General features: G+C 72.4%; 46 protein-coding genes and 1 tRNA gene (2 of these 47 running past the window's edge). 22 read left to right on the top strand and 25 right to left on the bottom strand.

The features are described 5' to 3' along the window. Both ABT014_RS07280 and ABT014_RS07285 read left to right on the top strand, forming a co-directional pair. On the top strand, nt 1-380 hold the final stretch of the coding sequence (locus tag ABT014_RS07280; RefSeq protein ID WP_350637663.1) for a sporulation protein. It extends 541 nt beyond the left edge of the window; 380 of the gene's 921 nt are visible here — the last part of the coding sequence; its start codon lies beyond the left edge, outside the window; its stop codon occupies nt 378-380. Nucleotides 381-556: 176 nt separating this feature from the next. Next, nucleotides 557-2,341 (top strand): LCP family protein, encoded by a 1,785-nt coding sequence (locus ABT014_RS07285; RefSeq protein WP_350637664.1) that lies wholly within the window; start codon nt 557-559, stop codon nt 2,339-2,341. 134 nt (nt 2,342-2,475) lie between these two features. On the opposite strand, the gene ABT014_RS07290 is transcribed toward ABT014_RS07285, so the two are convergent. From ABT014_RS07290 to ABT014_RS07330, 9 genes are all read right to left on the bottom strand, one after another. Further along, the gene (locus ABT014_RS07290) at nt 2,476-3,345 is read right to left on the bottom strand and encodes an HAD family hydrolase (RefSeq protein ID WP_502894878.1); all 870 of its coding nucleotides are present in this window, start codon (nt 3,343-3,345) and stop codon (nt 2,476-2,478) included. 58 nt (nt 3,346-3,403) lie between these two features. After that, nucleotides 3,404-4,678 carry a serine--tRNA ligase gene (serS, locus tag ABT014_RS07295; RefSeq protein WP_350637665.1) on the bottom strand — a complete coding sequence of 425 codons (1,275 nt, stop codon included), beginning with the start codon at nt 4,676-4,678 and terminating at the stop codon, nt 3,404-3,406. Nucleotides 4,679-5,422: 744 nt separating this feature from the next. Next, nucleotides 5,423-6,358: a prephenate dehydratase gene (gene pheA / locus ABT014_RS07300; protein ID WP_350637666.1), complete on the bottom strand. Its 936-nt coding sequence runs from the start codon at nt 6,356-6,358 to the stop codon at nt 5,423-5,425. Nucleotides 6,359-6,477: 119 nt separating this feature from the next. Next, nucleotides 6,478-7,755, bottom strand: a complete 1,278-nt coding sequence (gene efeB / locus ABT014_RS07305) for an iron uptake transporter deferrochelatase/peroxidase subunit (protein ID WP_350637667.1) — start codon at nt 7,753-7,755, stop codon at nt 6,478-6,480. 323 nt (nt 7,756-8,078) lie between these two features. Next, on the bottom strand, nt 8,079-10,340 hold the full coding sequence (locus ABT014_RS07310; RefSeq protein ID WP_350637668.1) for a copper resistance CopC/CopD family protein: 2,262 nt from the start codon (nt 10,338-10,340) through the stop codon (nt 8,079-8,081). Between the two features lie 92 nt (nt 10,341-10,432). After that, nucleotides 10,433-10,792: a copper chaperone PCu(A)C gene (locus tag ABT014_RS07315; protein WP_350637669.1), complete on the bottom strand. Its 360-nt coding sequence runs from the start codon at nt 10,790-10,792 to the stop codon at nt 10,433-10,435. A 173-nt stretch (nt 10,793-10,965) separates the two neighbouring features. Beyond that, entirely contained in the window at nt 10,966-11,676 is a 711-nt protein-coding gene (locus tag ABT014_RS07320) for an SCO family protein (protein WP_350637670.1), read from the bottom strand. A 99-nt stretch (nt 11,677-11,775) separates the two neighbouring features. Next, the gene (locus ABT014_RS07325; protein WP_350637671.1) at nt 11,776-12,522 is read right to left on the bottom strand and encodes a YcnI family copper-binding membrane protein; all 747 of its coding nucleotides are present in this window, start codon (nt 12,520-12,522) and stop codon (nt 11,776-11,778) included. A 166-nt stretch (nt 12,523-12,688) separates the two neighbouring features. After that, on the bottom strand, nt 12,689-13,501 hold the full coding sequence (locus ABT014_RS07330) for a hypothetical protein (RefSeq protein WP_350637672.1): 813 nt from the start codon (nt 13,499-13,501) through the stop codon (nt 12,689-12,691). A 348-nt stretch (nt 13,502-13,849) separates the two neighbouring features. Between ABT014_RS07330 and ABT014_RS07335 the strand changes: the two genes are divergently transcribed. The 3 genes from ABT014_RS07335 (at nt 13,850) to ABT014_RS07345 (ending at nt 16,142) form a co-directional block, all read left to right on the top strand. After that, entirely contained in the window at nt 13,850-14,494 is a 645-nt protein-coding gene (locus tag ABT014_RS07335; RefSeq protein ID WP_350637673.1) for an ATP-binding protein, read from the top strand. Between the two features lie 70 nt (nt 14,495-14,564). Beyond that, the gene (locus ABT014_RS07340; protein ID WP_350637674.1) at nt 14,565-14,786 is read left to right on the top strand and encodes a hypothetical protein; all 222 of its coding nucleotides are present in this window, start codon (nt 14,565-14,567) and stop codon (nt 14,784-14,786) included. A gap of 39 nt (nt 14,787-14,825) precedes the next feature. Then, nucleotides 14,826-16,142, top strand: coding sequence for an amidase (locus tag ABT014_RS07345; RefSeq protein WP_350637675.1), 1,317 nt, complete (start codon nt 14,826-14,828; stop codon nt 16,140-16,142). Between the two features lie 120 nt (nt 16,143-16,262). Here the strand turns inward: ABT014_RS07345 and ABT014_RS07350 are convergent, their stop codons facing one another. Further along, the gene (locus ABT014_RS07350) at nt 16,263-16,478 is read right to left on the bottom strand and encodes a DUF5302 domain-containing protein (RefSeq protein WP_350637676.1); all 216 of its coding nucleotides are present in this window, start codon (nt 16,476-16,478) and stop codon (nt 16,263-16,265) included. A gap of 394 nt (nt 16,479-16,872) precedes the next feature. Here ABT014_RS07350 and ABT014_RS07355 point away from each other — a divergent pair, with 394 nt between their 5' ends. Then, nucleotides 16,873-17,694, top strand: coding sequence for an integrase (locus ABT014_RS07355; protein WP_350637677.1), 822 nt, complete (start codon nt 16,873-16,875; stop codon nt 17,692-17,694). A gap of 95 nt (nt 17,695-17,789) precedes the next feature. Here the strand turns inward: ABT014_RS07355 and ABT014_RS07360 are convergent, their stop codons facing one another. Both ABT014_RS07360 and ABT014_RS07365 read right to left on the bottom strand, forming a co-directional pair. After that, entirely contained in the window at nt 17,790-18,746 is a 957-nt protein-coding gene (locus tag ABT014_RS07360; RefSeq protein ID WP_350637678.1) for a pirin family protein, read from the bottom strand. Between the two features lie 162 nt (nt 18,747-18,908). Next, nucleotides 18,909-19,412, bottom strand: a complete 504-nt coding sequence (locus tag ABT014_RS07365) for an SseB family protein (protein ID WP_502894879.1) — start codon at nt 19,410-19,412, stop codon at nt 18,909-18,911. A 215-nt stretch (nt 19,413-19,627) separates the two neighbouring features. On the opposite strand from ABT014_RS07365, the gene ABT014_RS07370 reads away from it, so the two are divergent. Together ABT014_RS07370 and ABT014_RS07375 are read left to right on the top strand one after the other, a co-directional pair. Further along, nucleotides 19,628-21,457 (top strand): acyl-CoA dehydrogenase, encoded by a 1,830-nt coding sequence (locus ABT014_RS07370; protein ID WP_350637679.1) that lies wholly within the window; start codon nt 19,628-19,630, stop codon nt 21,455-21,457. A 386-nt stretch (nt 21,458-21,843) separates the two neighbouring features. Then, entirely contained in the window at nt 21,844-23,148 is a 1,305-nt protein-coding gene (locus ABT014_RS07375; RefSeq protein WP_350637680.1) for a M18 family aminopeptidase, read from the top strand. Nucleotides 23,149-23,242: 94 nt separating this feature from the next. Here the strand turns inward: ABT014_RS07375 and ABT014_RS07380 are convergent, their stop codons facing one another. Further along, nucleotides 23,243-25,063: an NHL domain-containing thioredoxin family protein gene (locus ABT014_RS07380; protein ID WP_350637681.1), complete on the bottom strand. Its 1,821-nt coding sequence runs from the start codon at nt 25,061-25,063 to the stop codon at nt 23,243-23,245. Nucleotides 25,064-25,105: 42 nt separating this feature from the next. Then, complete coding sequence (locus ABT014_RS07385; protein WP_350637682.1) at nt 25,106-26,662, bottom strand: recombinase family protein; 1,557 nt, start codon at nt 26,660-26,662, stop codon at nt 25,106-25,108. A 267-nt stretch (nt 26,663-26,929) separates the two neighbouring features. On the opposite strand from ABT014_RS07385, the gene ABT014_RS07390 reads away from it, so the two are divergent. Together ABT014_RS07390 and ABT014_RS07395 are read left to right on the top strand one after the other, a co-directional pair. Then, nucleotides 26,930-27,415: an LURP-one-related/scramblase family protein gene (locus ABT014_RS07390; RefSeq protein WP_350637683.1), complete on the top strand. Its 486-nt coding sequence runs from the start codon at nt 26,930-26,932 to the stop codon at nt 27,413-27,415. A gap of 126 nt (nt 27,416-27,541) precedes the next feature. Beyond that, complete coding sequence (locus tag ABT014_RS07395) at nt 27,542-27,964, top strand: DUF350 domain-containing protein (protein WP_350637684.1); 423 nt, start codon at nt 27,542-27,544, stop codon at nt 27,962-27,964. A 56-nt stretch (nt 27,965-28,020) separates the two neighbouring features. On the opposite strand, the gene ABT014_RS07400 is transcribed toward ABT014_RS07395, so the two are convergent. Beyond that, the gene (locus ABT014_RS07400) at nt 28,021-28,638 is read right to left on the bottom strand and encodes a GNAT family N-acetyltransferase (protein ID WP_350637685.1); all 618 of its coding nucleotides are present in this window, start codon (nt 28,636-28,638) and stop codon (nt 28,021-28,023) included. A 146-nt stretch (nt 28,639-28,784) separates the two neighbouring features. Beyond that, nucleotides 28,785-30,068 carry an adenylosuccinate synthase gene (locus ABT014_RS07405; RefSeq protein ID WP_350637686.1) on the bottom strand — a complete coding sequence of 428 codons (1,284 nt, stop codon included), beginning with the start codon at nt 30,066-30,068 and terminating at the stop codon, nt 28,785-28,787. Between the two features lie 126 nt (nt 30,069-30,194). On the opposite strand from ABT014_RS07405, the gene ABT014_RS07410 reads away from it, so the two are divergent. The 3 genes from ABT014_RS07410 (at nt 30,195) to purM (ending at nt 34,041) form a co-directional block, all read left to right on the top strand. After that, nucleotides 30,195-31,016: a diacylglycerol kinase family protein gene (locus ABT014_RS07410; protein ID WP_350637687.1), complete on the top strand. Its 822-nt coding sequence runs from the start codon at nt 30,195-30,197 to the stop codon at nt 31,014-31,016. Between the two features lie 219 nt (nt 31,017-31,235). After that, entirely contained in the window at nt 31,236-32,813 is a 1,578-nt protein-coding gene (gene purF, locus ABT014_RS07415) for an amidophosphoribosyltransferase (protein WP_350637688.1), read from the top strand. Between the two features lie 142 nt (nt 32,814-32,955). After that, nucleotides 32,956-34,041 carry a phosphoribosylformylglycinamidine cyclo-ligase gene (purM, locus tag ABT014_RS07420; protein WP_350637689.1) on the top strand — a complete coding sequence of 362 codons (1,086 nt, stop codon included), beginning with the start codon at nt 32,956-32,958 and terminating at the stop codon, nt 34,039-34,041. 183 nt (nt 34,042-34,224) lie between these two features. Here purM and ABT014_RS07425 read toward each other — a convergent pair whose 3' ends face one another. Together ABT014_RS07425 and ABT014_RS07430 are read right to left on the bottom strand one after the other, a co-directional pair. Beyond that, nucleotides 34,225-34,473, bottom strand: coding sequence for a DUF3073 domain-containing protein (locus ABT014_RS07425; protein WP_350637690.1), 249 nt, complete (start codon nt 34,471-34,473; stop codon nt 34,225-34,227). A gap of 365 nt (nt 34,474-34,838) precedes the next feature. Next, nucleotides 34,839-35,999 carry a Glu/Leu/Phe/Val dehydrogenase dimerization domain-containing protein gene (locus tag ABT014_RS07430; protein WP_502894880.1) on the bottom strand — a complete coding sequence of 387 codons (1,161 nt, stop codon included), beginning with the start codon at nt 35,997-35,999 and terminating at the stop codon, nt 34,839-34,841. Between the two features lie 163 nt (nt 36,000-36,162). Between ABT014_RS07430 and ABT014_RS07435 the strand changes: the two genes are divergently transcribed. Continuing rightward, nucleotides 36,163-37,083: a DUF8083 family protein gene (locus tag ABT014_RS07435; protein WP_350637691.1), complete on the top strand. Its 921-nt coding sequence runs from the start codon at nt 36,163-36,165 to the stop codon at nt 37,081-37,083. Nucleotides 37,084-37,618: 535 nt separating this feature from the next. Then, a complete protein-coding gene (gene bldC, locus ABT014_RS07440; protein WP_014137253.1) occupies nt 37,619-37,825 on the top strand; it encodes a developmental transcriptional regulator BldC in 207 nt (68 codons plus the stop codon). A 374-nt stretch (nt 37,826-38,199) separates the two neighbouring features. On the opposite strand, the gene ABT014_RS07445 is transcribed toward bldC, so the two are convergent. From ABT014_RS07445 to ABT014_RS07465, 5 genes are all read right to left on the bottom strand, one after another. Further along, a tRNA-Asp gene (locus tag ABT014_RS07445) sits at nt 38,200-38,273 on the bottom strand. A 104-nt stretch (nt 38,274-38,377) separates the two neighbouring features. Continuing rightward, nucleotides 38,378-42,358: an ATP-dependent RNA helicase HrpA gene (gene hrpA / locus ABT014_RS07450; RefSeq protein ID WP_502894882.1), complete on the bottom strand. Its 3,981-nt coding sequence runs from the start codon at nt 42,356-42,358 to the stop codon at nt 38,378-38,380. Nucleotides 42,359-42,576: 218 nt separating this feature from the next. Then, nucleotides 42,577-43,356, bottom strand: coding sequence for an alpha/beta fold hydrolase (locus ABT014_RS07455; protein ID WP_350637693.1), 780 nt, complete (start codon nt 43,354-43,356; stop codon nt 42,577-42,579). A gap of 188 nt (nt 43,357-43,544) precedes the next feature. Beyond that, nucleotides 43,545-45,020 carry an MFS transporter gene (locus tag ABT014_RS07460; protein ID WP_350637694.1) on the bottom strand — a complete coding sequence of 492 codons (1,476 nt, stop codon included), beginning with the start codon at nt 45,018-45,020 and terminating at the stop codon, nt 43,545-43,547. Between the two features lie 5 nt (nt 45,021-45,025). Continuing rightward, nucleotides 45,026-46,036 carry an NADPH:quinone reductase gene (locus tag ABT014_RS07465; protein ID WP_350637695.1) on the bottom strand — a complete coding sequence of 337 codons (1,011 nt, stop codon included), beginning with the start codon at nt 46,034-46,036 and terminating at the stop codon, nt 45,026-45,028. 274 nt (nt 46,037-46,310) lie between these two features. Between ABT014_RS07465 and ABT014_RS07470 the strand changes: the two genes are divergently transcribed. The 3 genes from ABT014_RS07470 (at nt 46,311) to ABT014_RS07480 (ending at nt 49,939) form a co-directional block, all read left to right on the top strand. Then, nucleotides 46,311-47,501, top strand: coding sequence for an acyltransferase family protein (locus ABT014_RS07470; RefSeq protein ID WP_350637696.1), 1,191 nt, complete (start codon nt 46,311-46,313; stop codon nt 47,499-47,501). Between the two features lie 59 nt (nt 47,502-47,560). Further along, nucleotides 47,561-48,415 (top strand): NAD(P)H-binding protein, encoded by an 855-nt coding sequence (locus ABT014_RS07475; RefSeq protein WP_350637697.1) that lies wholly within the window; start codon nt 47,561-47,563, stop codon nt 48,413-48,415. Between the two features lie 279 nt (nt 48,416-48,694). After that, the gene (locus tag ABT014_RS07480; RefSeq protein ID WP_350637698.1) at nt 48,695-49,939 is read left to right on the top strand and encodes an IS701 family transposase; all 1,245 of its coding nucleotides are present in this window, start codon (nt 48,695-48,697) and stop codon (nt 49,937-49,939) included. Nucleotides 49,940-49,946: 7 nt separating this feature from the next. Here ABT014_RS07480 and ABT014_RS07485 read toward each other — a convergent pair whose 3' ends face one another. Further along, the gene (locus ABT014_RS07485) at nt 49,947-51,899 is read right to left on the bottom strand and encodes a helix-turn-helix domain-containing protein (RefSeq protein WP_502894885.1); all 1,953 of its coding nucleotides are present in this window, start codon (nt 51,897-51,899) and stop codon (nt 49,947-49,949) included. Nucleotides 51,900-52,164: 265 nt separating this feature from the next. Here ABT014_RS07485 and ABT014_RS07490 point away from each other — a divergent pair, with 265 nt between their 5' ends. Together ABT014_RS07490 and pabB are read left to right on the top strand one after the other, a co-directional pair. Then, on the top strand, nt 52,165-53,004 hold the full coding sequence (locus ABT014_RS07490) for a methyltransferase (RefSeq protein WP_350637700.1): 840 nt from the start codon (nt 52,165-52,167) through the stop codon (nt 53,002-53,004). Nucleotides 53,005-53,018: 14 nt separating this feature from the next. Continuing rightward, complete coding sequence (gene pabB, locus ABT014_RS07495; RefSeq protein ID WP_350637701.1) at nt 53,019-55,166, top strand: aminodeoxychorismate synthase component I; 2,148 nt, start codon at nt 53,019-53,021, stop codon at nt 55,164-55,166. Here pabB and ABT014_RS07500 read toward each other — a convergent pair. Then, entirely contained in the window at nt 55,093-56,298 is a 1,206-nt protein-coding gene (locus tag ABT014_RS07500) for a transaldolase family protein (protein ID WP_350637702.1), read from the bottom strand. The genes pabB and ABT014_RS07500 overlap by 74 nt on opposite strands. Nucleotides 56,299-56,554: 256 nt before the next feature. On the opposite strand from ABT014_RS07500, the gene ABT014_RS07505 reads away from it, so the two are divergent. Further along, nucleotides 56,555-57,172 carry an NAD(P)H-dependent oxidoreductase gene (locus tag ABT014_RS07505; protein WP_350637703.1) on the top strand — a complete coding sequence of 206 codons (618 nt, stop codon included), beginning with the start codon at nt 56,555-56,557 and terminating at the stop codon, nt 57,170-57,172. A gap of 85 nt (nt 57,173-57,257) precedes the next feature. After that, nucleotides 57,258-57,671 carry the start of a 3-deoxy-7-phosphoheptulonate synthase gene (locus ABT014_RS07510; protein WP_502894886.1) on the top strand. It continues 810 nt past the right edge of the window, so the window shows 414 of its 1,224 coding nt (coding positions 1-414); it begins with the start codon at nt 57,258-57,260; its stop codon lies off the right edge, out of view.

Below are 57,671 nucleotides of genomic sequence, written 5' to 3' on the forward strand. Positions count from 1 at the left end.
AGATCGAGTTCGCGGCGGCGCCGCAGTACGCCGGTGTCTGCAAGGCCGTCGAGCTGACCTTCCTCACCGGCGAGACCGGGACCGAGGTGGTGCTCGAGTTCGACAAGCGCGGCGGCGACGTCATCCACCGCCACCGGCTGGAGCACACGGCCGGCGACCAGGACCTCACAGCCGTGCTCGAGGGCTGGCTCCAGCAGGTGGCCGCCGGCTACGGCGCGCACGGCCACGGCGGCCACGGCGGTCACGGTCACGACGGCGGCCACGGTCACGGCGGGCACGGTTTCGGGTCGGCGGCCGCCGGCGCCGCGGCCGGTCTGGTCGGCGGGCTGGTCCTGGGCGAGGTCGCGGAAGAGCTCTTCGAGGACTTCTTCGAGGGCTGACGGCCCTTGGAGCCGCTCGCGGATCCGGTTGAGACGGTCATCTCATGCCCATCTCAGGCCCGGCCCGTGACTCCAGAATGATGCCTTTATATGCTCCGCAGAAGTTCTACGCGTCGGTACTGCACACGGTGTGCTGCTGAGGCTTCGTGTTGCTGCCGTCGGTGAAGGGTGTACGCATGGCAGGCCAGAGGGCGGGGGCGTCCGACCAGGACGCCGGCTGGTGGCGTGACGACGCCCCGGACCAGGGCGGCGACTACCGTGACGACGCGCCGTACCGTGACGACGCCCCATCCACCGGCTCGCCCAGCGTGGTCGGCCAGCGCCGCCGCAGACCCGAGCAGGACGGGGGCGACCAGCCCCGCAGCGGCGGTCGGGCCGAAGCCCGCCGCGCCCAGGGCCGCGGCGGTGCCGGTGGTCCCGGCACCCCACCGCCCGGCGGCGGCCGCGCGGCCGCCCGCGGCCGCAAGAAGCCGCGCAGCAAGAAGAAGTACATCGCTTGGATCTCGGTCGGTGCGGTCGCGCTGGTCGCGGCCGCCGGCGGCGCCGTCTACCTCAAGCTCAACGGCAACATCCAGTTCTTCGGCAACGACCAGCTGAGTGCGGACCGCCCGCCCGCCGCGGCCCCCGACGCCCAGGGCCGGACCCCGATCAACGTCCTGCTGATCGGCTCGGACTCGCGCGACGGCAGCAACCGCGACCTCGGCGGCGGCGAGGACGGCGGCGCCCGCTCCGACACCACGATGCTGCTGCACGTCTACGCCGACCACAAGCACGCCGTCGGCGTCTCCTTCCCGCGCGACGCCCTGGTCGACATCCCGGCGTGCAAGCTGCCGAACGGCAAGTGGACCAAGCAGCAGAGCGGCGTGATGTTCAACAGCGCCTTCTCGGTCGGCAACACCGACCAGGGCAACCCGGCCTGCACCCAGAACACCGTCGAGAAGCTCACCGGCATCCGGGTCGACCACACCATCGTGGTCAACTTCTCCGGCTTCGCCTCCATGACCAGCGCCGTCGGCGGCGTCAACGTCTGCCTGCCGAACGCCATCTTCGAGGGCGACCTCAACCCCAACCTCGGCCACAAGGGCAAGCAGCTCTACCCGAAGGGCGAGCAGAAGGTCGAAGGACAGGCCGCCCTGGACTACGTCCGGCTGCGCCACGGCATCGGCGACGGCTCGGACATCGGCCGGATGAAGCGTCAGCAGGCCTTCATGTCCTCCCTGATCAAGCAGGTCAAGGGTGCCGGCATGAACCCCACCACGCTGCTCCCGCTGGCCGACGCCGCCACCAAGTCGCTGCTGGTGGACGAGGGCCTCAACAGCGCGGCCAAGCTCCTGTCCTTCGCGATGTCGATGAAGGACATAGACCTGCACAACATCAAGTTCCTGACCACGCCGTGGAAGTTCGACAAGGAGCGGGTCGCGCTCGTCTACCCCGACGTCACCCAGCTCTGGACGGCCCTGAAGGCCGACCGCACCCTGGACGGCGAGGACGCCAGCGGCGGCACCGCCGCCCCGGCGGAGAGCGCCCCGGCCAGCCCCACCCCGGCCGCGGAGATCCCGGCCCCCGGCACCGTCAAGGGCACGGGCATCAAGGTCGGCGTCTTCAACGGCACCACCACCCCCGGCCTGACCACCAAGGCGGCCGGCGCGCTGAAGGCCTCGAAGTTCACCGTCACCGCGACGGCCAACGCCGCCCAGCAGAACCACGCGACCACCGTGGTCCAGTACGGCCCCGGCGAGAAGGCCAACGCCCAGACGGTGGCCTCGCTCTTCCCCGGTGCCACCCTGGAGGCCGGCACCAAGGCGGGCATCAGCCTGGTGCTCGGCCAGGACTACGCCGCCGCCAACGGGGGCGCCCCCGCGTCCGGTACCGCGGCGGCGCCGGGCCCGCTGCCCAGCTCGGTGGCCCAGGACGCCCGTTCGGCCGACGACGACCCCTGCTCCAACGTCTCCTTCGGCTGACCCGCATCCGGAACCGGCGACGGGCGCCGCACTCCATGGAGTGCGGCGCCCGTCGCGGGTCGTGCGGTTGGGGTGCGTGCGGGGTCGGGTTCGGGCGGCTGCGGTTCCGGCCCCGGGGCCGGTGGGTCGGCCGGTCAGCCGCCGAGGCCGAAGACCCGTTCCAGGACGACCGCCACACCGTCCTCGTCGTTGCTCACCGTCACCTCGTCGGCGACCGCGCGCAGGTGCTCGTGCGCGTCGGCCATCGCCACGCCGTACCCGGCCCAGTTGAGCATCGGGATGTCGTTGGGCATGTCGCCGAACGCGATCGTCTGCCTGGCCTTCGCCCCCAGCCGGTAGGCGGCGAGCGAGAGGCCGGTGGCCTTGGTCAGGCCGAGCGGCAGTATCTCGACGATCCCCGGACCGGCCATGGTCACCCCGACCAGCGCCCCGGCCACCCGGTGGGCGACCTCGGCGAGCGCGTCGTCGCCGAGCTCCGGGTGCTGGACGTAGAGCTTGCTGATCGGCGCGGTGAACAGCTGGTCGGCGGCCACCCGGCGGACCGGCAGGTCGGATCCGATCTTCAGCTGGTAGCCGGGGCCGGCCAGCACCTCGCCGTCCAGGCCGTCCTGGTTGGCGGCGACCACCAGCGGGCCGATCTCGGCCTCGATCTTGGCCAGGGCGAGGGCGGCCAGCTGGCGGTCCAGGGTGAGCGAGGTGAGCAGCTTGTGCGCCCCGGCGTCGTACACCTGGGCGCCCTGCCCGCAGACCGCCAGGCCGGTGTAGCCGATCTCGTCGAAGACCGGGCGGGCCCAGCCGGCCGACCGGCCGGTCACGATGATGTGCCGGGCACCGGCCGCCGTGACGGCGGCCAGTGCGGCCCGGTTGCGTGCGGACACCGTCTCGGCGGTGTTCAGCAGCGTGCCGTCCAGGTCGGTGGCGACCAGCCGGTACGGCAGGTCGCCACCCATCGCGTCCGGGGGGTTCTCGGAAGAGGAGACGGGGCTCGGGCCGGGCGTACTCATCTTCCGTGCATCTCCAGGGAGTTGTGGTGCTGCGACGGCAGGGCCGCCGCGGTTGCTGTTACTTGGCGGGCTCGATCACGGTGCGGCCGCCGAGGAACGGGCGCAGCGCGGCCGGGACGACCACCGAACCGTCGGCCTGCTGGTGGTTCTCCAGCAGCGCGACGATCACCCGGGGCACGGCGACCAGGGTGCCGTTGAGGGTGGCCAGCGGACGGACCTTGCCCTCCTCGCGCATCCGGATCGACAGCCGGCGGGCCTGGTACTCGGTGGTGTTGGAGGTCGAGGTGACCTCGCGGTACTTGCCCTGGGTCGGGATCCAGGCCTCGATGTCGAACTTCCGAATGGCCGAGGAGCCGAGGTCGCCGGAGGCGACGTCGATCACCCGGTAGGGCAGTTCCAGCGCGTTCAGGAAGTCCTTCTCCCACTGGAGCAGGCGGCGGTGCTCCGCCTCCGCGTCCTCGGGGGTGGTGAAGACGAACATCTCCACCTTCTCGAACTGGTGCACCCGGATGATGCCGCGGGTGTCCTTGCCGTACGTCCCGGCCTCGCGGCGGAAGCAGGAGGAGAAGCCCGCGTAGCGCAGCGGCAGCTTGTCCGCGTCCAGGATCTCGTCCATGTGGTACGCCGCCAGCGGGACCTCGCTGGTGCCGACCAGGTACCGGTCGTCCTCGGCGAGGTGGTACACGTTCTCGGCGGCCTGGCCGAGGAAGCCGGTGCCGTCCATGGCGGCCGGGCGGACCAGCGCCGGGGTGATCATCGGGGTGAAGCCGGCCGCATCGGCCTGGGCCATCGCCATGTTGACCAGGGCGAGCTCCAGCAGCGCGCCGATACCGGTCAGGTAGTAGGAACGGGCGCCGGCCACCTTGGCGCCGCGCTCGGTGTCGATGGCGCGCAGGAGCTGGCCCAGCTCGACGTGGTCCTTGGGCTCGAAGCCCTCGGCCGCGAAGTCGCGCGGGGTGCCGATCTCCTCCAGGGTGACGAAGTCCTCCTCGCCACCGACCGGCGCGGCCGGGTCGATGAGGTTGGCGAGCGAGCGCAGCAGTCGCTCGGCCTCCTCCTTGGCCGCGGCCTGCTCGGCGTCGGCGGCCTTGACCTCGTCGGCGAGTGCCTTGGTGCGCTGGAGCAGGGCGGTCTTCTCCTCGCCCTGGGCCTTGGCGACCTGCTTGCCGAGGGTCTTCTGCTCGTTGCGGAGCTCGTCGAAGCGACTGCCCGAGGACCGGCGCCGTTCGTCGGCGGAGAGGAGGGCGTCGACGAGCTCGACGTCCTCGCCACGGGCGCGCTGCGAGGCGCGCACTCGGTCAGGGTCCTCACGGAGCAGGCGAAGGTCAATCACGGGGTCAGCCTACCGGGGAGAGGCTGCCCAGCAGGAAACGGTTTGCCGGATGGTCCGGCGGGCGGGGCCGGGGCTGCGGGCCGTACAGCGGGGCAGTGCAGCCGGGTGTGGGGCGGGGCCGGTGGGGTGGCGGCCGGCCGGGTGACCCGCGGGGTCGGTGAGCCGACGGGGCCGGGCTGGGGATAACTGGGCCCAACCTGTGGATAACTGCTGTGGGGAAGCGGCTGCGGGGGCGTTTTCCACAGGCTCGGGGCGCAGCCTGTGGATGGCGGCGAAGTCCAGGATCTCGGCGGAGCGAGCCGAGGAATTGAGGTTTTAAACCTCGATGAGCCTTCTGGACCGAGCTAATTCCCTCGCTCGGACGGGTGATCTATCGGCTTAAGGGTGACTCTGGTCCGATTAGTCACCCGTGTGTCGCTAGCTGATGATCTGAGCGGATGCGACTGTGGCTATGCCGTTTTGTCGACTCATCCCCAGGGCTGTGGATAACTCTCGATCCACACCTCCTGTGGATGGAAGAGCCGTCCTGTGGACGAAGGGGCACCGAGTGCCGCGCCGCCGCCTTTCCGGGCCCGCAACCGCCGTGCAAGGCCGCTGCACCACCCGGGTGAACGGCTCGGAGTCGCGAATAACGGCGGATCTGAACGGAAAGCGACGAATTGCCGTCGATCGACCCAACACGTTACCGGCCGGTACTACTCGGCGATGACGCGGTACCCACGCACCCGCCCCGGGCGCGGTGACTCAGGACTCGCCGCGGCCGTCCAGGCAGCGCGACAGCCAGTCGGCGGCGGCCGCGAACTCGGCGTCCGAGGTGCCCGGCCGGACCTTCTTCGGCGCGCCCTGGTCCGCGCGCGGATAGGAGCCGAGGAATCGCACCTGCGGACAGATCCGCTTCAGACCCATCAGCGCCTCGCTCACCCGGCGCTCGCTGAGGTGGCCCTCGCAGTCGATCAGGAAGCAGTAGTTGCCCATGCCTTCCCCGGTGGGCCGGGACTCGATCCGCATCAGGTTGATCCCGCGCACGGCGAACTCCTGGAGCAGTTCCAGCAGCGCACCGGGGTGGTCGTCCGGCAGCCACACCACCATCGAGGTCTTGTCGGCCCCGGTCGGCGAGGAGACCCGCCCGGGCCGGCCCACCAGCACGAAGCGGGTGGTCGCGTTGGCGGCGTCGTGGATGTCGTTCACCAGCACGTCGAGCCCGTACAGCGGCGCGGCGAAGTCACCCGCGAAAGCGCCGTCGAAGCGCCCCTCCTGGACCAGCCGCGCGCCGTCGGCGTTCGAGGCGGCCGACTCCCACTGCGCGTCCGGCAGGTTGGCCGCCAGCCAGCGGCGCACCTGCGGCTGGGCGACCGGGTGGCTGGTGACGGTCTTCACGTCGGACAGCGCGGTGCCGGGGCGGACCAGCAGGGCGAAGGCGATCGGCAGCAGGACCTCGCGGTAGATCATCAGCTGCTTGCCGGAGGCCAGTTCGTCGCTGGTCGCGGTGACCGCGCCCTCGACCGAGTTCTCCACCGGTACGAAGGCCCCGGCGGCCTCGCCGGCCCGGACCGCGTCCAGCGCGGCCGGCACCGAGGCCAGCGGGATCAGCTCGCGGGTGGCCGCCTCCGGCAGGGTGCGCAGCGCGGCCTCGGTGAACGTGCCCGCGGGCCCGAGGTAGGTGTAGCGGGTCGCGGACATCGCAGCCTCCGTGCGCGGGTGGTGCAGAGCAGTACTCGACTTGCCACCTTAGTCACTCCGGCCGGAGGGCACGGTCGCGTTCCGCACAGTGGGCACGGGGTGCCACCGGGGCCGGCCGCTCAACCCTCGAGCAGGGCCTGGCCCACGTACCCGCCCTCCGGCGCCCCCGGCGGCACCGCGTACAGGCCGCTCGCCTCGTGCCGCAGGAACCGGGACAGCCCGTCCCCGCGGGCGAGCTTGCGCTGCACCGGGACGAACCCGCGCGCCGGGTCGGCCTGGAAGGCGATGAACAGCAGCCCGGCGTCCAGCGTGCCGTCCGGCAGCAGCCCGTCGTGGTACGAGAAGCCCCGGCGCAGCATCGCCGCACCGCCGTTGGCGGCCGGGGCGGCGACCCGGACGTGCGCGTCGGCCGCGATGGCCAGCGATCCGTCGGGGTTGACGGCGTCCAGCGCGACCGGGGTGGACTCGGTGGCCGAGGAACCGCCGGAGAGCGGCGCCCCGTCCGACTTGCGGCGCCCGATCACGCGCTCCTGGCGCTCGGTCGGCAGGCTCTCCCAGTTGTCGAGCAGCATCCGGATCCGGCGCACCACGGCGTACGAGCCGCCGGCCAGCCAGGCGGGGCCGTCGGCGAACACCCGGGCGGTGAAGTCGGGCTCGGCGGGCTTCGGGTTGTTGGTGCCGTCGACCTGGCCCATCAGGTTGCGCCCGGTCATCGGGTGCACGGTGGCGCCGGGCGTGCGGTGGAAGCCGGACATCTGCCAGCGCAGCGAGGCCAGCCCGGCGGCCTGGCGCTGGAGCACCCGCAGGGCGTGGAAGGCGACCAGGGCGTCGTCGGCGCCGATCTGCACCCACAGGTCGCCGTCGCCGCGGGTGCGGTCGAGCGCGTCGCCGGGGAAGTCCGGCAAGGGCGCGAGCGCGGGCGGCCGGTGCTCGGTGAGCCCGGTGCGGTCGAACAGCGAGGCGCCGAAGCCGAAGGTGACGGTGAGCCCGCAGGGGCCGGCGTCCAGGGCGATCTGGTTCTCGTGCTCGCCGGCGGGCTTGCCCTCGGCCAGCAGGGCGGCGGTGGCGGACCACTTCTGCAGGAGGGTGCGCAGACCGTCCCGGCCGGCGTTGTCGGCGAGGTCGAACGCGGCGAGCTGGACCCGGGCCTGCTGGGGCTGGAGGATGCCGGCCTGCTGCGGACCGTGGAACGGGACGGCTGCGGTGCCGAGCGTGGACGCGGGCGGGCCGGCCGGGCCGGCTGCGTCTCCGGCGGGCCGGTCGGTGGTCAGGGCCCGGGTGGTCAGGGCGCCGCCGGCAGCGCCGACCGCGAGGCCGGCCCCCGCGCTGCCGAGCAGCGCGCGACGGGACACGCCCCGGAGGGCCGCCGCCGGGGCGGGGGTTGCTGTCTCGTCCACTGTTCACCAACTCGCAAGCGTTCACTGATGGGTGACTGTTCACCGGATGGTGAGCGTCGACGCCGGGGGCAATGTTCACCGCTCGGCGCATGTTCACGTCGGGGTGAGCGTTCATGTCGGGGTGAGCGTTCGCGTTCGCGCGAGCGTTCACGCCGGGGTGGATGTTCACGTTCGGGCGGCCGTTCACGGAAGCGTGAACGTTCGCGCCGGGGTGAGCGCTCACGCTGACGTGAGCGTTCGCGCCCCGGCACACATTCACGCACTCGCGCACATTCGCACCCGGGTGAGCATTCACGAGCACGTGAATGCTCACCCGACCGCGACTAGCCGACCTTCAGCTGCTGCACCGCGGTCACCTGGTCGATGTCCGAGGATCGCACGGTCACCGAGACCACCCAGTTCCCGGCCAGCGGCAGCTGCGCGGTACCGGACCAGCGGCCGGTGCCCTCGGCCTTCAGTGGCACCGGCAGCGGTCCGAGGTCGCGGTCCGGCAAGGTGAAGGCGAGTTCCAGCTCGGGGACCTCCGCCGGGTTGCCCGCGGCGTCGTCGAGCTTCAGCTGCACCGCGTTGCCGCCGGTCGCCACCGGGTTGATGCTCACGGTCGCGGTGCCCTTGGCGTTGGGGGTCCGGCCGCCGGTGTCGTACGGCAGCTTGAGCTCGACCGTGCGCCCGGGGGTCGTGCTCGCGCCCGCTGCCGGCGCCTGCGAGGCGGACTGGCCGTTCGCCGCCACGGCCGAGGCCACCCGTCCGGGCGGGGAGTTGGTGAGCATCGTGGTCACCACCAGCACCGCCACCGCGACCGCGGACTCCACCAGCACGGAGCGCCGCAGTCCGGCGCGTGCCGGTGTGCCGTCCTTGGCCCGCCGGCTGCTCGCGTCCGCGCGGGCCGCCCGCTGGCGGGCCAGCTGCGCCTCCCGCGCCGGATCCGCGTCCGACCCGTTCGCGCCGCCGGACCCGGTCGCCCCGCCAGGCCCGGTCGCCTCGCCGAGCCCGGTCGTCGCCCCGGCACCCGATCCGGCCCGCTCGGCAGCCTCCGCCGCCTCGCCCGACCGGCGGGCCGCAGAGGTCCCGGCGAGCTCCGCCGAGGCCCCCGCCGCACCATCGGCGACGGCAGCCCCCTCGGCGCCCGCGACGCCCGCCACGCCCTCGGCTTCCTCGACGTCCGCCACCACCGCCGCATCCGGCCGCACGCGCAGCCGGGCGATCCAGGAACGCGAGATCCAGGCCACCCCGACCATCGCGGCGACGCAGCCGATCTTGATCAGCAGCAGCCGCCCGTACTCGGTGTCGACCAGTGCGGACCAGCTGCCCAGGCCGCGCCAGGACTGGTAGAGGCCGGTGAGGGACAGGACGGTCACGCAGCCGAAGGCGATCCTGGAGAAGAGTTCGACGGCGGCGAGCCCCAGGCCGTGGCGCAGGCCGACGGCCAGCGTGGCCAGTCCGCCGAGCCAGCACGCCATCGCCAGCAGGTGGACCGCCGCCATCGGCAGCGCCAGCCAGACCTGGATGCCGACCGCGGAGTGGTCCGCCCCGACCCAGGTGGCGCACAGCGCGACGGTCAGCACCAGGCCGGCGATCCCGAGCCCGAGCCGGGCGTCCCGCAACGGCCGTTCGGCCGCGCGCCGCTCCAGCCGGAGCAGCTCGGCCTCCTCCGAAGCGTCCTCCGAAGCGTTCGCCGAAGCTTCGTCCCCGGCATCGGAACCAGCGGAACCCGCCCCGGCACCCGAACCACCTCCGGCACCCGAACCACTCCCGGCGCCAACGCCGGTCCCCGGCTGCCCCGGCTGCCCCAACTGCCCCACCAGCAGCGACAGGAACACCCCGCCCGCCGCCAGCAGCAGCAGTCGGGCGGCGAGCGCGGTGCCGATCCGTTCGTCCAGCGTGCTGCGGACCAGCGAGAGGTCGAGGGCCTGGGAGATCCCGGTGCCCCGCTCGTACGGGCCGCGCAGCAGCAGGACCGCGACGGTGGAGACCAGCAGCGCGATCCAGCCCGTCATCAGCAGCCGCTGCACCTGCCGGACGCCTGCGCCGCCGGGCCAGCACAGCAGCACGAACGCCGCTGTCCCGGCGAGCAGCGCGAACGCCGCGTAGGCGACGGTGCGGGCGGTGGCGTACGCGGCGGCGACCGTGGTGTCCGCGTCGGCGCCCTGGACGCTGGAGGCGGAGACCGAGGTGTCGGAGGGGGCGCCGATCGAGAAGGTGAACGCGCCGCCGACCGGGTGCGAGTCCTCGGAGACCGCGCGCCAGGCGACCGTGTAGGTGCCGTTGGCCAGGCCGGACTTGAGGCCGACCCGGGCGGCGTCGGCCTTGCCGTCCGGATGCGCAGGGTCGCCCGAGTCGACGGCCTGCCCGGTCGGGTCCAGCACCCGTACCGAATCGGCGGAGAGCGAGACGCCCTCGCTGAAGGTCAGGGTGACGGCGGAGGGCGCGGTCGGCACCACCGAGTTCTGCGCCGGGTCGGTGTTCACCAGCGTCGCGTGCGCGGACGCCGTCCCGGCCCCGCCGATCAGCAGCGCCGCGACGATCCCGAGCACGACCGCCAGCGCCCGCCGGCCGATCCGCACCCGCACCGCCCCGACACCCACCGCCCCGACACCCGTCGAGCGGCCACCTCTCACCCGAGAGCTCCGCCGATCCCGCGACGCCCGCAGCAGCACCTCTAGCACCCGCACCATCCTCAGCTCCCCGGTCGGTAGGTGAGCGGCTTCACCGGCACCTTGACCGAGATGGTGCCACTCCTGGCGAAGGTGAGGTCGAGTTCGAGCTCGTCCCCGACCGCGGGCGGCTGCTGCCAGCCCATGATCATCAGGTGGTTGCCGCCCCGGGCGAGTTCCAGCGACCCGTGCGCCGGCACCGGCAGGCTGCTGAGCTCCTGCATGGTGGTCTCGGCCGAACGGTGCAGCGTGATCGAGGTCGCCGCCGGGCTGGAGACGCTCACCAGCTGGTCGGCGTCGCCGCCCTCGTTGCGGACCGTCAGGTACCCCGCGCCCATGCCGCCCGCGACGGCCGGCAGCGGGATGTACGGGTCCGAGACCACCAGCCTCGCGCCCGCTCCCCCCGCCGAGCTCCCGGCGGCGCCGCCGGCAGAGCCAGCCGCAGACCCTCCGGACCCCCCGGACCCGCCCGCGCCGCAGGCGACGAGTATCGCCGCCGCCGTCAGTGCGGTCGCCAGCCCGGCACCGGCCAGCGCGCTGCGGCGGAACGCCCGGCTCACGCCGCGACCCCCTTGGCCAGCAGCGCGAGGTCATGGGTGTAGGTCTCGACGGGCGTGTTGCTCATGTAGAGCAGGTGCGCCTTGTCGTCGCCGGGCAGGAACGCGAGCACCTGCGCGCCGTGCGAGGAGGTCACCGAACCGTCCGCGTTCACGATCGGGTCCTCGACCAGCACGCCGAGCGACTTGGCGGCGGCCTTGACCTTCTCCAGGTCGCCGGTCAGGCCGATGAAGTCCTTGCCCATCGAGTCGAGCCAGGTCCGCAGCACTGCGGGCGTGTCGCGGGCCGGGTCGGTGGAGACGAAGACCACGTCGATCTTCTTGCGGTCCTCGGCCGAGAGCTTGGACATCGCCACGCCGACGTCACCCATCGTGGTGGGGCAGACGTCGGGGCAGCTGGTGTAGCCGAAGAACAGCAGGGTGGCGGTGCCGGCGGTCCGGGCGCGCAGGTCGAAGGGCTGGCCGCCGGTGTCGTTCAGGGTCAGTTCGGGCTTGTCGAAGTGCCGCTTGAGCACGCTGCCCTGGTACGGGGAGCTGCCGCCCTCCTTGTTGATCTTTACGGTGCCGTCGGCGTTGGTGCCGGCGTTGCCCGCCGCCGAGGAGCCGCAGCCGGTCAGGGCGAGCGCGCCCACCAGCGCGAACGCGGCGGCGCCCAGTACCCGGGACCTCTTGGACGGGCGGGGCTTCGCGATGGACGTGGTACGTGCCATGGGAGTGATCCGATCGTGCGCGAGTGTCGCCGGCGGGGGCCGCGCCCCGCTCCCGGGCGCGGGCCCGGGAGCGCGTGACGCGGCCCCCGCCGACCAGGGTCAGGAGGCGGAGCCGCTGCTCCGGCGGCGCAGGCCGGCCACGCCGAGGGCGGCGCCGACCACGCCGACCACGATGCCGACCACGCCGAGGGTGCGGGCGGTGGAGTCGGAGTCGTCGGACTTGGCGGCGGCCTGGTCGCCGCCGGCCGCGTCGCCGGCGTGGTGGTCCGCGGCGGCCGGCGACGCGCCGTCGGCGGGCTTGGCTGCGGGGGTGAGGGTCAGCACGGGGGCGGGCTTGGCCGGCTCGGGCTGGCCGTCCTTGGCCTCCTCGATCCAGCGCACCACGTCACCGTTGTCGTACGTCTGCAGCGCCTTGAAGGTCAGCTTGTCGGTGTCGGCCGGCAGCGCGCCGAGCGAGACCCGGAAGTCCAGGAACTGGCCGGGGCCGAGCTTGGTGCCGTCGTTCGCGGTCCAGGTGATCTTCGAGACGGCCTCGTTGATGTCCTGGCCGTGCGACTTCAGCGGCTTGTCGAGCTTGCTCTTCTCCAGCGTGGCGGTCCAGCCCGGGACGGGCTCGGTGCGCACGGACGCCATCGGGTGGTCCATCGGCAGGCTCACCTCGAGCTTCACCGTGGCGGCGTTGTCGTTCTCGTTCGGCACCCGGAAGGCGACCGCGGAGTAGCCGCCCTGCTGGGCGCTGCCCGGCTGCACGGTCACGTGCGCGAAGGCCGGGGCGGCCAGCGCGAGGACGGACGAAGCCGCGACGGCGGCGATCCCGGCGATCCGACGGGCAGGAAGGGAACGCATCTGGTTGCTCCATGGGGGAGACGGGCACACGTGCGGGCCGCACCCGGCGGCAGCACTGGTGCTGGGTGGCAAAGGCTCAGGACGACGGCCGTACCGCTCCACGGGTACGGCTGCGCGAAGGCGCGCGCCCGGGCCGCCACGTCCCCAGGACGTCGCAGGTTCCCGATCAGCGCGCGAAGGCCGCCGCCGGCGGTCCCCGCCGGTGCACGCTGTGCCGCAGGGCGGCCGCACCCGGCAGCCGCCAGTCCTCGGCCGGCCTCCCCGGCCGGACCCGCCGCGGGCCACTTCCCAGCGGCCCCAGCAGCACCGCCGTCACCAGCGCGAGCGCGCGGCGCAGCGGTATCGCCCACTCCTGCGCGGCACCGGCCGCCAGCCGGAGCAGCCGCCACAGCGCCCGCTCGCCGCGCCGCAGCCACCAGCCGGCCAGTACCGCGGCGACCAGGTGGCCGAGCAGCATCGCCGGGCTCAGCCCCAGCACCCCGGCGGCGTGCGCGCCCCCGGCGTGCCCACCGGCGGCGTACGCCTGCGGGTCGAGGCCGGCCGCGCGCACCACCTGCTCGGCGGTGCTGCCGAGCGGGAGGGCGCTGGGCCCGTTGCCGGGCCGGTCGTCGCAGATCAGCCGGCCGGCCAGTTCGGGCAGCGTGGTGCCGGATCCGCCGGGCTGCGCCGCGGCCATGCCCGCCATACCGGCCATCCCCACCATGCCCGTCATCCGGGCGGTCGAGGCGGCCAGGCCACCCGTTCCGCCGACGGTGGACAGCGTGTGGAAGAGGAGGTGCAGGCCGAGCTGGCCCGCGCCGAGCGCGCCGGCGATCGCGGCCATCGACCGCTCCCGCCCGGCGAGGAACACGCCCACCGCGCAGACCGCCGCGAACCCGACCGCCAGCGTGACCGGTGTCACGGAGCCGCCGCCGACCAGGGCGTGCCCGGCCGCGGCGACCAGCGTGCAGACCAGCGCGAACGGCACCGCACGAGCCAACCGCAGATCCCAGGCAGCGGTCGGCGCCCCCCTCAGGGGTCCGGCGGCTCCCCGGCGCGGGGCGGCGTGGCGGTCGGTCATGGCCGGGCCATCATCTCACCGCCCACAGCAGGGCCCGAGGGAGGGTCGGCCCTACCCCGGCAACGGGCCCGCGAAGTGCGGGGATCGGAAATACATCCCATTGCCCCGTTCGGCCCGGCGCGCGCGCCGCCCGACGCGCCGCTCGGCACAGGACCCCACATCAGTCCATCCGCCGGACGGGTGGTCCCGCCCCCGACGGACGGTTCGGTGCCGGATCGGTCGGAGATACCTAGTTGTATGTGGAGCCGCAGCCAGGAGGGACCTCCCGTGGACATCTGGTGGACTCTGCACCTCAAGCGCGACCCGGCCAGCGTGCCGCTGGCCCGGCGGATCCTGCTCGGCGCGATGGACTCCGCCGGGGTGGACCCGCAGATCGCCTTCGACCTGGGCGTCGCCCTCACCGAGGCCTGCGCCAACGCGGTCGAGCACGCCGTCACCGGCCGCCCCGACGAGGGCTTCCAGGTCACCGCCTCGATCACCGGCGACCGGCTGCGCATCGAGGTGGTCGACTCCGGCCCCGGCCTGCCGCCGATCGCCGCCCCCGTCCTGCCCGCCGTCCCGCCGCTGCGCCGCCCCGCCGCCGTCCCGGCCGCGGTCCGCCCGCCCGGACGGTGCCGCACCCGCCGCGGCCGCGCCTCGCTGCCGGCCCGGGTCCTGGCCGCGCACCGCTCCCCGCTCGACCGCCCGGCCCCGTACGACACCCATGTGCTGCCCGCCGGCCGGCCGGCCCTGGTCCGCACCCCGGACCTGGACGCGCTGCCGGACCTCACCGCCGAGAGCGGTCGCGGGCTGTTCCTCATCCACGCCCTCACCGACCACGTCCAGCTGCGCAACCACCCGCTGCGCGGGGCGATCGTCAGCTTCGACAAGGTCCTCAAGTGGCAGGACGACGCTCTGCTGCGCGCCTCCTGACGGCGCCGCGCCGCTCCTGGAGTTGCCCGGGCCGCGGACCACTCGGAGCATGGATCCCATGATTCATCAGATGCGTGCCGAGTACGGCCCGGCGGGTGTGGCGTCGGGCGAGGTGCGGACGTGGCACATCGTCCGCGGCGACACCACCGTGGCGATGTGCGGCCGGGAGCTGGACCCGGGCGCCGAGACCCGCGACGCCAGCCACTGGACCGAGCACCCGGACCTGCACTGCCACAGCTGCGGGGCGCTCTTCCTGCGGGAGGCCCCCTACCTGCCCAGCGAGCACGAGTGAGACCCGCCCGCGCCGCCGCCCCGCCCGGGCCCTGACGGCATGGAGCCGATGATCCCGCTGCGGGCGCAGGCCGCCGCGCTGCGGGCCGGACGGCCCCCGCTCACCGAGCACGTCGAGCGGCTCTGCGCCCGGATCGACCGGCTCGACCCGGTGGTGGGGGCGTTCGTCCCCGAGCCGGGGCGCCACCGGCGGCTGGCCGGCGCGGCCCGGGCCGGGGAGCGCCTCGACCCGGCGGCGCGCGGACCGCTGTACGGCGTGGCGGTCGGGGTGAAGGACGTCGTCCGGGTCGACGGCCTGCCTACCCACGCCGGCTCCGCGCTGCCCCCCGGGGTGCTGGCCGGCCCGCAGGCCGGGCTGGTCGACCGCCTGCTGGCGGCCGGCGCGCTGATCGCGGGCAAGACCGTGACCGCCGAGTTCGCGGTGCGCGCGCCCGGCCCCACCCGCAACCCGCACGACCCCGCGCACACCCCGGGCGGCTCCAGCAGCGGCTCGGCCGCCGCCGTCGCCGCCGGCCTGGTCCCGCTGGCGGTCGGCACCCAGACGGTCGGCTCGGTGATCCGCCCGGCCGCCTACTGCGGCGTGGTGGGATTCCGCCCGACGTACGGCCGGATCCCGGTGGACGGGGTGATCGCGCACTCCCCGAGCCTGGACACGGTCGGCCTGTTCACCGCGGACCTGGCGGGGGCCCGGCTGGCCGCCGCCGTGCTGTGCGACGACTGGCGGACCCCCACCGTTTGGCAGCCCCGGGACAGCGGCCGGGCCCCGGTCTGCGCCGTGCCCACCGGCGGCTACCTGGAGCGCGCCGAACCGGCCGCCCGGGCGGAGTTCGAGCGCACCTTGGCCGCCCTGCGCGAGCACGGGCTGACCGTGCGCGCACTCGACCTGCCCGAGGACTTCGAGACCCTGGTGCGGCAGCTGCGGGTGATCAACCGCTACGAGCTGGCCCGCGAGCACGCCGCGCTGTTCGCCCGCTTCGGTGCGCTCTACCGGCCCGAGACGATCGCCGAGATCCGGCGCGGCCACGAGATCGACCCGGCCGATCACGCGGCGGCGCTGCACGCCCGCGGCGCCTTCCGGGAGCGGCTGGCCGCGCTGACCGAGGTCGAGGGGATCGACCTGTGGCTGGGACCGGCGGCCACCGGCCCCGCCCCGCGCGGGCTGGACAGCACCGGCGACGCGGTGATGTCCCTGCCGTGGAGCTACGCGGGCGCCCCCGCCCTGACCCTGCCGGCCGGCCACCTCGGCGGCCTCCCGCTCGGCCTGCAGTGCGTGGCGATGCCCGGCGCCGACGAGCGGCTGCTCGACCTCGCGGGCGTGATCGAGCAGCACCTGGTCGAGCAGCACCTGAGGCGGTGACACCCGGCCCGCCGGTCACCCCGGGAACGCCGGAGCCTGGGAACGCCGAAGCCCGGGAACGCCGGCAGGGGCGGACCGTTCCCGGCCCGCCCCCGCCCGACACCGGTGGTCGACCGGCCGTCAGCCGCCGCTCTTGCGGCGGAAGGTGCGCTTGCCGCCGGCGGCGGAGTGCGCTCCGTGCACCTTCGACTCGGCGCCGGGGCCGCCGGCACCGCTGCCGCCCTTGCCGCCGTGCTTGCGCTCCAGCGCGGCGAGGAACTTCGCCTTGACGTCGTCCGGTGCCGCCTCCGGCTGCGGGGCGGGCTGCTGCTCGGGTTCGGCTGATTCGCTGCTCATGCGGGGACCTCCTGGACGGGAGCTGATGTGCAGGGCACAGACTGTCACGTCCGCGGCCGCTCCCGCTGCCGCGACGGCCCACGACCGCCGCGGCCGCGCCCGGCACGATCCGAAAAAGCGGCCCTACGGCTGCTCGTCCGGGAAGTGCGGGCCGCCGATCAGGTAGAGCAGGGCCATCGTCGGGAAGACGAACGAGGCGATCACGAGGACGAAGAACTGCCAGACCATGGCGTGGCTCCAGACTCGCAGCGGGCGCGCCGGCGGCGCGGGAGGCCGACATTCAGACGGTATGTGCCGGTTTCGGCCGGTGCCACCGGGAGGTGGCCGCACCCCCATCGAGGGATCAAGGTCCGGAGTCTGTCCCCGCCGCACCCGGCGCCGCCACACTGGCCGGATGCACGTACAGCTCGCCGGGGAGCCCGGCAGACCGGACCGGGCGAACGAGGACTTCGTGGCGGCCACGCCGGAGGCGCTGGTGCTGCTGGACGGCTCGACCTCGCCGGACTCGCTGGAGTCCGGCTGCACCCACGGCACCGCCTGGTACGTCCGCCGGCTCGGGGTGCACCTGCTGGCCCGGCTGACCGACCGCTCCGACCGGTCGATCGGCGAGTGCCTGGCCGACGCGATCGTCGAGACCGCGGCCCTGCACGGCGGCCGCTGCGACCTCGCCCACCCCAACACCCCGGCGGCCATGGTGGTGGCCGCCCGGCTGCACGGCAGCTCGCTGGAGTACCTGGTGCTGGGGGACTCGCTGCTGGTGCTGGACCTGCTGCACGGCCCGCCCCGGGTGATCGGCGACAACCAGCGCTTCCCCGGCGGCGAGGAGCTGCGCCGTCAGGCCTGGACGGTGACGCCCGGCTCGGCCGAGCGGTCCGCGCTGGACATGCAGTACGCGCTGGCGCTGCGGGCGGCCCGCAACACCGGGCGCGGGCCGTGGATCGCGGCCGCCTCCCCGAAGGCCGCCGCCTACGCCGAGTCCGGCTTCGTCAAGCTCGCCGGGGTGTCCGCGCTGGCCGCCGTCAGCGACGGCGCGGCCCGCTTCACCGACCGGTTCCGGCTCGGGAGTTGGGCCGAGGCGCTGCGGTTGATGGCGGATGCCGGCCCGGCCGAGCTGATCGCCCGGGTGCGCGCCGCCGAGCGGACCGACCCGCGCTGCGAGCGCTGGCCCCGCGACACCACCCACGAGGACGCGCTCGCCGTGCACGCCCGGCTCTGAACCCGGGGCCCGGTGGCTCCTCCCGACCGGGAAACGCGACCACGGGCGGGTGGTGGAGCCGGAGGTACGGCTCCACCGCCCGCCCGCGGTGGTGATCAGTTGGCGTCGGTCGGGATGGTCCCGAGCCTGCCGGCCTGGAAGTCCTCCATGGCCTGCTGGAGCTCGCGGTGACTGTTCATCACGAACGGGCCGTAGTGGGCGACCGGCTCCCGGATCGGCAGCCCGCCGAGCAGGACGACCTCGAAGTTGGCGCTGCGCGAGTCCTGGACCTCGTCGGCCCGGATGGTGAGGGAGTCGCCCTCGCCGAAGACGACGGCCTGGCCCATGTGGAACGGGCGCCGCTCCTCGCCCGCCGACCCGCTGCCGGCGAGGCCGTACGCGAGGCCGTTGAAGTCCGGGCGCCAGGGCAGGGTGACCTCGGCGCCGGGGTTCACCGAGACGTGGATCATGGTGATCGGCGTGTGGGTCGAGCCCGGGCCCTGGTGGCCGGCGATGTCTCCGGCGATCAGGCGGACCAGCCCGCCGCCGTCCGAGGAGGCGAGCAGCTTCACCGTGGTGCCCCGGATGTCCTGGTACTTCGGGGCGATCATCTTGTCCGCGGCCGGCAGGTTCACCCAGAGCTGGAGGCCGTGGAACAGGCCGCCGGACATGACGAGCGACTCGGGCGGGGTCTCGATGTGCAGCAGGCCGGAGCCGGCCGTCATCCACTGGGTGTCGCCGTCGGTGATGACGCCGCCGCCCCCGTGCGAGTCCTGGTGGATGAAGGTCCCGTCGATGATGTAGGTGACCGTCTCGAAGCCGCGGTGCGGGTGCCAGGGGGTGCCCTTCGGCTCCCCGGCCGCGTAGTCGACCTCGCCCATCTGGTCCATCATGATGAACGGGTCCAGGTACTTCTGATTGATCTTGGCGAACGCGCGCCGGACCGGGAAGCCCTCGCCCTCGAAGCCGCTCGGGGCGGTCGACACGGCGAGCACGGGCCGCGGTCGGGAGCCCTCGGCGGGGGCGGCGACACGGGGCAGAACAAGTGGGTTGTCGACTGTCACGGCGGGCATGTCGGCCTCCTTCGTGGGGTTCTGTGGCCTACATCCAGAAGGTTAGTTCAATTCTCAACCATGTGCAAGTTGAATATTCAACCATTAGCCGGTGCGGCGGGACGGGTCGCCCCTGCGGGGTGCGGGCGGTGCGGGCAGTGCGATCGGCGACCGGGGGTCGGATCAGCCGTACATCCGGCGCATCGTGAAGTCGACCATCTGCTCCACGGCCTTGGCGTCGAACACCATCCGGTGCTCGCCCTCCATGTCCAGCGCGAAGCCGTAGCCGGTCGGCAGCAGGTCGAGCACCTCGGCGCCGGAGACGCTGAAGTGCTTGGACTCCTTGCCGGCGTAGCGCCGCAGCTCCTTGACCGAGCTGAACATCGGGATCACCGGCGTCGGGGTGTTGTGCAGCGCGAGGAAGCCGGGGCGGTCGCCGCGCGGGCAGAACACCTTCGAGGTGATGAAGATCGCCTGGAAGTCCTCGACCGGCATCGAGCCGGTGGTGAAGGCCCGAACGGCGTCCGCGAGGGATGGCGGCGAGGGCTCGGGGTAGAGAGACTGCTGGGGGACGGCCTGCTGGGGGTCGCCGTACGGACCGGAGCCGGGCATGCCGTTCATCCCCTGCTGCATGTTCTGCTGCTGGTAGGGGTCGCCCTGGTATGCGGTCTGCTCGTAGCCGTACACAGGGGACAGGCTATCGGGCCCGGGCCCCGGGCGCGGCGGCTGATCCGGACAACGCGGGTGGCTCTCGGATTGTGGGACGTGACCACGTTCATAGCGCTTTCACGTCCGAGGGCTTGAACAAGTTACCAACGGGTAGCATCATGGAGCCTACTGGCGGGTAAGTGGGGCGCTCGTAGCGGCGGACCCCCGGAGCAGACGAACCGGAGATAACGGTCATGGGTCACTACAAGTCCAACCTGCGGGACGTGGAGTTCAACCTCTTCGAGGTGTTCGGTCGCGACCAGGTGTACGGCACCGGTCCGTTCGCCGACATGGACGTCGAGACCGCGAAGAACATCCTCAGCGAGATCTCTCGGCTGGCCGAGAACGACCTCGCCGCGTCCTTCGTCGACGCCGACCGCAACCCGCCGGTGTTCGACCCGGAGACCAGCACCGCCCCGGTGCCGGCCTCCTTCCGGAAGAGCTACCAGACCTTCATGGACGCCGAGTGGTGGCGCCTGGGCATCCCGGAGGCCATCGGCGGCCAGGTCACCCCGTCCTCGCTGGTCTGGGCCTTCGCCGAGCAGATCCTCGGCTCCAACCCGGCGATCTGGATGTACTCCTCCGGCCCGGCCTTCGCCGGTGTCGTGAGCGACGAGGGCACCGAGGAGCAGCAGCAGGTCGCCCTGCGCATGGTCGAGCGCCAGTGGGGCGCCACCATGGTGCTGACCGAGCCGGACGCGGGCTCCGACGTCGGCGCCGGCCGCACCAAGGCGATCAAGCAGGAGGACGGCTCCTGGCACATCGAGGGTGTGAAGCGCTTCATCACCTCGGGCGAGCACGACATGTCCGAGAACATCATCCACCTGGTGCTGGCCCGCCCCGAGGGCGGCAAGCTCGGCACCAAGGGCCTCGGTCTGTACATCGTCCCGAAGTTCGACTTCGACTGGGCCACCGGTGACCTCGGCGAGCGCAACGGCGTCTACGCCACCAACGTCGAGCACAAGATGGGCCTCAAGGCCTCCAACACCTGCGAGCTGACCTTCGGCGCCAAGCACCCGGCCAAGGGCTGGCTGCTCGGCGAGACCGTCGACGGCATCCGCCAGATGTTCAAGATCATCGAGTTCGCCCGGATGATGGTCGGCACGAAGGCCATCGCCACCCTCTCCACCGGCTACCTGAACGCGCTGGAGTACGCCAAGGAGCGCGTGCAGGGCGCCGACATCTCCAACTTCCTGGACAAGGCCGCCCCCCGGGTCACCATCACCAACCACCCGGACGTCCGCCGCTCGCTGATGACCCAGAAGGCCTACGCCGAGGGCATGCGCGCGCTGGTCCTGTTCACCGCCTCCACCCAGGACGACGTGCTGGCCGCCCGCCTGCGCGGCGAGACCGACGAGGCCGCCGAGCGCCTGAACGACCTGCTGCTGCCGATCGTCAAGGGCTACGGCTCGGAGAAGTCCTACGAGCAGCTCGCCCAGTCCCTGCAGACCTTCGGTGGCTCCGGCTACCTGCAGGAGTACCCGATCGAGCAGTACATCCGGGACGCCAAGATCGACACCCTCTACGAGGGCACCACCGCGATCCAGGGCCTCGACTTCTTCTTCCGGAAGATCGTCAAGGACGGCGGCCAGGCGCTGACCGCGGTCTCCGAGCAGATCCAGAAGTTCCTCGGCGCGGCCGAGGGCGGCGACGCCCTGGCCGCCGAGCGCGAGCTGCTCGCCAAGGCCGCCGGCGACCTGGAGGGCATCGTCGGCAAGCTGCTCGCCGACCTCTCCTCGGTCGAGCAGGACGTCAAGAACATGTACAAGGTGGGCCTCAACACCACCCGCCTGCTGATGGTCTCCGGCGACGTGGTCGTCGGCTGGCTGCTGCTGCGCCAGGCCTCGGTGGCCCTGGCCAAGCTGGCCGCCGGCGCCTCCGAGAAGGACGTCCCGTTCTACCAGGGCAAGGTCGCCGCGGCGCGCTTCTTCGCCCGCAACATCCTGCCCACCGTCACCCCGCAGCGACTGATCGCCGAGGGCGTCGACAACGAGATCATGGAGCTCGCGGAGGAGGCCTTCTAGGCCTCGCCCTTCCGACCGCCTGACCCACCCTCACACCGCGGGGCCCGGTACACCACCGGGCCCCGCGGCGTTCCCCGGTCCGCCCGCCGCCGGACCGCCGCCAGGTCACCGCGCGCCGCCGTCCGGACCTCGGGACAGGCCTCGGGACAGCCCTCGGACCGAGCCTCGGACGGGCCCGGGAGAAGCGCCGACAGGAATGCCGGCCGGAGGGCCCGCAGGAGTGCCGACAGGGCCGCTGACCGGGGCCGCAGTCGCAGGTGGGCAGCAATGCTCACCGTTGTGTCACCGTTCTCGCGTTCCCGGCTTCATGTCCGTGTACGGGCATATGCTCAGGTGCGGAGCCGGTCCCCCATCCGGCGTCCGAACTCCCTCAACCCAGGAGCCACATGTCGACCGCTGCCCGCCCGGCCTTCTTCGACCGGACGCACACCGACGACCTGATCGCCTACCTCGGCACCGCGCCCTCCCCCTTCCACGCGGTGGCCGGCGCCGCGGAGCGACTCGAGAAGGTCGGCTTCCGGCAGGTCCTCGAGACGGACGCCTGGGACGCCACCACCGGTGGCCGCTACGTGATCCGCGGGGGCGCGCTGATCGCCTGGTACGTCCCGGAGGGCGCCGGACCGCAGACCCCGTTCCGGATCGTGGGCTCGCACACCGACTCGCCCAACCTGCGGGTCAAGCCGCTCCCCGACACCGGCTCGGCAGGCTGGCGGCAGGTCGCCGTGGAGATCTACGGCGGCGTCCCGCTGAACACCTGGCTGGACCGCGACCTCGGCCTGTCCGGCCGGCTCGCGCTGCGCGACGGCTCGGTCCGCCTGGTGCGGATCGACGAGCCGCTGCTGCGCGTCCCGCAGCTGGCGATCCACCTCGACCGCCAGGTCAACGACGGTCTCAAGCTCGACAAGCAGCGCCACCTGACGCCGATCTGGGGGATCGGCGAGGTCGACGAGGGCTCGCTGATCGAGTTCGTGGCGGACCGGGCCGGCGTGCCGGCCGGCGAGATCGCCGGCTGGGACCTGATGACCCACGACGTGCAGCCGCCCTGCTACCTCGGCCGCGACCGCGAGCTGCTCGCCGCGCCCCGGCTCGACAACCTGCTCTCGGTGCACGCCTCCGCCGCCGCGCTGGCCGCGGTCGCCACCACCGACGGCGGCGACCTGCCCTGCATCCCGGTGATGGCCGCCTTCGACCACGAGGAGACCGGCAGCGAGTCCGACACCGGCGCGCAGGGTCCGCTGCTCGGCAACGTCCTCGAGCGCACCGTGTACGCCCGCGGCGGCAGCCCGGAGGACCGCGCCCGGGCGCTCGCCGGCACGATCTGCCTGTCCTCGGACATGGGCCACGCCGTGCACCCGAACTACAGCGAGCGCCACGAGCCCGGCCACCGGCCGATGCCCAACGGCGGCCCGATCCTCAAGGTCAACGTCAACAACCGGTACGCGACCGACGCGATCGGCCGGGCGGTGTTCGCCGCCGCCTGCGAGAAGGCCGGGGTGCCCTGGCAGAGCTTCGTCTCCAACAACGCGATGCCCTGCGGCACCACGATCGGCCCGATCACGGCCGCCCGGCTCGGCATCACCACCGTGGACTGCGGCATCGCGGCGCTGTCCATGCACTCCGCCCGCGAGCTGTGCGGCGCGGACGACCCGTTCCTGCTGGCGAGCGCGCTCAAGGCCTTCCTGGAGGGCTGACGCCCGGCCGGACCCGTCGTGACCGGGGCCGGGGTGCACCGGATTTCCGGTGTGCACCCCGGCCCCTGGCGTCACTGCGGGCCCGGCGCCGGGATCACTCCATGCCCGCCAGCACCAGCGGAAGCCGGTCGGCGCCGCCCTCGACCAGCGTCACCGGCACCCCCCAGTCCTGCTGGTGCACGTGGCAGGCCGGGTACTCGATCGCCGGGTCGTCGTCGCAGGAGGCGGCCATCGCCGACACGTGCAGCACGCCCTCGGGGACCTCGGCGGAGAGCACCAGCTCGCGCGAGAGCGCGCTGTCCGCGCCCGCGCCGGAGACCAGCAGCTCCGGCGGGGTGGCGCTGACCAGCAGCCGGGTGGACGGGCCGTAGCGCTCGTCCAGCTTCTGCCCGGTCGGGGCTGAGAACACCACGTCCAGCAGCAGCCGGCCCGGGGCGACCTCGGTGGCGGCCCGCCGGGTGCGGTGCGCCACCGACTCGACCCGCACCGCCTCCTCGGGCAGCCGCAGCCTGGTCAGCCGGTGCCGGGCGGACTGCACCACCACGATGTCGCCGTCCACCACCACCGCGCCGGACGGCTCCCGCAGGTCGGTCGCCAGCGTGCTCACCTCGCCGGTGGCCGGGTCGAAGCGGCGCAGCGCGTGGTTGTAGGTGTCGCCGATCGCCACCGAGCCGTCCGGCAGCACGGTGACGCCCAGCGGGTGCTGGAGCAGCGCCTGCTCGGCGGCGCCGTCCCGGTGGCCGAAGTCGAACAGGCCGGTGCCGACCGCGGTGTGCACGGTGAGCGTTTCACGTGAAACCCAGCGCACGGCCGAGGTCTCGGCGTCCGCCACCCAGAGCCGCTCGCCGTCCGCGGACACCGCCAGGCCGGACGGCTGCGCGAACCACGCCTCGTCGGCGGGCCCGTCCACCAGGCCCTCGTTGGTGGTGCCGGCCGTCACGCCGACCGTGCCGGCGGCCGGGTCGAACGCCCAGAGCTGGTGCACGCCGGCCATCGCGATCCACACCCGGCCGTCGAAGAACGCCACGTCCCACGGCGAGGAGAGGTCCACCTCGCGGGCCGGACCCTCGGTCGCCGAACCCTGCCACCACTGCTTGCCGGTGCCGGCCAGCGTGGTCACCGTGCCGTCGGACAGCCGGACGCCGCGCAGCGCGTGGTTCACCGTGTCGGCCACCACCACGTCGTAGCCGAGGTCCAGCCCGGCCGGGACCAGCGCCAGGCCCTGCGGCTCGCTGAACCGCGGCGCGGCGCCGTCCACCAGCCCGCGCTCGCCGTCGCCGATCCGGCGCACCACGCGCTCGCCGTCCTCGGCCAGCTCGACCAGCGAGTGGTGGCCGGAGTCGGCGACCAGGTAGTGGCCGTCGGGCAGCCGCACGGCCTTGCCCGGGAACCGCAGGTCACCGGCGTCCGGCTCGGTCGGCACGTACGGGGAGTCGCCGCGTCGCAGGGTGCCCTTGGCCGCGTGCTCCTCCTCCAGCTCCGCGACCAGCCGGGCGATCGCGTGCGCGTGGCCCTCGCCGGCATGCTGCGCGACCACGTACCCCTCCGGGTCCACCACCACCAGCGTCGGCCAGGCCCGCACCGCGTACTGCTTCCAGGTCACCAGCTCCGGATCGTCCAGCACTGGGTGGTGCACCTCGTACCGGGCGACGGCGTCCACCACGGCCTGGTGGTCCGCCTCGTGGACGAACTTCGGCGAGTGCACCCCGACGATCACCACGGTGTCGCGGTGCTTCTCCTCCAGCTCCCGGAGCTCGTCCAGGACGTGGAGGCAGTTGATGCAGCAGAACGTCCAGAAGTCCAGTACGACACACTTACCTCGCAGGTCGGCAAGCTTGAGTTCCTTGCCGCCTGTGTTGAGCCATCCACCGGCGCCGACCAGCTCTGGGGCGCGGACACGTGCACGAGAAGCCATGGTCCTATCCAACAGCACCGGGCGACGGCAGATTCCGGCACGTCAAAGGACCGGGCCTGATGTTCCGCCGCTCCCCGATCCCGCCCATTCGATGCGGACTCGCTGCTCCGGGACGAAGCGCCTGCCGCGTTCGCCCTTGCTGATGAACACGCCGTCCAGGGCCAAGGCCAGGCGGTCCCGCTTCTGGTCGAGCGTCGAGGCCTCCCAGGTCGAGCACAGCATGTCGCTGTCCAACAGCGGCGTGATGTCGGTGACGGGGAGTGGGATGCCGGCGAGATCGGTGCGCAGGCCGTCGATGCGGCTCCGGATCCGGGTGGCGAGGCGTTCGTAGCGTTCGAGCGCGTCGGGGCGGGCGAACTCGCCCCGGACGTACCGGGCCTCCTCCAGGTCGGCCAACCGCGTTTCCTGGACGCCGATTTCGTCGGTGATGGCGTCCCGTTTCGCGAAGGTCTCGGGGTCTGTCCGCTTCACCCATCGGTCGGCGATGGCCACCGACAGGGGATCGTCCAGGTCCAGGGTGGGGAGCAGGGAGAGAAAGCGCTCGGACACGTAGTCGTCCACCCGGTCGGCCATCGCGTTGGCACCGGGGCACGGGTGGCCTGCTCGGCGGGCCATGCACTGGTAGCTGTTGCCGACCTTGTGCATCCGGCGACCGCACCCCGGTACATCGCAGTACACCAGGCTGGTGAGCAGTGCCGTGCCGTTCGGCTTCGGCATCCGCCTGCCCGCGTGGACGCGGGTCCTGGATTCGAGCTGCCGGATGATCAGCTCGCGCTCGCCGACCGTGATGATCCCGTCGCCGATGCTCACGGTGTCCAGCGTCTCGGGATCCCGGTAGGGGAACACCCGGCCGGTGAACCTGCGGCTGCCGTCCTCGGCTTCGATGGTTTCCGTCTCGGGCACGAGACCGGCGAAGGCAGGCGATTTGACCAGGTTCATGATGCTGGCGGCATTCCACCGGCCGCCTCGTGCGGAGGGGATTTCGTACTCGTTGAGCAGTCGCGCGATCTGTACGAGAGACCTGCCGGCCAGCGCGTCGTCCGCGATGAGGCGGGCGTGGACGGCCGTCTCGGGGTCGTGCACCAGCCGCTTGGTCGCGGGGTCGACCAACAGTCCGTACGGAGGCTGCCCGCCGATCCACCGGCCCTGTCGGCGCAGGTGCCGCTTCGCGTGGGCCACACGGGCACCCAGGTTCCTCGACTCGGAGCGGGCGAACTCGGCGAGCATGGCGACGACCTTGCGGGCCGAGTCGTTCGAGGTGTCGAGACCGTCGACGACGGACACCAGACGGCCGCCCGCCTTCTCGATGTCGTCCAGGACCTTGCCGACCTCCCCGATGCCCTTTCGCGACAGCCGGTCCAGCTTCCACACGATCAGCGTCCCGACGACGTCCGCCGTGACGGCGGCAATGGCGGAGTCGAACCCCTTGCGCTCGACGTCCTTGAAACCGGAGCGCCCCCGGTCGATGTGGACCTTGCGGACGGTCAGCCCATGGCGTTCGGCCCATGCGCGGCAGTCGGCTTCCTGCCGTTCGATCGCCGTCTTGCCGTCCCGGTCCAAGGACAGCCGAAGGTACAGGTCGCACAAGGTCTGGTGCACGGACGCCCCTTCCAGAGTTCCCTGAATTGTCCAGGACTTCCCGGGGTTCAGGAGGGCAATTAGCCGGAAAAGTCCGCCAGCATCGGATCCCTGCTGCCGGTGTTGAGCCGGCCGCTCCGGCCGGTCGGCCGGCGGAGCGCGCATTCCGGGCGGTCGGCAGCGGTGCCTGGGGGATGGCGTGGCGGGGGCGGGTCTACGCTGGCGGCGGTCGTCGGCGGTGCGGGCGGCCCAGGTGTGCGGTGTCGGCGATGTGAGGTGGGTTGCGAGATGAAGTACGTGGTCAGGGAACGGCTGTTCGCGGTGGGCGACGACTACTGGATCGAGAGCGAGGACGGGGAGAAGGCGTTCCTGGTCGACGGCAAGGTGCTGCGGCTGCGCGACACCTTCGAGCTCAAGGACGCCGCCGGGCAGGTGGTGGCCGTGATCAAGGAGAAGGTGCTCACGGTCCGGGACGCGATGAAGATCGAGAACGCCGAGGGGGACGTGGTCGCGACCGTCCGCAAGAAGCTGTTCACGCCCTTCCGCGACAAGTACCACGTCGAGTTCGAGGACGGCCGCGAGTGGGAGATCCACGGCGACCTGATCGACAAGAACTTCACCGTCGAGCAGGACGGCCACGAGATCGCCGAGGTCTCCCGCAAGTGGTTCACCATCCGTGACGCCTACGGGGTCAAGGTCGCCGACGGCGTCGAGGCCGGGCTGGTGCTCGCCGTCGCGGTCTGCGTCGACCAGCTGGTGTCGCACAACGACTGACGCAGCGTCGCGAAACCGGGCCCGGATCCGGCGGTGCGCCGCCTGATCCGGGCCCTGCGGGACCAGCTGTGCGCCCCGCGGTCATGGGATATGTTTTGCCATCCTTGACTCGTGGGGGGACCCAGCATGAACGACATTCTCGACGGCCTCGGGCACGCCGCCGTCTTCGGCGCGGTCGGCATCGCTCTGCTGCTGCTCGGTGTCGGCCTGGTCGACCTGCTGACCCCGGGCAAGCTCGGCCACCAGATCTGGCAGGAGCGCAACCGCAACGCCGCCCTGGTGCTCAGCTCCGCGCTGCTCGGGATCGGCGGCATCGTCTTCACCGCGATCCTCTACACCTACGAGGAGTTCGGGAAGGGCCTGGCCTCCACCGCGCTGTTCGGCCTACTCGGCCTGGTGCTGATGGCCGTCGCCTTCTGGGTGGTCGACCTGCTCACCCCGGGCAAGCTCGGCGCGATCCTGGTCGACCCCGAGCCGCACCCCGCGGTCTGGGTCACCGCCGCCTGCAACATCTCGGTCGCCGCGATCGTCTCGGCCTCGATCGCCTGACCCCAGCAGGCAGCAGGCAGCGAGCAGCACCGGCCACGGCCGGACCCCCGCCCCGCTCAGCCCGACAGCCCCGCCGTTCCCCGGCCCGCCGCCAGCCGCCCGCTCAGCCGGGCCTTCGCGGCGGGCCACTCGTCCTTCAGCATCGAGAACCACACGGTGTCCCGCCAGCTCCCGTCCGGCCGCCGCTTGGCCCGCCGGAAGGTGCCCTCGTAGCTGGCCCCCAGCCGCCGGATCGCGTTCTGCGACCGCTCGTTGCGGTGGTCGGTCTTCCAGCAGACCCGGCCCATCCCGAGATCCCCGAAGGCGTGCTCGAGGAGCAGCAGCTTCGACTCGGTGTTGACCTCGCTGCGCCAGACCGGGCGGCCGTACCAGGTGCCGCCGATCTCCAGCAGCTCGTCCTCGGCGCTGAAGTCGAAGTAGCAGGTCACCCCGACGGCCCGGCCGGTGGCGAGGTGGATCACCGCGAACGGCAGGCAGCGCGGGTCGGCGATCCGGGCGGCGTTCACCTCGCGCAGTTCCTGTTCGGTGCGCGGGAGCGGCACCGGGATCCAGCGCCACACCTCCTCGTCGCCGCCGGCCGCCTCGAACAGGTCGGCGGTGTGGTCGTCGGTGAGCGGCTCCAGCCGGACGTGGGTGCCGGTGAGCGTGACGGGGGAGGGCAGGCGCGCGGTCATGCCCCAGAAGGTAGTCCCGTTCTGTGCTAGAGGCAACAGAGGTTTGCATTAGTGCAAAAGAGCGAAGCCAAGGAGAAGGCCCCGCACCGTGGGCCGTGGGTGCGGGGCCTTCCGGGTCCGAGCGGTCGCCGTCCTGCGGCGGACCGTCAGATGAAGGAGTTGATCTGGATCGTCTCGGTGCGGCCGGGGCCGACACCGATCGCGGAGATCGGGGCGCCCGACATCTCCTCCAGCGCCTTCACGTAGGCCTGCGCGTTCTTCGGCAGGTCGGCGAAGGTCTGCGCCTTGCTGATGTCCTCGGTCCAGCCCGGCAGCGTCTCGTAGATCGGCTTGGCGTGGTGGAAGTCGGACTGGTTGTACGGGAGCTCCTCGACCCGGCGGCCGTCGATCTCGTACGCGACGCAGACCGGGATCTGCTCCCAGCCGGTCAGCACGTCCAGCTTGGTGAGGAAGAAGTCCGTCAGGCCGTTGACCCGGGTCGCGTAGCGCGCGATCACCGCGTCGAACCAGCCGCAGCGGCGGTCGCGACCGGTGGTGACACCGCGCTCGCCGCCGATCCGGCGCAGCGCGTCGCCGTCCTCGTCCAGCAGCTCGGTCGGGAACGGGCCCGAGCCGACGCGGGTGGTGTACGCCTTGAGGATGCCGATGACCCGGTCGATCTTGGTCGGGCCGATGCCGGCGCCGGTGCAGGCACCGCCGGCGGTCGGGTTCGACGAGGTGACGAACGGGTACGTGCCGTGGTCGACGTCGAGCAGGGTGCCCTGGCCGCCCTCCAGCAGGACGACCTTGTCGGCCTTGAGTGCCTCGTCCAGCACCAGCGTGGTGTCGGCGAGGAATGGGCGGATGCTGTCGGCGTAGCCGAGGTACTCCTCGACCACCAGCTCGGCCGGGATGGCGCGGCGGTTGAACAGCTTGACCAGCAGCTGGTTCTTGTCGTGCAGCGCCGCTTCGACCTTCTGGCGCAGGATCGACTCGTCGAAGAGGTCCTGCACCCGGATGCCGACGCGGTTGATCTTGTCCGCGTAGGCCGGACCGATGCCGCGGCCGGTGGTGCCGATCCGGCGCTTGCCGAGGAAGCGCTCGGTGACCTTGTCCAGGGTGCGGTGGTACGGGGTGATCAGGTGGGCGTTGCCCGAGATCAGCAGCTTCGAGGTGTCGATGCCGCGCTCGTTCAGGCCGCTGAGCTCGGAGAGCAGCACGCCCGGGTCGATGACCACGCCGTTGCCGATGACCGGGACCACGTTGGAGCTGAGGATGCCGGAAGGCAGCAGGTGCAGTGCATACTTCTGGTCGCCGATGACCACCGTGTGGCCGGCGTTGTTGCCGCCCTGGTAGCGGACGACGTAGTCGACGGAGCCACCGAGGAGGTCGGTCGCCTTCCCCTTGCCCTCGTCCCCCCACTGGGCGCCAACGAGCACGAGTGCCGGCACAGGCGTACACCCCTTCCGGTTGGGGCATCCTGCGTAGGCCGCAGTCTGACCCGAGATAGACGAAGCCCCTGGCGCAATAGCGCAAGGGGCTCTTGCACCGAGAGATTACCTGAGGAAGGACCGGTCGTGTCGTCCCTGTCCACGCCCGCATCCCGCCCGGCGGACCACGGCGGGCCCGGGCCGCTCCTGGTGGTCCTCGACCCGGCGGCGAAGCAGACCGACGGGGAGTCGGTGCGGATCGCCAAGGACGTGCTGTGCGGGGGCGCGGACGTCAAGGTGGTGCTGCCGCAGAGCCCGTCCGAACTCGACCGGGTGCTCTCGCACCGCGGCCGCCGCCGACCGGTGGTGATCGGATCGGACCAGGCGCTCCAGCGGGTGCTGCAGGCCCTGCACCGGCAGCGCGAGTTGGGTGCGGACCCGGTCGGCGTGGTGCCGGTCGGGCGGGCCGCCGCCACCGGGGCGGTGCGGGCGCTGGGGGTGCCGGCGGAGCCGGTCGCCGCGGCCCGCGCGGTGCTCGGCGGCAGCCCGCGCAAGCTGGACCTGCTGGTGGACGACGGCGGCGGGGTGGTGCTCGCAGAGGTCCGGATCGGACCCCCGCGGCCGGGGGACGGACTGAGCCGTTCGGCGGGCTTGCGTTCGCTATGGGCGAAATTCGCTGCGGCCGAGCAGGCGAAGGTTTCGGCGGCGGAGCTGCGGATCGAGGCGGACGGCCGGCTGCTGGTCGATCTGCACCAGCCGGTCCGGCTGGTCCGGGTGGTGCCGGTGGACGGCGTCCTGGAGCTGACCCTGCGGCTCGGCGGGGCGCCGCAGCGGCACCGGGTGGCCAGCCTCAGCGTCGCGGGCCGGCACTTCGGCTACGAGGCGGACGGCGCGCGGATCGGGCCGGTCCGGGCGCGCACCTGGACGATGCACGCGGGGGCGTGGGAACTGCTGCTGCCCGCCGGGTGAGCAGCATCACGTCCGGGGGTGCGGCGGGCGGCGCGCGGAACCCTCCGAATCGCGCGCCGGGCGCGTGCGACAAGGGCATGCGCCACTTCACCGAATAGTCGGCCGAGAAATGCGCCGGTGTGTAAGGGGTTTTGTCTACGCGCGTCGCCATTCGATCGGCCAATATCCGGGGGCTCCCCTGTTCGGGAAGGCGTGCGGAACTGCCCTAGACTCGAAGGCGTGCCACGTGGTGACGGACGACTCAATCACGATCTTCTTCCCGGCGAGAAAGGACCTCAGGACGCTTGCGGCGTCTTCGGGGTCTGGGCCCCCGGCGAGGAGGTCGCGAAGCTCACGTACTTCGGCCTCTATGCCCTGCAGCACCGCGGACAGGAATCCGCGGGCATCGCAGTGAGCAACGGCTCCCAGATTCTGGTCTTCAAGGACATGGGGCTCGTCTCCCAGGTCTTCGACGAGGCCTCGCTGGGATCCCTGCACGGGCATATCGCCGTCGGACATGCCCGCTACTCGACCACCGGGTCCTCGGTCTGGGAGAACGCCCAGCCGACCTTCCGTGCGACCGTCCACGGTTCGCTCGCCCTCGGGCACAACGGAAACCTGGTGAACACCGCCGAACTGGCGGCGATGGTCGCCGAGCTCCCCGGTGAGGAGCACGTCTCGCGCTCCGGCCGGACGGCGGCGACCAACGACACCGACCTGGTGACGGCCCTGCTCGCCGGGTACCCGGAGCTGTCCATCGAGGACACCGCCAAGCAGGTGCTGCCCAAGGTCAAGGGCGCCTTCTCGCTGGTCTTCATGGACGAGCACACCCTCTACGCGGCCCGCGACCCGCAGGGCATCCGCCCGCTGGTGCTCGGCCGCCTGGAGCGCGGCTGGGTGGTCGCCTCCGAGACGGCGGCGCTCGACATCTGCGGCGCCTCCTTCATCCGCGAGGTGGAGCCCGGCGAGCTGATCGCCATCGACGAGAACGGCATGCGGACCTCCCGCTTCGCCGAGGCCAAGCCCAAGGGCTGCGTCTTCGAGTACGTGTACCTGGCCCGCCCGGACACCTCGATCGCCGGCCGCAACGTGCACCTCTCCCGGGTGGAGATGGGCCGTCGGCTGGCCGCCGAGGCCCCGGTCGAGGCCGACCTGGTGATAGCGACGCCCGAGTCCGGCACCCCCGCCGCGATCGGGTACGCCGAGGCCAGCGGCATCCCGTACGGCTCCGGCCTGGTGAAGAACGCCTACGTCGGGCGGACCTTCATCCAGCCCAGCCAGACCATCCGGCAGCTCGGCATCCGGCTCAAGCTCAACCCGCTCAAGGAGGTCATCGCCGGCAAGCGGCTGGTGGTCGTGGACGACTCGATCGTCCGCGGCAACACCCAGCGCGCGCTGGTGCGGATGCTCCGCGAGGCGGGCGCCGCCGAGGTGCACATCCGGATCTCCTCGCCGCCGGTCAAGTGGCCGTGCTTCTTCGGCATCGACTTCGCCACCCGCGCGGAGCTGATCGCCAACGGCATGACCGTCGAGGAGATCGGCCGCACGCTGGGCGCGGACTCGCTCTCGTACATCTCGCTCGAAGGCATGATCGAGGCCACCGCGCAGCCCAAGGACAACCTCTGCCGGGCCTGCTTCGACGGCGTGTACCCGATGGAGCTGCCGGACCCGGCGCTGCTCGGCAAGCTGCTGCTGGAGGCGGAGATCGCCGGCAGCCAGCAGCGGCCGGCCGTCCGCGGCAAGCCCACCAGCGACCTGGACGGCGTCCAGACCCTGCTCGGCGGACACGGCGCGGCCGACGCGCTGCGGCGTCCGTAGCCGACGGGAGACCACCGCAGGGGCGCGGGGGGCTGCGCGACCGGACGGGCACGGACCCCCGTGCCCCGGTCGCGCCGCACCTCGCGCCCCTCGTGGTTGACCGACCCCTGTTTCCACCCCTTGACCCGGAAGGGCCACCGCAGTGACCAGCAACCAGACCGGCGCCACCTACGCCGCCGCAGGCGTCGACATCGAGGCGGGCGACCGCGCCGTCGAGCTCATGAAGCAGTGGGTGCGCAAGACCAACCGCCCCGAGGTGGTCGGCGGCCTGGGCGGTTTCGCCGGGCTGTTCGACGCCTCCGCCTTCAAGCGCTACGAGCGCCCGCTGCTGGCCTCCGCCACCGACGGCGTCGGCACCAAGGTGGCCATCGCGCAGGCCATGGACAAGCACGACACCATCGGCCACGACCTGGTCGGCATGGTCGTCGACGACCTGGTGGTCTGCGGCGCCGAGCCGCTCTTCATGACCGACTACATCTGCGTCGGCAAGGTCCACCCGGAGCGGGTCGCGGCGATCGTCAAGGGCATCGCGGAGGGCTGCACGCTGGCCGGCTGCGCGCTGATCGGCGGCGAGACCGCCGAGCACCCCGGCCTGCTCGGCCCGGACGACTACGACGTGGCCGGCGCCGGCACCGGTGTGGTCGAGGCGGACGCGCTGCTGGGCGCCGAGCGGGTCCGGGCCGGTGACGTGGTGATCGCGATGGCCGCCTCCGGCCTGCACTCCAACGGCTACTCGCTGGTCCGCCACGTGCTGCTGAACCAGGCCGGCTGGAAGCTCGACCGCGAGGTCGAGGAGTTCGGCCGCACCCTCGGCGAGGAGCTGCTGGAGCCCACCCGGATCTACTCGCTGGACTGCCTGGCGCTCACCCGGGCCACCGAGATCCACGCCTTCTCGCACGTCACCGGCGGCGGCCTGGCGGCCAACCTGGCCCGGGTCATCCCGGACGGCCTGCACGCCCGGCTGGACCGCGGCACCTGGTCCCCGCTGCCGGTCTTCCAGACCGTCGCCCAGGTGGGCCGGATGGCCGCGCTGGAGATCGAGAAGACCCTGAACATGGGCGTCGGCATGGTCGCCGTGGTCCCGCCGGAGTCGGTCGACGTGGTGCTGGCGATCCTGGAGGACCGCGGCGTCGAGGCCTGGCTGCTCGGCGACATCGTGGACCGCACGGCGGAGCACGACGGCGGCGCGGCGCTGTACAACGCCTACGACGGCTTCGAGCTCGGCTGAAGCCGGTAGCGGCACCGACGGACGAGGGGTCCCGGCACACCGCCGGGGCCCCTCGGCCGTCGTAGCGGGCCCGGGCGAGCTCGGACGGGGCCGGGCGGAGCTACGCCGGACCACCGCCGCACGCGGGTACGCCGAAGACCGGCCCGGCGCCCGTGAGCGCCCGGACCGGTCCGGTGCAAGCTGTTACGCCCGGCGGCGGGACGGGCCGCTGTCGGCCTCCGCGTCGTCGTCCTCATCGTCGGCGTAGTAGTCCGCGTACGCCGCGTAGGGATCGTCCTCGTCCTCGTCCTCGATCGGCTCAGGCTCGATCGAAGCGGTAGAGGGCGATACGCCCAGCTCGCTGGACAGACGGTTGGCGTCGAACCCGCCGCTGTTGTACTTCAGCTCGCGGGCGACCTTCGTCTGCTTGGCCTTGGCCCGGCCGCGCCCCATGGGTCGACCCCCTCAACGATGGGGCTCACGGCCCCGAGTCTGACACGTGTGGATCATCAGGCCGGCCTGCCCGAAGTGGGAAAGCCGTCCCTTGGAGCATTAACGGTACCTGTTTCCGCCGCCGTACGGTACGTCGCGCGTGTGACGTGGCGCGCACCGTCGCCCCCCGAGACCAGGTCCATCCAGGTCACAGGAGGGTTTTCGGGCTTTCGCAGGCTGCCCGGAGCTTGGCCGGACCCGTCGTACCCGCAGAGATTATCCCCTGTCGGGGCCGTGAGGATCCCCCGATCGGGCTACGAACTGAGAATCCGGTTCCACATTGTGATGCGAGGGGGGCGGATCCGATCCGCCCCCCTCACTCACGGTCAGGACCTGCGTGCACCCGGCAGCAGGACCGAGCGCAGCGCGCTGATCTCCCGCATCCGCTTCTCGGCGAGCCGGTCGGCGGCGACCGCCGGCGGGACGCCGTCCGCCGCGGCCCGGGTGAAGATCTCCAGCGTGGTGTCGAAGATCTTGGTGGCCTTGTTCTTGGCGCGCTCGAAGTTGAAGCCGTCGATCTCGTCGGCGACCTGGATCACGCCGCCGGAGTTCACCAGGTAGTCCGGCGCGTAGAGGATGCCGCGGTCGGCCAGGTCCTTCTCCACGCCGGTGTGGGCCAGCTGGTTGTTGGCCGCGCCGCAGACCACGGCGGTGCCCCGGGCACCCAGCGCGGCCACGGTGAGGTCGTCCAGCGCGCCGCCGAGGGCGCAGGGGGCGTAGACGTCCAGCTCCGCCTGGATCAGGGCGGCGGTGTCGGCCACCACCTCGACCTCCGGGTGGGCGGCCCGCACGCGGTTCACGGCGGCCTCGGAGACGTCCGTGACGACCACCTGGGCGCCGTCCGCCACCAGGTGGCCGACCAGGTAGTGGCCGACCTTGCCGACGCCGGCCACGCCGACCCGCTTGCCGCGCAGGGTGGGCTGGCCCCAGCGGGCCTGGGCGGAGGCGCGCATGCCCTGGAAGACGCCGAAGGCGGTCAGGATCGAGGAGTCGCCGGCGCCGCCGTTCTCCGGCGAGCGGCCGGTGACGAACTCGGTCTCGCGGGCGACCACGTCCATGTCCTGGACGTAGGTGCCCACGTCGCAGGCGGTGATGTAGCGGCCGCGCAGGGACTGCACGAAGCGGCCGTAGGCGCGCAGCAGCGCCTCGGTCTTCACCTCGCCCGGGTCGCCGATGATGACGGCCTTGCCACCGCCGAGGTCGAGGCCGGCCAGCGCGTTCTTGTAGCTCATGCCGCGGGACAGCCGCAGCGCGTCCTCCAGCGCCTCCTCCTCGGTGGCGTACCGGTGGAAGCGGGTGCCGCCGAGCGCGGGGCCCAGTGCGGTGGAGTGGATGGCGATGATCGCCTTCAGGCCGGAGGTGCGGTCGTGGCAGAGGACGACCTGCTCGTGCCCGTCGCCGGGGGTGCCGTCCTGGGCGGTACCGAAGATCCTGCCGAGCACGCCGGGTGCGGGGTGCGTGGCGGATGCGGTGTGTACGTCGGTCACTGTGGTGACTCCAGTATTTGCGGGCCCGCGGCGGTGGTGCGGGCGTCTGTGTCGAAGCCTAGCCCCGGGGACGGGCCCGGATCTGCCCCCTGACGGTCCCTGAGACATAACGAGCACAGGGCCTTCGCGGCACCCTCCCCGGCGGCCCCGGCCACGTGCGACGATGCCCTCTGTGACCGCTGTGCGAACCTCGGTGCTCCCGCCGTACGCCGCCCATCTGCGGGTGTACGAGCCGCTCGCCGCCTACCCGGAACCGGAGCGGACCCGCTGGCAGGCCTGGGCGGCCGCGCACGGGCCGGACGCGGCGGGGCCGGACCGGCCGGTGACCGCGGCGGCGCTGGCCGAGCAGCGGGCGGCGCTGGCCGAGCTGGCCGCCCGCACCCCGCGGCCGCTGCCCGAGCACGAGGACGACCGGGCCTTCGTGCGGCTGGTGGACGGCGTCACCTACATCTGCCCGTGGACCACCCGGCTGCGCAGCTGGCAGGCGCTGGACGAACTCTCGGCGGGGCTGCCGGTGGCGCTGCTGGACACGGTGCTGCCGCCGGCCGTGCGGGCCGCCGCGGTGGCCGACCGGGAACGCTGGCGCCTGGCCCACCCCGACGACCGGCCGTGGATCCTGACCAGCCGCTGGGAGGTGCCGCTGCGCTGGTTCCCGCTGTTCGGCGAGGAGGACCGCCGGTACGTGCCGGCGGTGCCCGACCGGGGCGCGCAGGGGCCGGCCGAGCCGGCCGCGCTGTTCTACCTGACCTCGATGGTGCAGGCCCGCCGCCGGGTGGCGCGGGGGTACCGGGCGCTGCGCCGGCGGAGCCCGTCGGGGGAGGGCCGCAGCCGGGGGCTGGTGAAGGGGGTGGAGCAGGTCGGCCGCTGGCTGGAGGAGTTCCACCCGCGCTCGCTGGTGGAGCTGGACTACGGCGGCCTGGTGCACCTGCTGGGGCCGCACTGGCTGGCCGAGGAGCGGTCGGTGGGGGAGATCGAGGCCGGGCTCGGCGCGCTGGGCGCCGGGGACGGGGAGGCGGCCGCCCGGGCCTACGAGTCGGTGACCGCGCGCTGGCGGCAGGTGCTGGCCCTGCGGCAGACCAGCTGACCGCTTCTCACGGCGCGACCGCCGCCGGGGTCTGGCCCGATGTCAGTGGGTCGGGTGAGGATGGAGTGAGGAAGGTACGGACCTTCGGCCCTGGGGAGGTGACGATGGTCCTGGTTCGGGTCAATACCCCGCGAACGTGACACTACTCACCGTTGACGCGAACTTACCCCTATGTGCAAAAATGGGACAACCAGCCCAAGTTCACTCAAGTGTGTCCACTTTTGGGTGGATCTGCCGTTGGTGTGTGCTTTGCGAAGAAACAGCGGGTCTGGTCCTGCCGTAACCGGACGTCACCGTGGGGTGACTGTCCGCTATGGGAGGGTCCATGGCCTTCCGTCGCTCTTGAACCCGTGAGGGGTCAATTTTGGCGGTTTGGTCGATGGGGCTGGACGGATGGTGTAGTTGTAGACACCAGGACAAGCCGTTCGTCCTATAACCGACTCGGCCCGTCTGTGCCATTTCGGGCATCGCGGGCCAAGGTGCAGAATTTGAAGGATAGAACCGCCCTGGTTCGGTTCTCCCGAGGAGGCCGCTCATGACCGCTCGTACCCCTGACGCTGAGCCGCTGCTGACGCCGGCAGAGGTAGCCACGATGTTCCGCGTTGACCCCAAGACGGTCACCCGCTGGGCCAAGGCAGGCAAGCTCACGTCGATTCGCACTCTCGGCGGCCACCGCCGGTACCGTGAGGCGGAGGTGCGCGCTCTGCTGGCCGGGATTCCGGCGCAGCGTACCGAGGCCTGAGGGTCTCGCTGAAGTCTTTCCGAAGGGGCTGTATCCCTGGACTCCGCCGGGTCCTGGATGCGGCCCCTTCGGCATGCCGGAATCCTTCGGGGCGGCGCGCTCCGGCGCCGGAGTCGGGCATTCCTATTGATGCTGCTGGGGGTGGGGGGAATTAGCGTGAATGCATGTACAATTTTATATATTAAATCAGGCCGGCCCCGAGGGGGGTCCATGATGTGGAGTCCTGGGAAAAGATACGTGACGACCGTCACGCGGCCGTTACCTTGTGGTCTAGACCTAGGCTGGGGTACAAGCGGGCTGACGGGGCGTCGGGGAAGGGCGCCGAGGAAAACAGCAAGGCCCGGAACCTTGCGGTTCCGGGCCTTGCCTCACTGCGATCCCGACGGGACTTGAACCCGCGACCTCCACCTTGACAGGGTGGCGAGCTAACCAACTGCTCCACGGGACCAGAGATCTGATCCTTGCCCGCCTGCTCTCGCCTGCGAACAAGACAGATCGTACTGCATGTGGGGCCCCCAGGTCGAACCGGCCGCCGGGGGCCCCCGCCGCAGCTCAGAGCGTGCCCGCGGCGGCCTCCATCGCCTTCATGATGCGCTTCTCCGAGACCGGGGCCGGGGTGCCCAGACCCTGCGCGAAGAAGCTCACCCGCAGCTCCTCGATCATCCAGCGGATCTGCCGGACCTCCGCCGAGGGCTGCCGGCCGGCCGGCACCCGGGCCAGCAGCTCCCCGTACGCCCGCTGGACCTCCTGGACCTTCTGGAGGTGCTGCATGTCCCGCTGCGGGTGGTTGGGCAGCGCCTCCAGGCGGCGGTCGACCGCGATCAGATAGCGCTTCAGGTCGGGCAGCCGCTGCCAGCCGGTCTCGGTGACGAAGCCGGCGTGCACCAGCGAGGCCAGGTGCAGCCGGACGTCGTTGACCGCGGTCAGCAGCACCGGGCTGCTCACCGACTTCAACCGGTTCGAGGCCTTCTGGAAGGCGATCAGCGCGGTGGCCGTCTTCAGCGTGGTGTCGGCCGACAGTTCGTACAGATCGGCGCGCACCTTGTCGTACAGCTTGGTGAACGACTCCTCGTCCCAGGCCGGGCCGCCGTTCAGCGCCATCAGCCGGTCCGTGGCGGCCGCCACCACGTCCTCGAACAGGGCGGGCACCGAGCCGTGCGGATTGTGCGAGAGGGCGAGCTTGGCCTGGTTGCCCAGCCGTCCCTGGATCGACTTGGCCGGGGAGTTGATCCGGAGCATCAGCAGCCGCCGGGTGCCCGTCCACATCGCCTGCTGCTGGTCCTCCGGGGTGTCGAAGAGCTTGATCGCCACCGAGTCGCCCTCGTCCACCAGCGCCGGGTAGGCGCGCAGCGAGTGGCCGCGCGAGCGCTGCTCGAAGGTCCGCTGGAGTGCCGGCAGGCCCTCGGGCCAGGCGGTCAGCCCGCGCTGCTCGATGCCCCGGCCGGAGGCGGCCGAGGAGAGCGTCTCGCTCAGCTTGGGCCGCAGCTTGAGCCGCAGGTCCTCCAGGTCCTTGGACTCGGCCAGCTTCCGCTTGCCGTCCACCACCCGGAAGGTCACCTTCAGGTGGTCCGGCACCCGCTCGTCGTCCCAGGCCTCCGGCGGGATCACGATGCCCGACATCCGCTGCAGGATCCGCTCCAGGGTCGGCAGCAGCGGCTCCTGACGGTCCTGCACCTGCTTGAGCGCGGCCGCCGCGAAGTCCGGGGCGGGGACGAAGTTGCGCCGCACCGCCTTGGGCAGCGCCCGGATGTAGGCGGTCACCAGCTCGGCCCGCAGGCCCGGGATCTGCCAGTCGAAGCCCTCGGCGGTGACCTGGTTGAGCACCGGGAGCGGGATGTGCACCGTGACGCCGTCCGCGTCGCTGCCGGGTTCGAACTGGTAGGTCAGCCGGAACCGGAGCTTGCCCTGCTGCCAGTGGTCCGGGTAGTCGGCCTCGGTGACCCCGCCGGCCGACTCGTTGATCAGCATCGACTTCTCGAAGTTCAGCAGGTCCGGCTGGTCGTGCCGGGCCTTCTTCCACCAGGAGTCGAAGTGCCGGGTGGAGACGATCTCCTCCGGCAGCCGGGCGTCGTAGAAGTCGAACAGGGTCTGGTCGTCCACCATGATGTCGCGGCGGCGGGCCCGGTTCTCCAGCTCCTCGACCTCGGAGAGCAGGGTGCGGTTCTCCGCGAAGAACTGGTGGTGGGTCTCCCAGTCGCCCTCCACCAGCGCGTTGCGGATGAACAGCTCGCGGCAGAGCTCCTGGTCGATCCGGCCGTAGTTGACCTTGCGCTGGGCCACGATCGGTACGCCGTAGAGCGTGACCTTCTCGTAGGCCAGCACGGCGCCGGCCTTCTTCTCCCAGTGCGGCTCGCTGTAGCTGCGCTTGATCAGGTGGCCGGCCAGCGGCTCGACCCACTCCGGTTCGATCTTGGCGTTCACCCGGGCCCACAGCCGCGAGGTCTCCACCAGCTCGGCCGACATCACCCAGCGCGGCGGCTTCTTGAACAGGCCGGAGCCCGGGAAGACCGCGAACCGCGAACCGCGGGCGCCGCCGTACTCGCGCTTCTCCACGTCGTACAGGCCGATGTGCGAGAGCAGCCCGGAGAGCAGCGCCTGGTGGATCCGGTCGGCGTCCGGCTCCGCGTCCGGGTGCGGCTCGTCGATCGTCACCCCGAGCTGCTTGGCGACCGTGCGCAGCTGGGTGTAGACGTCCTGCCACTCGCGTATCCGCAGGTAGTTCAGGAAGTCGGCCTTGCAGGACCGGCGGAACGCCGAGGAGGACAGCTCCCGCTGCTGCTCCCTGACGTAGCGCCACATGGCGAGGTAGGAGAGGAAGTCGGAGGTCTCCGAGCTGAACCTGCGGTGCCGGTCGTCGGCGGCCTGGCGCTTCTCCGCCGGGCGCTCGCGCGGGTCCTGGATGGAGAGCGCGGCGGCGATCACCATCACGTCGCGGACGCAGCCGAGATCGTCGGCGGCCAGCACCATCCGGGCCATCCGGGGGTCGACCGGCAGCTGGGCGAGCTTGCGCCCGAGCGGGGTGAGCCGCTTGCGGTGGTCCTTCTCGTCCGGGTCGAGGGCGCCGAGCTCGTGCAGCAGGCTGACGCCGTCCTTGATGTTGCGCGAGTCCGGCGGGTCGAGGAACGGGAAGGCGGCGATGTCGCCGAGGCCGGCCGCGGTCATCTGCAGGATCACCGAGGCCAGGTTGGTGCGCAGGATCTCGGCGTCGGTGAACTCGGGGCGGGAGAGGAAGTCCTCCTCCGAGTAGAGCCGGATGCAGATGCCGTCCGAGGTGCGGCCGCAGCGGCCCTTGCGCTGGTTGGCGCTGGCCTGGCTGACCGCCTCGATGGGCAGCCGCTGGACCTTGGTGCGGTGGCTGTAGCGGGAGATCCGGGCGGTGCCCGGGTCGATCACGTACTTGATGCCGGGGACGGTCAGCGAGGTCTCGGCGACGTTGGTGGCCAGCACCACCCGGCGGCTGGAGGAGCGCTGGAAGACCCGGTGCTGCTCGGCGGAGGAGAGCCGGGCGTAGAGCGGGAGGATCTCGGTGAACTTGAGTTTCAGCTTGGTGAGGGCGTCCGCGGTGTCGCGGATCTCCCGCTCGCCGGAGAGGAAGACCAGGATGTCGCCGGGGCCCTCGGCCTGGAGCTCCTCGACCGCCTCGCAGATCGCCTGCACCTGGTCGCGGTCCCGGTCGCGGTCCACCTCGTCGTCGTCCGCGCCGTCCGCGCCCTCCTCGACCAGCGGGCGGTAGCGGACCTCCACCGGGTAGGTGCGGCCGGAGACCTCGACGATCGGGGCGCCGTGGAAGTGCTCGGCGAACCGCTCCGGGTCGATGGTCGCCGAGGTGATCACGACCTTGAGGTCGGGGCGGCGGGGGAGCAGCTGCTTCAGGTAGCCGAGCAGGAAGTCGATGTTGAGGCTGCGCTCGTGCGCCTCGTCGATGATCAGGGTGTCGTACTGGCGCAGTTCGCGGTCGGTCTGGATCTCGGCCAGCAGGATGCCGTCGGTCATCAGCTTGACCAGGGTGTCCTGGCCGACCTGGTCGGTGAACCGGACCTTCCAGCCGACCGCCTCGCCGAGCGGGGTGGCCAGCTCCTCGGCGACCCGGTCGGCGACCGTGCGGGCGGCGATCCGGCGGGGCTGGGTGTGGCCGATCAGGCCCTTGACGCCGCGGCCCAGCTCCAGGCAGATCTTGGGGATCTGGGTGGTCTTGCCGGAGCCGGTCTCGCCGGCGACGATCACCACCTGGTGGTCCCGGATCGCGGCGAGGATGTCGTCCTTCTTCTGCGAGACCGGGAGTTCCGCGGGATAGCTGATCGCGGGGACGGCGGCCCGGCGCTGCTCCACCCGGAGCTCGGCCCGGGCGATGTCCTCGGCCAGCTCCCCGGCGATCTTCTGCCGGGCCTCGGGGCTGCGGACCCGGCGGGCGCCGTCCAGCCGCCGGCCGATCCGCTGCTGGTCGCGGAGCATCAGCTCGGGCAGCCGGGCGGACAGCGCTCCGATGGTGGCTGCATCGGCGGGCTGGGCTACGGGAGAACTCACGGGGGGCATCCCTCTAGGTTGCAGGGAGGCGCGGGCGGGGCGCACCTCGGTTTTTCAACCCTTCAAGTGTCACAGAACACCTGGGGGGAGCGGCGAGGCGGCCTTGGCGGGTTGTCCGGGTGGCGGGCGGGCAGGCCCGGCGGGCCCGGGAACGCGGGCGGGCCGGGCCCGGGAACGCGGGCGGGGGCCCCGGGGGCGGTTGCCCCCGGCGCCCCCGGCGCCGGTCGTCAGTCCTGGTGGATGAAGTCCTGGATCAGCTTGACCAGCTCGGCGGCCTTCTCCAGGACGGCGACGTGGCCGCTGTCCAGCTCGGCGTAGCTGCTGCCCGGGAGCTGGGCGTGCAGGTCGCGGGTGAGGGCGACCGGGACGGTGATGTCCTGGGTGCAGCCGACCACCAGCGCCGGGGCCTCGATCTTCGGCAGCAGCTCGCGGATGTCGAGCCGCAGGTTGAGGTCGATGTGGCGCAGTGCCCCCTCGGTGGCCTGGTTGCCGGCGACGATGTTCTCGATCGTCTCCTTGCCCAGGATGTTCAGGAAGGCCGGGCTGAAGGCGGTCAGCGTGCCGAACCGGCCGAAGGCCTCGGCGTTGCCGGCCATCGCCCGCCAGGCGGACATCATGTTGCGCAGGTACTCGTCACCGGGGTGGGTCCAGCCGGCGGTGAGGACCAGGCGGCGGACCAGGTCCGGCCGGGTCGCCGCGACGGCCGCGCCGACCACCGAGCCGAGCGAGAAGCCCGCGATGTCGACCGGGCCGTCGGCGGCCTCCTCGATGACGGCGATGATCTGCTCGGCGAGCAGCTCGACGGTCAGCTCGCCACCGTCGTCCGTGGTCTCACCGCAGCCGGAGAAGTCCGGCAGGATCACGGTGCGGCTGTCGCGGAAGTGCTCGACCAGGTGGCCCCAGGTGCCCTCGGCGCCGAAGCCGGTGCCGTGGATGAGGACCAGACCGGGGCCGGTGCCCTCGGTGCGGTAGCTGACCCGGGCGGTGCCGGCGGAGACGGTAGGCATGGTGGTTTCTCTCCTCATGGTGTCGGGAGGACAACACGGACGACGGAGGTACCGCCGGGTGTTGCGGTTGATCTGCTCGGTGTAGGGCAGACGGCTGCGGCGTGGCGTCCGGATTCCATTCAAGCCGGGAGCCGGGGTGCCTCGCATGCGGACGACCGAGAGAGTGTCAGGTCGCCCACGTGCGGCCGTCAGGAGGCGACGGGCTCGGCGACCGGGGCGGCCTCGGCCTGGGCGGCCCCGGCCTCGTCGCCGCCCTGCGGCGCCTTCTTGAAGTTCAGCGCGACCAGGACCAGCAGGGCGATGCCGGCGGTGGCGACGAACACGGCGGTGCGCAGGCCGTCGTTGGTGGCGGAGCGCAGCGCCTCGCCGGTCAGGCCCTCGGTGCCGGAGTTGGCGATGGCGACCAGGACGGCCAGGCCGACCGCGCTGCCGACCTGCTGGCCGGTGGAGACGATGCCGGAGGCGATGCCCTGCTCGTACGGGTGCACGCCGGTGGCGGAGGCCGCGAACATGGTGGTGAAGATGACGCCCTGGCAGACGCTGAGCACGACCAGGCCAGGCAGCAGCGCGAGGTAGGAGCCGTCGGTCGACATGGCCAGGCCCATCGCCGCGGTGCCGATGCCGCCGATCACGAAGCTGGCGATCAGGGTCGGCCGGATGCCGAGCCGGGTGGCCAGCTTGCCGCCGAGCATCGAGCCGAGGAAGCCGGCCACCATCGGGATCAGGAAGGCGTTGCCGGTCTCCAGCGCGCTGTAGCCGTGCACGGTCTGGAAGTAGACGGTCAGGAAGTACAGCAGGGTGCCGAAGGTCGCCATGAACAGGAAGGTGGTGGCGACGCCGGTGGAGAGGTTGGGGTTGCGGAACAGCCGCAGCGGCATCAGCGGGTCGGCGCTGCGCGCCTCGATCGCGACGAACGCGGCGACCAGGGCGAGGCCGACCACCGCGCTGGTGAGGATGAGCGGGGAGGTCCAGCCGGACACCGGGGCCTGGACCAGGGTGAACACGACCAGGGTGGCGCCGACCGTGGCGGTCAGCGCGCCCGGCAGGTCGAAGCGGCGGCCCTGCTCGCGGGCGCCGTCCGGGGTGATCAGCGAGAGCGCCAGCAGGGCGGCGCCGCCGGCCAGCGGGACGTTGACGAAGAACACGGCCTCCCAGCCGAAGGCCTCGGTCAGCACGCCGCCGAGCAGCGAGCCGATCACCATGCCGCTGGCGCCGGCGGCGGCCCAGACCGACAGGGCGCGGTTGCGCTCCTTGCCCTCGGTGAAGCTGGTGACCACCAGGGCCAGGGTGGCCGGGAACAGGAAGGCGCCGCCGAGGCCCTGGACCGCGCGGGCGGCGACCAGCAGCGCGGGCGAGCCGGCCAGGCCGCCGACCAGCGAGGAGACGGCGTACAGCGACAGGCCGAGGACGAACATCCGGCGGCGGCCGAACAGGTCGGAGGCGCGGCCGCCGAAGAGCAGGAACCCGCCGAACGCGACGGCGTAGGCGCTGACCACCCACTGCAGGGTCTGCGAGGAGAAGCCGAGGCCGCTGCCGATCTCGGGCAGGGCGACGTAGACGATGTTGTAGTCGATCGAGACGATCAGCTGGGCGAAGGCCAGCAGGGCCAGGAGGAGGCCCGTGCGGCGCTTCCCGGTGGCCAGGTCGGCTGCTGCGGAGGACATGGCGGTTACCTTTCGGTGGTGGACGGGCTGGGGGCGGGGAGGGAGGGGAGCAGGACGACCCGGCGGCCGTTCAACTCGCCCTTTTCGAGGCGGTGGTGGACCTCGCGGGCGGCGCCGAGCGGAAGCCGCTCCAGCGCCCGGGGGCGCAGCCGGCCGGCGGCCAGCAGGCGGTTGACGGCGGCGGCCGCCTCGGCCAGTTCGGCGCTGGTGGCATGGGAGATGACGAACCCTCTGATCGAGCAGTCCTTCATGTAGAGGGGTCCGACCGGGAGTTCGGGTCTGGAGCGGGCGCCGGCGAGCAGCACGATCCGGCCGCGCGGGGCGAGCAGCTCGACGGCGCCGGCGAGGTCGTTGGCGCCGGAGGTGTCCAGCAGGACGTCGACGCCGCCCGGGCAGGCGGTGCGCACCCGGTCGAGGAGGTCGGGGTCGCGGTAGTCGAGCACCTCGGTCGCGCCCAGGGCGCGGCAGTACTCGGCGTCCCGGGCCGCCGCGGTGGCGACGACCCGGGCGCCGGCCTCGATGGCCAGGGTGACGAGGGCACTTCCGACGTTGCCCCCGGCACCGGCCACCAGGACTGTGTCGCCGGCCCGGACCTGTCCGTGGGTGAACAGGCCGAGGTAGGCGGTGCCGGCCGGGTGCACCGCGGCGACCGCCTCGACCGGGTCCACCCCGGGGGGCAGGTGGTAGAGCCGGTCGGCCGGGACCACGGCCTGTTCGGCCGCGGCGCCCTGCCGGCCGCCGTGGCCGAGGCTGTTGCACCAGACCAGGTCGCCCGGGCGGAAGCCGGGGGCGCCCGGTCCGGCCGAGACGACCCGGCCGGCCAGGTCGCGTCCGATCACGAAGGGGAAGTCGACGGGGGTCCGGAACACACCCGATCTCACGAAGGTGTCCACCGGGTTGACCGAGACCGCCAGGACGTCGACCAGGACGTCCGTCGGGCCAGCGACCGGGGCCGGCACCTCGCCGTAGTGGATGTTCTGCGGCGGACCCAACTGCTCGATGAAGGCTGCGCGCATGGTTCCTGATCCTGGCAGCGGGCCGTCGATCCGGCCTCTGCCGAGCGGATCGTTCGTCAACTCCGTTTGAGAACAGCAGGTCAGCGGCGGTCGCCCGGAGCACCTGACACACTACACGGTGCAGGGCAGTGCTTCACCTACACCGTGTAGTGCAATTGAGGGGCAGGGCCGCCCCGGCGGTCCGGAAGAACCCGAGGAAGTCCGCGAACTCCCTTCTCGCGCCCTCAGCCCGCTGCCCTCCAGGCCCCGCGGCCGAACCCAAGGACGGATACCCATGGCCATCGACCAGCTCGTCAAGAGTCCCGGCGCCCCGACGCCGGCCGGCACCACCGGACCCGACGGCGCCCGGCGCTCGTTCACCACCCGGCTGCCCTCGCTCACCGGCCTGCGCTTCCCCGCCGCGCTGCTGGTGTTCGCGTACCACGCCGGGCTGCCGATCCCGTCCATGCGGGTGCTCGCCGACGACGCCCAGGCCTTCGACCTGTACAAGGTGGTCGGTCAGATGGGTGGCCTGGGGGTCTCGTTCTTCTTCGTGCTCAGCGGCTTCGTGCTGACCTGGTCGGCGAGAGAGCAGGACACCGCGAAGGCGTTCTGGCGGCGCAGGTTCGTGAAGATCTATCCGAACTACCTGATCTCCTGGGCACTCGCCCTCGGGCTGTTCGCCAGCGCGTACACCCCGGCCAGGACCGCGATCGCCAACCTGTTCATGCTCCAGGTGTGGGCACCCGACTTCAATCTGAACTTCAGCGTCGACCCGCCGAGCTGGTCGCTGGGCGCCGAGGCGGTCTTCTACGCCGCGTTCCCGCTGCTGCACCGGCTGTTCCTGCGGATCCGCCCGCAGCACCTGAAGTACTGGGTCACCGGCGCGATCGCCGGCATCATCGCCACCCCCGCCATCGCCTACGCCCTGCTCCCGGACGGCCCCGGCATCCCCGGCGGTGAGCTCAGCTCGGTCTCGCAGTACTGGTTCAGCTACGTCCTGCCGCCCGTGCGCCTGCTGGACTTCGCGCTCGGCATGCTGGTCGCCCACGCGGTGCTGAACGGCCGCTGGCGCAACATCGGGATGGTCTGGTCGGGTGCGCTCCTGGTCGCCGGCTACGTCCTGACGTACTACGTGCCGTACCTGTACGGCCAGCGCGCGGCCTGTATCATCCCGATCGTCCTGCTGATCGCTGCCGCCGCCGTCGCAGACGCCGAGAACCGCTTCACCATCTTCCGCAACCGGACGATGCTGTGGCTCGGCGAGATCTCGTTCGCCTTCTACCTGCTGCACTTCGTGGTCCTGACCTACGGCCGGACCCTGCTCGGCGACCGGATGTTCTCCGGTTCCGCCGTCGCCCTGATCCTGCTCGCCGAGGTCGGCGTCTCCATCCTGCTCGCCTGGGCCCTGTACGTCCTGGTGGAGCGCCCCATCACCAAGCGGTTCTCCAAGCCCCGCAAGCGCAGCACGGCGCAGATCGGCTGACGATCCTCATCCGCAGTGCATCCGACCGACTTTCAGATCTGAAACCAGGAGAGACTGTTATGAACACCGAGCCGATCCTCGTCATCGGAGCCGGCGGCCAGGTGGGTGCTTCCGTGGTGGAGCAGCTGGTCGAAGCGGGCGCCACGGTCCGGGCCAGTGCCCGCAACCCCGAGAAGCTGACGGTGCCCGCCGGGGTGGAGAAGGTCCGGGCGGACGTGCTCAGCCCCGAGACCCTCCCGGCCGCACTGGCCGGGGTGCGCAAGGTCTTCCTCTACGCCCTCCCCCAGGGCATCGCCGACTTCCTGGACGCGGCCCGGGCCGCCGGCGTCGAGCAGATCGTCCTGCTCTCCTCGCAGACCGTGGTGGACGCCTTCCCGGAGCAGAAGCCGATCACCGAGATGCACAAGGCGGTGGAGGAGGCGATCGCCGGCTCCGGGATCGCCTACACCTTCCTGCGGCCGCACAACTTCGCCACCAACATCCTGATGTGGGGCTGGCCGGAGGCGATCCGCACCGAGGGCCGGGTGCGCTTCCCCTACCCCGGGTCGCACAGCGACGTGATCCACGAGAAGGACATCGCCGCGGTCGCCGTCAAGGCACTCACCGAGCCGGGCCACGAGGGCCAGGCGTACTTCATCAGCGGCCCCGAGTCGGTCACCCAGCGCCGCCAGCTGGAGATCATCGGCGAGGTGATCGGCCGGGAGCTGGTCTTCGAGGAGCTCACCGACGCCGAGGCCCGCAAGTCGCTGGAGCCGATCGTGCCGATCTGGGTGATGGACGCGGTGGTGGGCTACTGGGAGCACTCGGACGGCGTGCCGAGCCACCTGAGCGACACCGTCGAGCGGATCACCGGCCGCCCGGCGCGGACCTTCGCCGAGTGGGCGGCGGACCACGCGGCGGACTTCACCGGCTGAGGCCGGCCGGCCCGGACGGGTCGGGGAAGGGACGACGAGGCCCCCGAGGGGTGCGGCGACGAGCCGCCCACCCCCTCGGGGGCCTCGTCGTGGTGGTGGGCCCACCACACCGCCGTCGGCCGATCCGTCGAGGTTGCGGGCACGGTGGTGGCGGGGGTGGTGGCGGGACCACCGTTCGCGGGTGGAACCGGGTGACGAGCGCACCTTAGCCGCGGCGGCCCGCCGACCTAGCTTGGAAGAGCGGCGCGGTACAGCCAACTTCCAGCTGAGGGGGATCCGATGAGCGGTCTTGCCCTGTATCCCAGTACGACGCAGTCCTCAGGTCCGAAGCCGGTCCCCACCCCGGCCTTCGACCCCAACCACGATGTGATGCTCCAGGAGCTGTGCTCCGTGGTGCTCGCCTCCCTGCCCCGGGCCGACCAGCGGCGCAAGGGTGTGCAGTACGTGCGCGGCCTGCTGGGCGCGCAGGGACGCAAGTCGATCCGCAACATCGCCACGGTGGTCGGCGGGGCCGCCGCCGAGCAGAGCCTGCACCACTTCGTCGCCAGCTCCACCTGGGACTGGGGCCCGGTCCGCCAGGCGCTGGCCCAGCACCTGGCCCGGATCGCCCCGCCGCAGGCCTGGGTGCTGCGGCCGACCGTGATCCCCAAGGCCGGCGAGCACTCGGTCGGCGTGGACCGCAGATTCATCCCCTCCCTCGGCCAGGTGCTCAACGCCCAGCAGGCGATCGGGGTGTGGGCCGCCTCCGCGGAGTCCAGCTACCCGGTCAACTGGCGGCTGCACCTGTCGCAGGCCTGGCTGGACGACCGCCCGCGGCGCAGCCAGGCCTCGATCCCGGACGGCGTGGACGCCGAGAGCCTCGGCGACTGCGCGGTGGAGGCCTTCCGCGGCATGACCTCGCGCTGGGGCCTGCCGATGCGCCCGGTGGTCGCGGACGCCGGCGACGCCGACGCCGGCCGGATCGTCCGGCGGCTGCGGGCGCTGCCCACCCCGCTGCTGGTGCGGATCAACGGCAACCTGCCGCTGGCCCCGGCCGGCGCCGGCGGGCCCGGCCGGCCGGCCGAACTGCGCCCCGCGCAGCAGTTGATGGGCGCGGCCCGCGATCTGCGCCGTCCGGTGGTGTGGTCGGACCACACCTCGGCGGGAACGCCCAGGACAAGCCTGGTGGCGGGGGTCAAGGTACGGCTCCCCGGACCGCCGGTGCGCCCGGCGATCCCGGTCCGCGGCATCCGCGGCGACGAGCTGCTGCTGCTCGGGGTGAGCGCGCCGGGGCGGCGCTGGCCGACCGAGCTGTGGCTGACCGACCTGGTGGAGGTCCAGCCGGCCGCACTGCTGCGGCTGGGGCGGCTGCTCGACCGGGTGGACCGGGACTTCACCGAGATTGCCGACCAGGTGGGCGTGCGGGACTTCGCCGGCCGCTCGTTCAGCGGCTGGCACCGGCACGTCACGCTCGCCTCCACCGCGCACGCGGTGGCCATGCTGGGCCGCGGCGCGGGGGAGAGCGGCCTGCGGTATGCCTCCTGACCGCCGGTCAGAGGTGGCGCTCGGCCGGCCCGCCGTCGTCCGGTGCCTCGCGGCGGTCCAGCAGCACCTGCCGGATCCGGGACAGCCGCAGCGCCAGCTGGATCTCGAAGGCGCGCTCCGGCTTCTGCCAGTCCGGGCCGAGCAGCTCGCTGATCCGCTCCAGCCGGCGGGCCACCGTGTTGGTGTGCACGTGCAGCTTCTGGGCGGCGTAGGTCGGGCTGTTGCCGGTCTCGAAGTACGCGTTGAGGGTGCGGGCGAGCTCGGTGAAGCGCTGCTGGTCGTAGTCCAGCACCGGGCCGATCGTGGTGTCGACGAAGCCGTCCACGTCGTGGTTGTCGGCCAGCAGCACGCCGAAGAAGCCCAGGTCGCGGGCGGAGGCGGAGCGGCCGGTGGCGCCCAGCGCGGTCATCGCGTCCAGGCAGCGCAGCGCCTCCTGGTGGCCGTGGAAGACCGAGGTCGGGTCGAGCGCGGGGCCGGCTCCGCTGACCGTCACCGGGTGGCCGAGCAGCGGGGTCAGCTCCTCGGTCACCGCGCGGGCCGCGGCGCTCGGGTCGGTGCCGGGCAGCAGCAGCACCGCCAGGCCGTTCTGCACCCGCTTGAGTCCGCTCATCCGGTGCGCGTACAGCGAGGCCCAGGTGGCCACCTTGCCCTGCGCCTCGCCCTCCGGCCGGGCCACCACCACGACGTGCGGCTTGCCCAGGTCGATGCCCAGGCGCCGGGCGCGCAGCATCAGTTGCTGTGGCGGGCGCTGCGGGTTGGCCAGCAGTTCGTCCAGCAGCTCGTCGCGGACGTGGCCGACGGCGATGGCCGTCCGGCTGCTCTCCAGCAGCAGCGGGATCGCGACCGCCTGGGCCATCAGCCGGGTGAGCTGCTCGCCGCGGTCGGCCAGCGGGGAGTCGGTGCGCAGGAAGAGGGTGCCGAGACCGATGGTGCCGGCGCTGACCGGGGCCACCCAGGTGCCGTCGGCGAGCCGGACCGGGCCGCGCGAGGCGTGCGCGTCCATCGAGGCGAGGACGACCGCGTTCTCGTCGCGCTCGGGCATGTCGGAGGCGGAGGTGAGCACGGTGCCGTCGGCCGCGTAGATCCGGATCGCGCCGCCGAGCCGCTTGCAGACCTCGCGGGCCAGCGAGTGCGGGTCGCCGCCGCTGAGCGCCAGGTCGATCAGCCGGGTGTGCAGCTCGTTGAGCTCGGTGGCCACCTGGAGGCCGTCCTCGGCCTCGGAGGTGTGCTGTTCGAGGTTGGTGACGGTGGCGCTGGTCTGGTCGAGCAGCTGGGCCTTCTCGATCGCCACCCCGGCCAGGTCGCCGAGCGAGCTCATCAGGGCTATCTCGTCGGTGGTGAAGTGCCGGATGTTGCGGTCCGCCACGTAGAGGACGCCGAAGGGGTGGTTGCGGTGGCTGAGCGGCACGCCCATGATGGCGTGCAGGCCCTCGGCGCGGACGGTGTCGTCGATCGCCGGGTTGTGGGCGATGCGCTCGTCCGAGAGGTAGTCGGGCGTCCAGAACGGTGCCGGGTTGGCCAGCACGCTGCTGCCGAGGCCGGAGCCGTCCGGCAGTCGCAGACCGACGCTGAGGGTCGAGGTGTGGCCGTCGGAGGTGCGGACGTAGATGTAGCCCTGCTGGCTGTCGGGGAAGCTGATGTACGACATGTCGACGCCGATCAGCAGCCGGGCCCGACGCGTGATCACCTTGAGCAGGGTGTCCAGGTCGTAGGGCATCGCCAGGTCACGCGCGGTGTCGACCAGGGCCGACAGTCCGGCCTCGCGCTGCTGGCGGCGCTTGGACTGCGAGCGGATGCTCAACGCCAGCTGTTTCAGCCGTTCCAGCCGTTCGAGCTCCTCGCCGGTGCTGCCCCGTAGCCGGGCCTCCTCCACCAGCTCCTCGAACTGCTGCGCCGGCGCCTCGCCGGCCAGGTACTCGAGGACGCTGAATGCGGCCGCCTCGGTACGCCCCTGCAACACCGATCTCCCCCGCCTCTCCCCCAATTGCGGTCATTCAGTGTGACGGCCCGCATACCGGAAGGTAAGTGCAGGCCGAGCTCTTCGTCAACCGCGGGTCAAGCGTGGAGGGGGGTATGTGGCGCGCCCACTGGTGTCCCGGCCACCGCGATCCGTCACCGAGTGTGTTGCCGGATCACCTTTCGCTACAGCACCCCTTGAGTGAGGCTTGAGTTGCCCGAGCGCCAGTGGGCCGGGAATCAGTCGGTGTGCGTAGGAGGGGAAGCTGATGCTGGAGGTCACGGACTACAGACGCTCGTTGGAGCGCAGCCGGATGTCCCGGTCGCGGCGGGACGGTCGCTCGACGTTCCGGCTCCAGCAGCGCGAGTGGGACCTGTTGGAAGGGGTGTTCGCGCCGACGGACTCGCCGTCCACCGGGATCGCCCTCGATCTCCTGGGCCTGTCCTGCGGGCTGCCCGGCACCCGGACCGGCTCGCTGCTGGAGATCGGCTGCGGCGCCGGCGTCATCGCGGTGGCCGCGGCGCTGGCCGGCTGCGAGCGGGTGGTCGCCTCGGACATCAACCCGGCCGCGGTGCGCAACACCGACCTGAACGCGGCCCGGCACGGGGTGGGGGACCGGGTCCGGTCGGTGCAGAGCGACCTGTTCGCCGCGCTCGATCCCGAGGAGCGCTTCGACACCATCTTCTGGAGCTCCAACTACGTGATGGCTCCGGAGGGTTACCACTACGAGCACGTGCACGAGCGGGCCTACGTGGACGCGGGTTACCGGGCGCACCGGCGGTTCCTGGCCGAGGCGCCGGAACGGCTGCGCCCGGGCGGCCGGGTGCTGCTGCACTTCAGCACCCGGGGGGACCTGGTCAGCCTGCTGCGGCTGGCCGGGCAGGCCGGCCGGGGCCTGCGGATGCTGCACGGCGTGGTGGTCCGGGAGGGGGACCACGACGTCGAGCACATGCTGCTGGAGGTCACCGCCTTCGCCCCGCGCGAGGACGGCGTGCCGCAGCAGCGCGAGGACAGCGTGCCCCAGCAGCGGGAGGGTGCTGCGGGCGCGCGCTGCGAGGTCTCGGTGCCGCGTCCGCGGGCGGCCGAGCGGGAGCGGGAGCGACTGTGAAGTCTGAGGATGGCGTGCGCATTCTGCTGGTAGACAATTACGATTCCTTCACATTCAATCTCTTCCACTACCTGGCCGAGGTCGGCGGCCGGGAGCCCGTGGTGGTCGCCAACGACGACCCCTCCTGGCGCTACGAACAGCTGGCCGGCTTCGACGCGGTGGTCATCTCGCCCGGACCCGGCAGCCCGGACCGGCCGGCCGACTTCGGCATCTGCGCGGAGATCCTGGCCAAGGGGGAGCTGCCCGTGCTGGGCGTCTGCCTGGGCCACCAGGGCATCGCCGCCCTGCACGGCGGCCGGGTCGACCGCGCGCCCGAGCCCGTGCACGGCCGCAACTCCGCGGTGCACCACGACGGCACCGGCCTGTTCGAGGGACTGCCCTCGCCGCTGGACGCCGTCCGCTACCACTCCTTGACCGTGCAGCAGCTCTCGCCGCTGCTGGAGCCCACCGCGTGGACCGCCGACGGCCTGCTGATGGGCCTGCGCCACCGCGATCTGCCGCTGTGGGGCGTGCAGTTCCACCCCGAGTCGATCGGCGGCCACGACGGCCGCCGGCTGCTCGCCAACTTCCTGCGGCTGGCCGCCGACCACAACCGCCGCCACGGCCGGGTCACCCGGCCCGCGTACGCCGAGCCGGCCGCACCGGAGCAGCGCTACCTGCCGCGCCGCCGGCTGCGGGTGCTGACCCGGTCGATGCCCACCCGCTGGGACGACGAGGTCGCCTACGACCGGCTGTTCCGCGGCGGCCCGTACGCCTACTGGCTGGACAGCAGCCGGCCGGACGAGGGCGCCGGACGGTTCTCGGTGATGGGCGACGCCGGCGGCCCGCTCGGCCGGGTGGCCGTCGCCGACGTGGCCCGCGGCACCGTCACCGTCCACACCGCGGCCGGCGCCGAGGTGGTGCCGGGCCCGTTCCTGGACTGGGTCGACCGCGACCTGCGCGAGCTGCACACCGAAGTCCCCGAGCTGCCCTTCGACTTCGCCCTCGGCTGGGTCGGCTACCTCGGCTACGAGCTGAAGGCCGAGTGCGGCGGCGAGGCCGCCCACCGGGCCGACACCCCGGACGCCGTGCTGGTGTTCTCCGGCCGCGCCCTGGTGCTCGACCACGCCACCGGCACCAGCCACCTGCTGGCGCTCGCCGAGGAGGGCGAGGAGGAGCACGCGCAGGCCTGGCTCGACCTGACCGCCGAACGCCTCGCGCTGACCGAGGGCCGCCGGCTGCACCTGGCCGGCCCGCCGCTGCCGTTCGGCCCGCTCACCGCCCGGCACGACCGGCCCGGCTACCTCGGCCTGGTGGACGCCTGCCTGCAGGAGATCGAGGCCGGCGAGAGCTACGAGGTCTGCCTCACCAACATGCTGGAGGCGCCCGGACCGTTCGACCCCTGGGAGGGCTACCGCTACCTGCGCCGGATCAGCCCCGCGCCGTACGCCGCGCTGCTCACCTTCGGTGACCTGGCGGTGCTCTCCACCTCGCCCGAGCGGTTCCTGAAAGTGGACCGTACCGGTCTCGCCGAGTCCCGCCCGATCAAGGGCACCCGGCCGCGCGGCGCCTCGCACCGCGAGGACCGGGAGCTGGTCGAGGAGTTGCGGACCAGCGAGAAGGACCGGGCCGAGAACCTGATGATCGTCGACCTGGTCCGCAACGACCTCGGCCGCTGCGCGGAGATCGGCTCCGTCCGGGCCACCGAGCTGTTCGCGGTGGAGTCCTACGCCAAGGCGCACCAGCTGGTCAGCGTGGTGCAGGCCCGGCTGCGGCCGCAGGAGAGCGCGGTGAGCTGCGCCCGCGCGGCCTTCCCGCCCGGCTCGATGACGGGCGCGCCCAAGGTGCGGACCATGCAGATCATCGACCGGCTGGAACAGGGTCCGCGCGGGGTCTACTCCGGGGCGATCGGCTACTTCTCGCTGACCGGTGCGGCCGACCTGAGCGTGGTGATCCGCACCGTGGTGGCCACCCCGGGCCGGGTGCGCTACGGCGTCGGCGGCGCGGTGATCGCGCTGTCCGACCCGGAGGGCGAGTTCCTGGAGACCGCGGTGAAGGCGGCCCCGATGGTGGCGCTGGTCGGGGCCGAGTTCCCGGTCGGACGGCGGGTCAGCGATCGGGAAGCGCGGCCGGACCCGGTGGCGCCGCCGAGCCGGGACAGAGCTGCGGCGCCGGCACGCTGACCGAGACCATCCGCAGCTGCTCGGCCACCGAACGCCGCAGCAGCAGCCAGGAATCGGTCAGCCGGGGCACGCTCTCGGCCTCCAGCCGCCGCACCACCGCCTCGTACGAGATGCCGAGCCGGCCGAGGCGGTCCAGCACCGACCGGGCCGCCTCGTGCTGTCCCATCAGGGTGTCGCCGCGCAGCGTGCTGTGCCGGGCGGCGTCCTCCAGGGTGGGCGGCGTCATCGCGTTCACGGTGCCCCAGGAGACCAGCGACTCCACGTAGCCGGTGCCGGGCCGGGCCCGGCCCGCCCGCGTGGTGTCGGTCCACATCAGGCGCTGCGGCCGTGCGCCGGCGGCCCGCAGGGTGCGCCAGCGCTCGCCGCCGAGGTGCTCCTCGTAGACGCGGTAGAGCAGCCGGGCGGCGGCCAGCGAGGCCTGGCCCAGCAGTGCGCGGGCGTCCTCGCTGCCGAGCTCGCCGAGCAGGCCGTCCACCTCGGCGTCGACCCGGCCGACCGGCAGCGAGGCGACCGAGGCGATCGCGGCCAGCCGGTGGTCGGCGGCCAGCGCGATCTCCAGGCCGTCGAAGTAGGCCGCCACCACCTGGGTGTAGCGGGACACCGAGTAGATCTCGGTCGCGTGCACGCCGATGCCCCGGCCCACGCAGTCCCGGATCGCGGCCAGCCCGGCGGCGGTGGCCGGGATCTTCACCAGCGCGTTGCGGCGGCCGACCGCCCGGGACAGCTCGGTGGCCTCCGCCACCGTCGCGGCCGCGTCGTGGGCCAGCCGCGGATCGAGGTCCATCGAGACCAGGCCGTCGTAGCCGTGCGTGGACTCGAAGACCGCGCCCAGCTCCTCGCAGGCGAGCCGCAGGTCGCGGACCGAGGCGGCCCACAGCGCGCCGTCCACCGACACCTGGTGGTGGGCCAGGCTCAGCAACTGTTCGCGGTACGCGGTGCCGTGGGCCAGCGCGTCGGCCAGCGCGAGCGGGTCCGAGGTGGCACCCCGGACCCCGGTCTCCTCCACCAGCCTGCGCAGCGCGCCGGAGACCAGCAGGCCGCGGTGGACGCCGTCCAGCCACGGCGAGACGCCCTCGGCGACCAGCTGCCTCAGATGACGGTGATTCGCTGGTGCCAGCGGCGATTCTTTCAAGGCTGGATCACTGCTCCCAGTCCGGTGCCGTAGTCCCGTAATGCGGCACTCACGGCATGAGGATAGGCGGCCATTTGCCCTTCCTTGGGGCGCTTCGGAATTCCCTGTCAGGTCCAACCGGTGCGGATAGTTCCGGATCGACCTGATGGAGTATCGGTCACCTGACGGAGTGCCCCGTACCGCATTGGCCGCCTCGCCCCGCCCGGAACAGGATCGGCAAAACGAGCAGCCATCCGCGTCGGGGAGTACACCGGTCATGCCAAACGTCGCTGTCATCTATTACTCGTCCACCGGAAATGTCCACCGGCTGGCCAGGGCCGCCGCCGAGGCGGCCGAACAGGCCGGCGCCGAGGTCCGCCTGCGGCGGATCCCGGACCCGGCCGAGGAGACCTTCGTCCCCGGCACCGAGGAGGCCGCGGCCCAGCTGCGCGCCACCTCGGACGGCATCCCGGAGGCCACCCTGGACGACCTGGCGTGGGCCGACGGCATCCTGATCGGCTCGCCGGTCAGGTTCGGCCTGCCGGCCCCCGCCGTGATCCGCTTCATCGACACCACCGCGCCGCTGTCCATCCCCGGCGGCCTCGCCAACAAGGCGGTCTCCGCCTTCACTTCGGGCTCGGCGCCGCACGGCGGCCACGAGACCACCATCCTCGCGCTGCACAACGCCTTCTGCCACTGGGGCTCGCTGATCATCGCCAACGGGTCCACCGACCCGGTGCTGTTCCGGCCCGACAACGGCAATCCGTACGGCAGCAGCGCCGTCTCCCGCAACAAGCCCGGCCAGGTGCACGAGGACAACCTCGCGGCCGTCGCCTACCAGGCCCGCCGGGTCACCGACGTCGCCGGACTCGTCCGCGGCCTCAAGCCCCTCTGAACACCCTGCACTCCGTTCTGTTCCGGTACCACGCGGGCCGGCGGACCGGTTCGCCGGCACCCGCGACCTCACCATGGAGATACCAGTGGACAACGCTCTGCTCGACATCAGAACCCATCCCGCGCTGCGGGAGCCGGACGACGACCTGCACGAACTCACCGCCTCGCGGACCGCCCTGCAGCAGCCGCTCTGGGAGGACCGTGAGGAACTGGAGCGGGTCAAGCAGGTCCTGGCCGCCGAACCCGCCCTGGTCAAGGCCGACGACGTCCGCCGGCTGCGCTCGCTGCTGGCCCAGGTGGCCGACGGCGAGGCGTACCTGGTCCAGGCCGGCGACTGCGCCGAGGACCCGGCCGAGTGCGGCGAGGACTACGTCGCCCGCAAGGCCGGACTGCTGGACGCGCTGGCCGGCGTGCTGAAGATGGCCACCTACAAGCCGGTGGTCCGGGTCGGCCGGATGGCCGGCCAGTTCGGCAAGCCCCGCTCGGCCCACACCGAGCTG

It is taken from the genome of Kitasatospora sp. NPDC094015 (genome assembly GCF_040304075.1).
In the GTDB taxonomy this organism is placed as follows: Bacteria; Actinomycetota; Actinomycetes; order Streptomycetales; family Streptomycetaceae; genus Kitasatospora.

Bases quoted from the DNA above. Each gene is read 5' to 3' on its own strand.
- ABT014_RS07370 (WP_350637679.1), top strand. From the start codon at position 19,628: ATGGGTCACTACAAGTCCAACCTGCGGGACGTGGAGTTCAACCTCTTC.
- pheA (WP_350637666.1), bottom strand. From the start codon at position 6,358: ATGTCCGCGACCCGCTACACCTACCTCGGGCCCGCGGGCACGTTCACC.
- ABT014_RS07470 (WP_350637696.1), top strand. From the start codon at position 46,311: ATGGCCATCGACCAGCTCGTCAAGAGTCCCGGCGCCCCGACGCCGGCC.
- ABT014_RS07465 (WP_350637695.1), bottom strand. From the start codon at position 46,036: ATGCGCGCAGCCTTCATCGAGCAGTTGGGTCCGCCGCAGAACATCCAC.
- ABT014_RS07350 (WP_350637676.1), bottom strand. From the start codon at position 16,478: ATGAGCAGCGAATCAGCCGAACCCGAGCAGCAGCCCGCCCCGCAGCCG.
- ABT014_RS07290 (WP_502894878.1), bottom strand. From the start codon at position 3,345: ATGAGTACGCCCGGCCCGAGCCCCGTCTCCTCTTCCGAGAACCCCCCG.
- ABT014_RS07490 (WP_350637700.1), top strand. From the start codon at position 52,165: ATGCTGGAGGTCACGGACTACAGACGCTCGTTGGAGCGCAGCCGGATG.
- ABT014_RS07400 (WP_350637685.1), bottom strand. From the start codon at position 28,638: ATGACCGCGCGCCTGCCCTCCCCCGTCACGCTCACCGGCACCCACGTC.
- ABT014_RS07345 (WP_350637675.1), top strand. From the start codon at position 14,826: ATGGAGCCGATGATCCCGCTGCGGGCGCAGGCCGCCGCGCTGCGGGCC.
- ABT014_RS07285 (WP_350637664.1), top strand. From the start codon at position 557: ATGGCAGGCCAGAGGGCGGGGGCGTCCGACCAGGACGCCGGCTGGTGG.
- ABT014_RS07480 (WP_350637698.1), top strand. From the start codon at position 48,695: ATGAGCGGTCTTGCCCTGTATCCCAGTACGACGCAGTCCTCAGGTCCG.
- ABT014_RS07360 (WP_350637678.1), bottom strand. From the start codon at position 18,746: ATGCCCGCCGTGACAGTCGACAACCCACTTGTTCTGCCCCGTGTCGCC.
- ABT014_RS07355 (WP_350637677.1), top strand. From the start codon at position 16,873: ATGCACGTACAGCTCGCCGGGGAGCCCGGCAGACCGGACCGGGCGAAC.
- bldC (WP_014137253.1), top strand. From the start codon at position 37,619: ATGACCGCTCGTACCCCTGACGCTGAGCCGCTGCTGACGCCGGCAGAG.
- ABT014_RS07475 (WP_350637697.1), top strand. From the start codon at position 47,561: ATGAACACCGAGCCGATCCTCGTCATCGGAGCCGGCGGCCAGGTGGGT.
- hrpA (WP_502894882.1), bottom strand. From the start codon at position 42,358: ATGCCCCCCGTGAGTTCTCCCGTAGCCCAGCCCGCCGATGCAGCCACC.
- ABT014_RS07325 (WP_350637671.1), bottom strand. From the start codon at position 12,522: ATGCGTTCCCTTCCTGCCCGTCGGATCGCCGGGATCGCCGCCGTCGCG.
- ABT014_RS07435 (WP_350637691.1), top strand. From the start codon at position 36,163: ATGCCCTCTGTGACCGCTGTGCGAACCTCGGTGCTCCCGCCGTACGCC.
- ABT014_RS07505 (WP_350637703.1), top strand. From the start codon at position 56,555: ATGCCAAACGTCGCTGTCATCTATTACTCGTCCACCGGAAATGTCCAC.
- ABT014_RS07460 (WP_350637694.1), bottom strand. From the start codon at position 45,020: ATGTCCTCCGCAGCAGCCGACCTGGCCACCGGGAAGCGCCGCACGGGC.
- ABT014_RS07395 (WP_350637684.1), top strand. From the start codon at position 27,542: ATGAACGACATTCTCGACGGCCTCGGGCACGCCGCCGTCTTCGGCGCG.
- ABT014_RS07455 (WP_350637693.1), bottom strand. From the start codon at position 43,356: ATGCCTACCGTCTCCGCCGGCACCGCCCGGGTCAGCTACCGCACCGAG.
- ABT014_RS07425 (WP_350637690.1), bottom strand. From the start codon at position 34,473: ATGGGGCGCGGCCGGGCCAAGGCCAAGCAGACGAAGGTCGCCCGCGAG.
- ABT014_RS07390 (WP_350637683.1), top strand. From the start codon at position 26,930: ATGAAGTACGTGGTCAGGGAACGGCTGTTCGCGGTGGGCGACGACTAC.
- ABT014_RS07375 (WP_350637680.1), top strand. From the start codon at position 21,844: ATGTCGACCGCTGCCCGCCCGGCCTTCTTCGACCGGACGCACACCGAC.
- ABT014_RS07320 (WP_350637670.1), bottom strand. From the start codon at position 11,676: ATGGCACGTACCACGTCCATCGCGAAGCCCCGCCCGTCCAAGAGGTCC.
- ABT014_RS07380 (WP_350637681.1), bottom strand. From the start codon at position 25,063: ATGGCTTCTCGTGCACGTGTCCGCGCCCCAGAGCTGGTCGGCGCCGGT.
- ABT014_RS07340 (WP_350637674.1), top strand. From the start codon at position 14,565: ATGCGTGCCGAGTACGGCCCGGCGGGTGTGGCGTCGGGCGAGGTGCGG.